The 41,881-nt window shown below is 70.5% G+C and carries 35 protein-coding genes and 2 pseudogenes (1 of these 37 only partly in view); 15 read left to right on the top strand and 22 right to left on the bottom strand.

The window, feature by feature from the left end; translation table 11 throughout:
• Nucleotides 1-231: 231 nt before the first annotated feature.
• The 4 genes from ACFC8N_RS24895 to ACFC8N_RS24880 form a co-directional block, all read right to left on the bottom strand.
• Entirely contained in the window at nucleotides 232-942 is a 711-nt protein-coding gene (locus tag ACFC8N_RS24895; protein WP_376289815.1) for a hypothetical protein, read from the bottom strand.
• A gap of 748 nt (nucleotides 943-1,690) precedes the next feature.
• Entirely contained in the window at nucleotides 1,691-2,386 is a 696-nt protein-coding gene (locus tag ACFC8N_RS24890) for a chaplin (protein WP_362823303.1), read from the bottom strand.
• 1,527 nt (nucleotides 2,387-3,913) lie between these two features.
• Nucleotides 3,914-4,492: a fasciclin domain-containing protein gene (locus ACFC8N_RS24885; RefSeq protein ID WP_356039096.1), complete on the bottom strand. Its 579-nt coding sequence runs from the start codon at nucleotides 4,490-4,492 to the stop codon at nucleotides 3,914-3,916.
• A 673-nt stretch (nucleotides 4,493-5,165) separates the two neighbouring features.
• Nucleotides 5,166-5,384, bottom strand: a complete 219-nt coding sequence (locus ACFC8N_RS24880; RefSeq protein WP_356039098.1) for a hypothetical protein — start codon at nucleotides 5,382-5,384, stop codon at nucleotides 5,166-5,168.
• 104 nt (nucleotides 5,385-5,488) lie between these two features.
• On the opposite strand from ACFC8N_RS24880, the gene ACFC8N_RS24875 reads away from it, so the two are divergent.
• Nucleotides 5,489-7,675 (top strand): trehalose-6-phosphate synthase, encoded by a 2,187-nt coding sequence (locus tag ACFC8N_RS24875; protein ID WP_376289811.1) that lies wholly within the window; start codon nucleotides 5,489-5,491, stop codon nucleotides 7,673-7,675.
• A 716-nt stretch (nucleotides 7,676-8,391) separates the two neighbouring features.
• Here the strand turns inward: ACFC8N_RS24875 and ACFC8N_RS24870 are convergent.
• The gene (locus ACFC8N_RS24870) at nucleotides 8,392-9,156 is read right to left on the bottom strand and encodes an SDR family oxidoreductase (RefSeq protein WP_376289808.1); all 765 of its coding nucleotides are present in this window, start codon (nucleotides 9,154-9,156) and stop codon (nucleotides 8,392-8,394) included.
• Nucleotides 9,157-10,270: 1,114 nt separating this feature from the next.
• Nucleotides 10,271-10,468, bottom strand: a complete 198-nt coding sequence (locus ACFC8N_RS24865) for a hypothetical protein (protein ID WP_376289806.1) — start codon at nucleotides 10,466-10,468, stop codon at nucleotides 10,271-10,273.
• A 205-nt stretch (nucleotides 10,469-10,673) separates the two neighbouring features.
• Between ACFC8N_RS24865 and ACFC8N_RS24860 the strand changes: the two genes are divergently transcribed.
• The gene (locus ACFC8N_RS24860) at nucleotides 10,674-10,919 is read left to right on the top strand and encodes a cytochrome P450 (RefSeq protein WP_376289804.1); all 246 of its coding nucleotides are present in this window, start codon (nucleotides 10,674-10,676) and stop codon (nucleotides 10,917-10,919) included.
• A 616-nt stretch (nucleotides 10,920-11,535) separates the two neighbouring features.
• Here the strand turns inward: ACFC8N_RS24860 and ACFC8N_RS24855 are convergent.
• Nucleotides 11,536-12,240: a hypothetical protein gene (locus ACFC8N_RS24855; RefSeq protein WP_376289802.1), complete on the bottom strand. Its 705-nt coding sequence runs from the start codon at nucleotides 12,238-12,240 to the stop codon at nucleotides 11,536-11,538.
• Between the two features lie 468 nt (nucleotides 12,241-12,708).
• Here ACFC8N_RS24855 and ACFC8N_RS24850 point away from each other — a divergent pair, with 468 nt between their 5' ends.
• Nucleotides 12,709-12,861 carry a hypothetical protein gene (locus ACFC8N_RS24850; protein WP_376289800.1) on the top strand — a complete coding sequence of 51 codons (153 nt, stop codon included), beginning with the start codon at nucleotides 12,709-12,711 and terminating at the stop codon, nucleotides 12,859-12,861.
• A gap of 813 nt (nucleotides 12,862-13,674) precedes the next feature.
• On the opposite strand, the gene ACFC8N_RS24845 is transcribed toward ACFC8N_RS24850, so the two are convergent.
• On the bottom strand, nucleotides 13,675-14,343 hold the full coding sequence (locus ACFC8N_RS24845; RefSeq protein ID WP_376289798.1) for a TetR/AcrR family transcriptional regulator: 669 nt from the start codon (nucleotides 14,341-14,343) through the stop codon (nucleotides 13,675-13,677).
• A 90-nt stretch (nucleotides 14,344-14,433) separates the two neighbouring features.
• Between ACFC8N_RS24845 and ACFC8N_RS24840 the strand changes: the two genes are divergently transcribed.
• Complete coding sequence (locus ACFC8N_RS24840; protein ID WP_356039114.1) at nucleotides 14,434-14,847, top strand: DUF4345 domain-containing protein; 414 nt, start codon at nucleotides 14,434-14,436, stop codon at nucleotides 14,845-14,847.
• 195 nt (nucleotides 14,848-15,042) lie between these two features.
• Here ACFC8N_RS24840 and ACFC8N_RS24835 read toward each other — a convergent pair whose 3' ends face one another.
• Nucleotides 15,043-15,417, bottom strand: coding sequence for a helix-turn-helix domain-containing protein (locus tag ACFC8N_RS24835; RefSeq protein WP_356039116.1), 375 nt, complete (start codon nucleotides 15,415-15,417; stop codon nucleotides 15,043-15,045).
• Between the two features lie 92 nt (nucleotides 15,418-15,509).
• On the opposite strand from ACFC8N_RS24835, the gene ACFC8N_RS24830 reads away from it, so the two are divergent.
• Both ACFC8N_RS24830 and ACFC8N_RS24825 read left to right on the top strand, forming a co-directional pair.
• Nucleotides 15,510-16,349 carry an SDR family oxidoreductase gene (locus tag ACFC8N_RS24830; protein WP_376289796.1) on the top strand — a complete coding sequence of 280 codons (840 nt, stop codon included), beginning with the start codon at nucleotides 15,510-15,512 and terminating at the stop codon, nucleotides 16,347-16,349.
• Nucleotides 16,350-17,048: 699 nt separating this feature from the next.
• Complete coding sequence (locus tag ACFC8N_RS24825) at nucleotides 17,049-17,870, top strand: SDR family NAD(P)-dependent oxidoreductase (RefSeq protein ID WP_376289794.1); 822 nt, start codon at nucleotides 17,049-17,051, stop codon at nucleotides 17,868-17,870.
• Between the two features lie 157 nt (nucleotides 17,871-18,027).
• Here ACFC8N_RS24825 and ACFC8N_RS24820 read toward each other — a convergent pair whose 3' ends face one another.
• Together ACFC8N_RS24820 and ACFC8N_RS24815 are read right to left on the bottom strand one after the other, a co-directional pair.
• The gene (locus ACFC8N_RS24820) at nucleotides 18,028-18,300 is read right to left on the bottom strand and encodes a hypothetical protein (RefSeq protein WP_376289792.1); all 273 of its coding nucleotides are present in this window, start codon (nucleotides 18,298-18,300) and stop codon (nucleotides 18,028-18,030) included.
• Nucleotides 18,301-18,528: 228 nt separating this feature from the next.
• Entirely contained in the window at nucleotides 18,529-19,164 is a 636-nt protein-coding gene (locus ACFC8N_RS24815) for a hypothetical protein (RefSeq protein ID WP_376289790.1), read from the bottom strand.
• Nucleotides 19,165-20,147: 983 nt separating this feature from the next.
• Between ACFC8N_RS24815 and ACFC8N_RS24810 the strand changes: the two genes are divergently transcribed.
• Entirely contained in the window at nucleotides 20,148-21,530 is a 1,383-nt protein-coding gene (locus tag ACFC8N_RS24810; protein ID WP_362823314.1) for an MFS transporter, read from the top strand.
• A gap of 532 nt (nucleotides 21,531-22,062) precedes the next feature.
• Complete coding sequence (locus tag ACFC8N_RS24805) at nucleotides 22,063-23,265, top strand: serine hydrolase domain-containing protein (protein ID WP_376289788.1); 1,203 nt, start codon at nucleotides 22,063-22,065, stop codon at nucleotides 23,263-23,265.
• Nucleotides 23,266-23,270: 5 nt separating this feature from the next.
• On the opposite strand, the pseudogene ACFC8N_RS24800 reads toward ACFC8N_RS24805, so the two are convergent.
• The 4 genes and pseudogenes from ACFC8N_RS24800 to ACFC8N_RS24785 form a co-directional block, all read right to left on the bottom strand.
• Nucleotides 23,271-23,465 (bottom strand): annotated as a pseudogene (locus tag ACFC8N_RS24800) (hypothetical protein); the annotation flags it as partial.
• On the bottom strand, nucleotides 23,422-23,775 hold the full coding sequence (locus ACFC8N_RS24795) for an antibiotic biosynthesis monooxygenase (RefSeq protein WP_356039048.1): 354 nt from the start codon (nucleotides 23,773-23,775) through the stop codon (nucleotides 23,422-23,424). The gene ACFC8N_RS24795 and the pseudogene ACFC8N_RS24800, both read right to left, overlap by 44 nt.
• 102 nt (nucleotides 23,776-23,877) lie before the next feature.
• Nucleotides 23,878-24,075: pseudogene (locus ACFC8N_RS24790) on the bottom strand (TetR family transcriptional regulator); the annotation flags it as partial.
• 450 nt (nucleotides 24,076-24,525) lie between these two features.
• Nucleotides 24,526-24,831: a DUF3759 domain-containing protein gene (locus tag ACFC8N_RS24785; RefSeq protein ID WP_356039032.1), complete on the bottom strand. Its 306-nt coding sequence runs from the start codon at nucleotides 24,829-24,831 to the stop codon at nucleotides 24,526-24,528.
• A gap of 883 nt (nucleotides 24,832-25,714) precedes the next feature.
• Between ACFC8N_RS24785 and ACFC8N_RS24780 the strand changes: the two genes are divergently transcribed.
• Nucleotides 25,715-26,029: a hypothetical protein gene (locus ACFC8N_RS24780; RefSeq protein ID WP_376289786.1), complete on the top strand. Its 315-nt coding sequence runs from the start codon at nucleotides 25,715-25,717 to the stop codon at nucleotides 26,027-26,029.
• Between the two features lie 505 nt (nucleotides 26,030-26,534).
• Here the strand turns inward: ACFC8N_RS24780 and ACFC8N_RS24775 are convergent.
• On the bottom strand, nucleotides 26,535-27,179 hold the full coding sequence (locus ACFC8N_RS24775; RefSeq protein ID WP_376289784.1) for a HEAT repeat domain-containing protein: 645 nt from the start codon (nucleotides 27,177-27,179) through the stop codon (nucleotides 26,535-26,537).
• 108 nt (nucleotides 27,180-27,287) lie between these two features.
• Here ACFC8N_RS24775 and ACFC8N_RS24770 point away from each other — a divergent pair, with 108 nt between their 5' ends.
• Entirely contained in the window at nucleotides 27,288-28,487 is a 1,200-nt protein-coding gene (locus ACFC8N_RS24770; RefSeq protein ID WP_376289782.1) for an SMI1/KNR4 family protein, read from the top strand.
• A gap of 313 nt (nucleotides 28,488-28,800) precedes the next feature.
• On the opposite strand, the gene ACFC8N_RS24765 is transcribed toward ACFC8N_RS24770, so the two are convergent.
• The 3 genes from ACFC8N_RS24765 to ACFC8N_RS24755 form a co-directional block, all read right to left on the bottom strand.
• Complete coding sequence (locus ACFC8N_RS24765) at nucleotides 28,801-30,063, bottom strand: DUF4157 domain-containing protein (RefSeq protein ID WP_376289780.1); 1,263 nt, start codon at nucleotides 30,061-30,063, stop codon at nucleotides 28,801-28,803.
• A 794-nt stretch (nucleotides 30,064-30,857) separates the two neighbouring features.
• Nucleotides 30,858-32,084: a cytochrome P450 gene (locus tag ACFC8N_RS24760; protein ID WP_376289778.1), complete on the bottom strand. Its 1,227-nt coding sequence runs from the start codon at nucleotides 32,082-32,084 to the stop codon at nucleotides 30,858-30,860.
• A gap of 962 nt (nucleotides 32,085-33,046) precedes the next feature.
• Nucleotides 33,047-34,012 (bottom strand): Lrp/AsnC family transcriptional regulator, encoded by a 966-nt coding sequence (locus ACFC8N_RS24755; RefSeq protein ID WP_362823319.1) that lies wholly within the window; start codon nucleotides 34,010-34,012, stop codon nucleotides 33,047-33,049.
• Between the two features lie 115 nt (nucleotides 34,013-34,127).
• Between ACFC8N_RS24755 and ACFC8N_RS24750 the strand changes: the two genes are divergently transcribed.
• The 3 genes from ACFC8N_RS24750 to ACFC8N_RS24740 all read left to right on the top strand — a co-directional run bounded on the left by ACFC8N_RS24750 (nucleotide 34,128) and on the right by ACFC8N_RS24740 (nucleotide 36,814).
• Nucleotides 34,128-35,564, top strand: a complete 1,437-nt coding sequence (locus tag ACFC8N_RS24750) for an FAD-dependent monooxygenase (RefSeq protein ID WP_376289776.1) — start codon at nucleotides 34,128-34,130, stop codon at nucleotides 35,562-35,564.
• 650 nt (nucleotides 35,565-36,214) lie between these two features.
• Nucleotides 36,215-36,475 carry a response regulator transcription factor gene (locus ACFC8N_RS24745; protein ID WP_376289774.1) on the top strand — a complete coding sequence of 87 codons (261 nt, stop codon included), beginning with the start codon at nucleotides 36,215-36,217 and terminating at the stop codon, nucleotides 36,473-36,475.
• 12 nt (nucleotides 36,476-36,487) lie between these two features.
• The gene (locus tag ACFC8N_RS24740) at nucleotides 36,488-36,814 is read left to right on the top strand and encodes a transposase (RefSeq protein WP_376289772.1); all 327 of its coding nucleotides are present in this window, start codon (nucleotides 36,488-36,490) and stop codon (nucleotides 36,812-36,814) included.
• A gap of 95 nt (nucleotides 36,815-36,909) precedes the next feature.
• On the opposite strand, the gene ACFC8N_RS24735 is transcribed toward ACFC8N_RS24740, so the two are convergent.
• Nucleotides 36,910-37,581: a TetR/AcrR family transcriptional regulator gene (locus tag ACFC8N_RS24735; RefSeq protein ID WP_376289771.1), complete on the bottom strand. Its 672-nt coding sequence runs from the start codon at nucleotides 37,579-37,581 to the stop codon at nucleotides 36,910-36,912.
• A gap of 70 nt (nucleotides 37,582-37,651) precedes the next feature.
• On the opposite strand from ACFC8N_RS24735, the gene ACFC8N_RS24730 reads away from it, so the two are divergent.
• Nucleotides 37,652-38,545: an NADP-dependent oxidoreductase gene (locus ACFC8N_RS24730; protein ID WP_376289769.1), complete on the top strand. Its 894-nt coding sequence runs from the start codon at nucleotides 37,652-37,654 to the stop codon at nucleotides 38,543-38,545.
• A gap of 498 nt (nucleotides 38,546-39,043) precedes the next feature.
• Here ACFC8N_RS24730 and ACFC8N_RS24725 read toward each other — a convergent pair whose 3' ends face one another.
• Complete coding sequence (locus tag ACFC8N_RS24725; protein WP_356040331.1) at nucleotides 39,044-39,487, bottom strand: MscL family protein; 444 nt, start codon at nucleotides 39,485-39,487, stop codon at nucleotides 39,044-39,046.
• Nucleotides 39,488-40,167: 680 nt separating this feature from the next.
• On the opposite strand from ACFC8N_RS24725, the gene ACFC8N_RS24720 reads away from it, so the two are divergent.
• Nucleotides 40,168-40,806: a LysE family translocator gene (locus ACFC8N_RS24720; RefSeq protein WP_356040333.1), complete on the top strand. Its 639-nt coding sequence runs from the start codon at nucleotides 40,168-40,170 to the stop codon at nucleotides 40,804-40,806.
• 674 nt (nucleotides 40,807-41,480) lie between these two features.
• Here the strand turns inward: ACFC8N_RS24720 and ACFC8N_RS24715 are convergent.
• Nucleotides 41,481-41,881, bottom strand: partial view of an ATP-binding protein gene (locus ACFC8N_RS24715; protein ID WP_356040336.1) — the 3' portion only. 121 nt of this gene lie beyond the right edge of the window; the window shows 401 of its 522 coding nt (coding positions 122-522); its start codon lies off the right edge, out of view; its stop codon occupies nucleotides 41,481-41,483.

The raw sequence follows: 41,881 nt of genomic DNA, 5'->3' as shown, positions 1-41,881 counted from the left end.
GGCGGTGGTGCCGGTGGTCGCGCGCGTTCACCGGAGGTGCGGCAGGGGGAGGCGGGCGTGCCGTCTCCTGGTGCCAGCCTGCATGCCGGGGCCGGCGGGGCGATGACGAGGGATGACGGCCGGGCCGAGTGCGCAACGGGTCTTGCCGAGGCTGCATGCACGGCGGGTCTTGTGCAGGCGATTCTTGCCGCTTCGCGGGATGACACGCGCTGCCGTCTTTTGGGTCGGGTGTCAGTCGTCGGAGCGGTGTCGGCGGTGTCGGCGGTGCCAGGCGGTGGCGAGCATTCCGAGGAGCATGAGCAGTCCGCCTGCTGCGATGAGGATGTGCTGGGTGCTCAGGAGGCCGGTGCTCCAGCGGGCGGCCGTGTCCGCGGGGGCGTCTTTGCGGGGTGAGGGGGAGGTGGAGGGGCTGGTGCCGCCGTGTGGACCGGCGCGGTCTTCGCTGTCGTCGTCGTGGTTGTGGTCGTTGCAGTGGGCTTCGGGGAAGGGGAAGGCGCGTTTGTGGTTGTCGTAGGTTTTCACGACGAAGAGGGGGTGGATTCGGAAGAAGTCGCGGATGGCGAATTCGTACTGTCCGGAGGTCTGGGTGGGGTAGTTCACGCTCAGGAAGGTGGAGACGGTGAAGGTGGACCAGGGCTGTTCCGGTGACCAGGGTGTGGATTTCGGGGTGCCCTGCAGGACGAGGGCTTCGGGTCCGCGGTGGCCGTTGGTGAGGAACGCTCTGATGGTCGGTTCGATGAGGACGACGCGGCGGTGGCTGCGGCAGTCGCGCCAGGGGTTGTGGTGGTCGTGGTCGCGGTCCCCTTCGTGCAGCCGGACAGAGGCGGGGGTGTGCCGTGCGGTCGCGGTCGCGGTTGCGGTCGCGGTGGCGTGGGCCGGTGGGGATGCGAGGGCGATGGCTGCGCTGGCCAGTGGTGCTGCGACCCAGGGGCGATGGTTCATCCGGTGACCTCCGTGAGTGGCGGGCGCGGGCAGCCTCCTGCCGGCCGGGATATCCGAATCCTGGTAGAAACTATGAGAAATCAGCTCGTCATATCGTTAACGTCCACGGGTGCCGTACTACTTGTCACTCCACCGCAGCAGTCTTGGGTGGAAAGGGCAGGGAAGGGTGGGTCGGTACAGGTGCCCGGGCGGGCCGCCTTTGGGCTGGTTACGCCGTCGCGCCGGACCCCGTGACGGTAGTTGCCGTACGGAAGGGCGCCGCCGGGTGGGGGGCAGCCCGTGAAGCTGCTGGACGCTCGTGGGCGCTGCGCCGTGTACGGATCCTGCGGCCCGGACTGGTCGGAGACGGCGCCGGGCGGTGCTGGGAAGCGCGCGTTGCCTTGGTGCGACCGCGCGAGACACGGGGTCGTTCATGCCGGGTGGCGCCGTGGTCCGAACCAGACCATGCCCGGCTGCTCGATGTAGGCGTCCGGGGGTGGGTGTCTGTGGTCCGGTGTCCGAGGGGGAACGCGGCGGGAGTGGCGGGCGCGGTGCGGGCAGGGGCCGGCCTGCTGGTGGGTGTCGGGGTGGTGCTGGCGGGTCCCGTTCAGTTCCGGGCCGCCGGGTGCCGGACTGCCGGGTTGCCACGTCGTCGGGCGAGGGATGTCGGCCTGGCCGGTGCCGTGTGTGCGGCTGCCGGCCAGGCCGGATCCTTGGTGGGGGTATGCCGGATGATGGGGTGCAGGTGGCCTGCGCTCTGCTGTTCTTCTCAGCGTGTGGTCGGTGGGCGGAAGCGGCGGTAGAGCGTTCCTCCGCCGATCAGGGCTGTGATGCTTGCGGCGGCGGCTGTCCAGATACCGTCAGCGCCGGTCTGAGCGAGGGAATCCTCTGTCTGCTTCTGCGTGATCGTGTGGGGCGTGAGATGCGCCGTGTGCGGTTCGTGGGGCACCGCCGGGGTGGGCGGCACCGGCCGGGCGGGCGGTGTGGTGCGGGCGGGCGGCTCGGGTGTGGTGCGGGTCGGTTCGCTTGGCTGGCTGCTGGGGGAGTTCGCGGATGTGTTGCCGAAGACGGGATTGGCGATGCCGGCCACGTCGACCGTGTTGCCGCTCACGTTGAGGGGTAGCTGGACCGGCAGTTGGAGGCCGTTGCCGGAGAGGACGCCCGGTGAGTCCTGTGTGCGGCTGGAGGCGGTGGCCCGGCTCGGCGTCCCGGTGCGGGTGCTGTGTTCCTGGTTGGTGCAGCTGTTGCCTGCGGCGGGGTTGAGGAAGCCGACGACGTCGATGGTGTTGCCGCAGATGTTCACCGGGACGTGTACGGGCAGCTGGATCGTGTTGCCGGAGATCAGTCCGGGGGAGTCGTTTGTGGAGCCGTCTGCCGTGGAGTCTGCGTGTGCCGGTCCCGCGACAGCCATCGCGCCCGAGGCGACGGCGAGGGCGATCGCACCGTTGCGGGTGACCCGTTTCATGAGATTCTGCCTTTCGGAGGTGATTGCGGGTACATGCCCGCGCGGTGTGAAACGTTTGTGAAACTCCATGGGTTATGGCTTGTCGCCTGTTATCGGCTGAATGGGTGGACATTCGTGGTGCCGTGCGGAGCTGGGCCGCGGAGGGTGTGTCAGGTGCCCGTCGGCGGACGGTGCCGGGGCGCGTGGCCTGAGCGGTGGCGTGTTCCATGCCGTGCGCTGTGGCCGGTTGTTCGTCGCCGGTGTTTCCGTGGTCAGCAGCTCTCGCGGCAGGTGACGTCGGGGATGAGGATCTTTCGTTGCTCGTGGGCCAGGCCGTCCAGTTGTTGACGGCAGGTCCCGCGTCTAGGCGGCCGGGTTGGTCTGTGCATGGCGCGGGTTGTGGTGGGCAGTCGCTTTGCCGGGGCCGAGGCCGTCGGGGCCCGGCTTGGGGGTGTGTGGCCGAGAGTCCTGGCGACGGGGATGCGGCCGCGGCCGGGAGCGGGTGGGCCGTCACGACCTTGACGTGTGGTTGGAATGACGTACGTCCCGTCGTGGCGTGGGAAGGCAAGGGAGCGTGCCGGGCTGTGCGCCGTGACCGGGATGCATGTCGGCGCCGTACACGGTGGTGGCCGTGTACGACGGAGGCATCTTCTGGACGTCGTACGGGCCGGCGCGGTTGCCCTGCGGCTCGCCGCGCTTCGGCGTGTGGAGGTTCTTCCCGGCCGTACGCCGGTCCCGGTGGGGCGGGTGTCCGGATTCCCGTCGGCGACAACAGCTGTTGGTCGCGCGGAAGGAGGGGTGCGGTGGGTTGCTGCCCGCGTGCCGCAGCAGTGTCTTGTTCAGGGCGTGGGCGTTGCGGGTCCCTGGCGCGAATGTCCATCGCCGGCTTCTCCGGTGGTCGCCGGGAAGGTGCCCTTCGGGCTGGGGAAGGGGCAGGCTTGGGCGGGCGGCTATGACCGTGCGGGTGGGATGCGTGGGTGTCCGGGGAGGCGGTGCGGCCGTCGTGGTGCTCATGGTCGCCGTCGTGCCGTCGGCGGCAGGCGTGCGTTCTGTACCCTCGCGGCGGTCAGGTCAGGTCAGGTGCGAACCGACCTGCCGATTTGTCGAGGTGTCTACCTGCCGGTGTCCGCGTCCCGGTCCGGGTGCCGGTGTGTGTCTTGCCCGCGGCGGCGAGGACGCGGCCGTCGCGGGCGGGCCGCAGGCCGCAGGCGGGGCGCGGGCGGGACGCGGGCAGTTCGGTGCTGGCCGGCTTGCCGGGCTGGTGGCGTACGGCGAGGAGCGCCGAACCCGCCTGGGCGTGTTGTCGGGGCGGGCTGTCGTGACGGGGGGCGCCGGGCGGGCTGCCGAGCCGTGAGCCGGTGCCCGTCCGGCGATTGTGCAGGGTGCGCGGCCCGCGCGCAGACGGTCCGGTCGCGCTGCTGTGCGGTCATCCCGGCACCCACGCATGCCGTCTGACGGGTCTTTCCGGAGCCCAGGGCGGGGACACTGTGGTCCGGGAACCGGACTGTGCCTGGGCCTCGGGCCGTCGGTCCGGAACGCTGCGGTGTGTCAGGACGGCGGCCGCAGTACGGAGTCGATGACGTATACCGTGGCGTTCGCGACCTTGATATTGCCGCAGACGATGTGTGCCGTGCCGTTGACCTTGAAGTCGGTACCCGATCCCGACGTGGTCAGTTTGCCACCTTCCAGAGTCGTGAAGGACCCCTTGGGAAGGTCGTTCGGGGTGATTCGTTTGTCCACGACGTGGTAGGTCAGTACCGTCTTCAGTCGGCCCTGATCGGCCAGTAGCGAGGTGAGCTGCGACATGCTGACCTTCTGGAAGGCCTGGTCGTTGGGTGCGAAGACGGTGATGTGGGGCTTGCCGTCGAGGGCGCCGTTCAGCTTCGCTCGGACCACGGCCGAGACCAGTTGGCTGAGTTGTGGATAGGCGGCCGCGGCTTCCGTGATTCTGTCCTTGGCTGTGTTGACCTTCTGGGAGAGTGCAGGACAGCCGGGGCCGAACGTTCCCGACGGGCTGGGAGAAGGACTCTGCGCGTGGCTTTGCGATGCCAGGCCACCGAGCGTGAGGGGAATGGCGATCGCGGTTGCCGCGGCAGCTCTGGCCGTACGTGCAGCAGTGCATCTCATGGCAAACCTTCCTCCTGTTGAGGCGTGAACGCTGCATGAGTCTGCATCGCGGAACTCGTCGTTTCCGCTGGGCCGGGGGTACACCCGGACACGCGACCCCGTCACCGCCCCCTCAGCGAGGGTATCCAGCAGGTGTCGGTGACCGCATCTTGGAAGACGGGCCCGGTCGACGCTCCGGGGCGCAGCGGGTGCAAGGTGCCGTGGCGTCGGCCCGTTCAAGCGCGTATGAGTGAAGGGGGCTGCGGAAGGCGGCGATCAGGGCGTTTTCCTTGTACTGCGGAGATCCGAGGGGAGTCCTTGCGGGCTGGGGGCGCGGTTCCTGGGCCGCGGGTGGCCGCGATGAACTCGGCAGCCCGTCAGCCCACTTCACGTCCCGGCGGCACGCATTTGCGGCCCGGTGCCGCGCCGGCCGCTGGCCGCACGCTGGCTTTCAGCGGCCCGCGCAGTTCCTGGTCCCGTCGGCTTCGTGGCCGTCGCGCGTCTGTCCCTTCCCGGGCCGGGCACGTTCATCCCGGGCCGTGCCCTTGCCGTGCGCGCGCCTGGGGCGATCGGGGCGACGGGGCGGGCGAGGCGGAAGCCGTTGGCGCGGACTGCGAGGCGGTGGGTGTGCGCGGCCGGGTGGCGATGGGCCGCGAGTTTCGGCCGGGCCGTCGGGACGCCTTCGGCTTGGTGGTCACCAGGCCGGGTCGTGGGTGATCGGGTCGATGATGCGGGCTCCGTCGTCGGGGTGCAGCGGCGACGGGTTTGCGCTGTCGTGCTGGATCGCCCGGATCGCCCGTCCGAGCCGGGCGCTGCGTGGGTCATCGCTGTGCAACAGGTGGGTGACCAGGCCTGACGGTACGTCGTGTGCGGCGGACACCAGCTCCTCGCATGCGGGGTCGGCGTCGTGCATAGCGCCTCCGGGTCTCCTGTGCGGGCTGGCTGGAACGCCCCGATCCTGAGAATATCACTATATGTCGTGATTTCATCACAATGGGTTGTGTTGGAGGAGGAGTGGTGGTCAACGCCGTGTGCACACCCCTTCGCCGGGTCGCTCGTCCCGCCGCTTCGGATCCGTCCGCCGACACCGCGCGGGTGCTGGTCACCGACCTCGACGGCACGCTCCTGGCGGGGGACAGCCGCGCACGTCGAAGGCTTCGCCATCTGCTCGACCTGCACCCGTGCATCACCGTGGTCTTCGCCACCGGCCGCTCGGTGCACTCCGTACGCGAGATCTTGGCCGGCGACCCGCTGGTGCCTGTGCCGCGCTGGATCATCGCCGATGTCGGGGCCAGCGTGGTCGACGCCGCCGACGGCAGCCGTGCCGAGGCCCTCCAGGAGCGGCTGCGCGCCGGATGGCCCGGCACGGACCGGGTGCGCTCAGCCCTGGAGGGCTTCCCAGGCCTGGCCTATCAGGACGCGGTCGCGCAGGAGGGACGGTGTTCCTTCTACCTGCCGCCCGAGCACCTGACCTCGGGCTTGAAAGCGGCGGTGGCCGCACTCGGCTGCTCGTGGACGTACTCCGGCGGCCGCTATTTCGACGTCCTGCCCGTGAACGCGGGCAAAGGGGCGGCCGTACAGGAACTCGCCCGCATGCGGCACTGGCCGCTGAGTTCCCTGCTCGTGGCGGGCGACTCCCTGAACGACCTGTCACTGTTCGACCTGGGCGCCCACGGCGTGGTCGTGGGCAACGCCGAACCCGGCCTGGCCGCTCGCGTGCCCCTGTGCGCACGGGTGCACCGCCCGGCACTGGACGGTGCGGCGGCGATCCTGTCGGCCCTCGAAGACCTCGGCTGGATCAGCAGGCCCTCGCGCGTAGTAGTCGGTTACCACCGCCCGCCCCTGCGTTGGTCGCAGCGCGGATGGCAGGCTCCCGTCAGCCCCAACGGGATCCTGCCCACGCTCACCTCCGCCCTGGATCCGCGTTCCTGCGACGAAGACGTCGTATGGGCGGCCGCACTCGTCACCGACCAGGGCACCGCCCCCGCCTCTGCATCCGCTCTCGCCCCCGCCCAGGTCCCCACTTTCACGCGCTGTTCCTGTCCGACGCCTCCCACCGCGCTCCGTCTGGCGTTGCTGCCCGTGGCATCCGATACCTGGGCGGGCTACTTCCACGGCGCCTGCAAGGAGACCCTGTGGCCGGCTCTGGTGTCCGCACCCCACCTGATCCGCCACGACACGCGCCACTGGGCCGACTTCGAAGAGGTCAACTCCGCCTTCAGCGACCACATCGACGCCCATGCCGCCCCCGGGGCGACCGTCTGGCTGCACGACTACAACCTCTGGCTCGTCCCCGGCCTGCTCAAAGAACGCCGCCCCGACGTGACCATCGGCATCTTCCATCACACGCCCTTTCCCGCACCGGACACCTTCCGCCGGCTCCCCGTGGCCTGTCAGCTGCGCACCTCACTCACGCATCTGGACTGGGCCGGCTTCCACACCACCGCCGACGCCGACAACTTCCGGCGGCTCCTTGCCGGCACCGCCCGCCCGCCACGCACCGCGGTGCATCCGCTGGGTATCGACCACCAAGCGGTACAGACCCGCGTCGGCTCGCGCGCCGCGGCGCGGCGATCCCGGGGCGACGGGCAACTGGTGCTCTCCGTCGAACGCCTCGACTACGCCAAGGCACCGGTGCACAAGATCCGTGCCCTGGCAGCCCTGTTCGAGAGGGCGCCGCAGTTCCGGGGCCGGGTGCGTTTCCGGCTCATCTGCCCGCCCCCCGAACCGGGCATCCGCGCCTACGAAGCCACCCGGACGCGGCTGGAGCAGGCGATCGCCGACCTCAACTCCCGCTGGGGCACCGATGTCTGGCAACCCGTCGACTATGTGCCCCGGACACTGCCCTTCGGGCACATCGTGGACAACTACCTTGCGGCGGACGTCTTCTGGGTGACCTCACTGGCCGACGGGATGAACCTCACGGCACAGGAGTACGTCGCCTGCCGCGCGGCGGCGGGACGCAGCGGCGTCCTCGTACTGTCCCGGCACGCGGGCCTGGCCGCCCACCTGGGCGGGGCTGCGCTCCTCACCGATCCCGGCACGCCCGACGACCTGGTCGCCACCCTCCACCAGGCCCTGACCATGACCCCCCGGGAGCGACGCCTGCACACCGCCCGCCTCGCGGCCCGACTCACCGCCCCGGCCCCGGACGACTGGGCCCGCGCGATCCTGAAGGAGCTCTCCTCCGCCGCAGGGCACTGACCGCTTCCTCACCGAGATGCGCGCCGCGGACACGACGAACGACCCGCCGTGGCCGTGCCGGGCGGGGCTTCTTCCCGGCGTCGGCCGGACAGACACCGCTCCTGCCGTACTGTCCGTTGACGTCGCCCTGTCCGTACCGCCCGCCTCGCCCGCCCCGCCCGACGTCGTCGGCACTTGTCGGGCCACTGCGGGGGCGGCGCGCTCGATCCCGGCCTCACGCCCGGCCGGCCCCGCACCGGGCAGGCACGGCACCGGCCCGGCTGCCCTCCTCCCTCATGTGATCTGAGTTCTTGATGCCGACCTGCGGCGTCCTGCCCGTCGTCGTCCCGCTCTTCGGCGTCCGTCGCCTCCATGTCCCCATGCCCCGGCGGGCGCGGTCTCTTCAGCGCCCCCGCCGTTTACGACCGCCCACGTGCGCCTTGCTTCTTGCGCTGCGAGCCGTCTGCAGCCTGCCCGGGATGCGGACGCCAGCTGTGCGCCGCGACCGGGTGTTCGCCGGCCGTGTGGCCGCCGGTGGTGCGGCGGTCCGGCTCGCGAGGCGACCGCCGTGGAGTACGGTGCCGTCGGCGGCGGCTCGTGGTGTCGCGGGAGCTGCCGAAGGCGGTGCGGGCGGGGCTCTGCCGGCCGGGTCGGGCGGGATGAGGACCGGGCGGCATGACGGGCGGGTGGCGTTCCTGGAGGTGCTGTGGGGGAGGGCAGCAGCCGGGAAGGGCAGGTCACCGTGTGGTGTAGCCGCCGTTGACGAACAGGGTCTGGCCGTTGGCCCACCAGCCGTCGGTGAGCAGATGGCGTACCCACGGGACGATGTCCTCGATCTTGGTGAGGTCGCCGTTCATGGCCGAGGACTTGTGGTAGGCGATGGAGTCGTCGTCCTCGGCCGGGTAGAAGAACGAGGTGTCCATCGGCCCGGGAGCGAGGGTGTTGACCGCGATGTTCCGGCCGAACAGTTCCTTCGACAGGGCGCGGGTGAAGTGCTCAACCGGGGCTTTGCTGCCGGCGTAGCAGGAGTACAGGCCGGTGTAGGCGGCCAGCAGTGAGGTGACGACCGTGATGATCTTCCCGCCGTCCTCGATCCTGCGGGCCGCCTCACGCATCACGAAGAACGCCGCTTTGGAGTTGACGGCGAACATCCGGTCGTACTCCTCCTCGGTGATCTGCGTGAGGGGCTTCTTCAGCACCATCCCGGCGGTGTTGATGCTGTAGTCGAGCCTGCCGAACCGGTTGATGACATCGTCGAAGACCCGCTCGACCTCGGCAGGCTTCGTGAGGTCGGCTTGTACGGCGAACGCCTCTCCGGGGCCGGTGTTGATCTGCGCGACGATGTCCTCGGCCTTGGTTCGGGAGGAGTCGCTGTTGTAGTGGACGGCCACCTTCGAGCCTTCGGCGCCCAGGGTGGTGCTGACCAGCCCGCCGAGGTTACGGGACGCACCGCCGACGAAGGCGGCCTTGCCGCTGAGCGTCCTGTCCGGGGCGTTGACCATGACAGCCTCCTTGATCAGGCGTGGGAAAGAACTCGCCGGCCGGACCGCCAGCCAGGGGCCGTCGGCCGCGGGCCGGGACGCGCCGGTATCAAGGAATCACCTTCCGGATATCGCGGCATCTCGGATGATCCGATCGGCTCTGCGCTCGCGGCGTGTCCGGCAAGGGGGAGAGGGAGTCGTGGCGATGGGGGGGCTCACCGCAGGAACCGACGGCGTCAGGACCAGCCTGTGCCAGGGCCCGTCTGTGTCAGGACCTGTCGGCGGTGGGCGCCGTCTGCCGCACGGGTGGCCGACTGCGGATCGTGGCGGGCCCGGCCGCTGCCCGCAGTCGTCTCCTGACGTCCCTGCGCCGGTACGCCCGCGACGCGTACGTCGCGCAGACGGTCACCGGCCCGAGCCGCACCGCCGAGCCGACTGCACCGGGCCGGTGCCCGTACGCATCCCCAAGTCCTGTGGCTCTGGGCCGTCCCGGAGCGGGCGTACTGCCGGCGGGCCCCGGTGCCCGGCCCAGGACGAACCTGTGCGTGCACGGCCCGACGAACTCATGCACACCACGCGGTGTCACGAACGGCGCGAGCGGACGCTGTGCAGGACCGCGCCGCGCGGGGCCTGCGGACGAAGTACCGGCAGTGCAGGCCCAGTTCACGGGAACGCGCCTTCGCCGACGCCGCGCCCGGCCCGGCCACGACTCGTCGGTCCGCCCGCACACACGGTCCGCCCCGGCCATGACGGGGAGGTCCCGGTCGGCGGGCCGGGGTGAGGCCTGCCCGCATGGCGGACACCGTCGCCACGCGGAACGGCCGCGCCCCGCCGACCAGTTCCCCTCGACGCCGCGCCGGCGCCGTTCGGGAAGAACGCCTTCTCGCGGTGCGTCGAGGAGGGCACCCCGATCATCGGTTCCGTGAGGCGTCGACCGCGCCGTTGTCCGCAGCGGTACCGGTCCTCACGGCTGGCGGTGCCGAGGCCGGTCGTGCTCCCGCTCCGCCCGCGCGTGGGCCGAGCACCCGGTCACCGATCAGAAGGAGGCGTGGTGAGGCGTGGTGGCCACACCCGGTCCTGAGCCCCGGCCGGACGGCGGACCCGGCGCGATCGCGGCGGCGGACGGCCTGCACATCTAGCAGCTGCGGTTGCACGCCGAGTACGGGCCCGTCGTGCGCTTCCAGCTTCCCGGCGCCGACGCCGCGGTGTCGATCGCTGCCCGGTCCTGCTGCAGGCGACGGCCCACCTCGATCAGCGGCCGGAGCGTCTGTTTTCCGTCCTCGATCCACCGTTCGAGGACGGCAACCCGTACGTTCTCCCAGCCGACGAACATGCCCTGTGGAGAAGGGTGCTGCGACGGCGGCTGCGTGGCCCTGCAGAAGAATGTGAGTACGCCCTGGGCGCGGGCACCTGGACCTGGACGGCGTCGTCACCGACGTCGAGGAGGTGCTCACCGACTACCTCGGACGGCTGTACCAGGTGCCGCTTTCGGGCACCCCGGAGGAACGCGCCGAGCGGACCGGCATGCCCTCGCCCGCATGCGCGCCACGGTCGACCAGGTCGTCGTGGCCCACCGTGTGAACGGCCGTACGCGGCGCAGCGACCTGATCGGCGCACTGATCGAGACCGGTCAGCGGCCTGCCCGGATCCGCAACACCGTCCTGGCCATCCTGGCCGTGCTGCTCGCGGCCCACCACACGACCGCCGCGGCCGTGGCCCGGACTCTGCACCTGCTCGGCCGCCACCCCGAGGCGGCCGAACGGTGCCCGACTACGCGGACCTGAGACGGCTGACGTACGGGGAAATGGTCCTCAAATAGTCGCTGCGTCTGTATCCGCCGGGCCCGTACGGAGCGCGCGAGACCGCCGGTGCGCTCACGCTCGGCGGCCACCGGATCTCGGCCGGACCGTGTTCTTCTATCCGTTCTGGGCGTTCCACCCCGACCCCGTAGTGGCCCGAGGCCGAACTGGTCCTGGCCGTGCTGCTCAAGCGCTTCCGCTTCCGCGCCGTCTCAGGACACGAGGTGACATCGGTCGAAGACTTCGTGCTGTGGGCGGCCGACGACATCCGCATGTTCGCCAGTGCGCGGAGCCTGGCCGGGCACATGGCCGGTCAACCGCAGCGGGCGCTCTTGACCTCGCCGGCCCGCGTCAGCGGTTCGTCCGGCGCGGCCGTGGCCGCCCGTACGGCACCATTCCCTGACGGGTGTCCGGCGTGGAAGTCCTCAGTTGGACCGGATGGTGAGGGAAGGGACGCGGGCCCGGGCACCAGGCGTGTGATGCCTGGTGCCCAGGTCCGGCGGTGTGTGTACGACGTGTGGGTTGTCGGACAATGGTGGGGATCGGGGCCCCGGCTCGATTACGGCGGGCCGGGGCCCCGTGGTGTGCTCGCGGACCGGGATCAGTCGTCGTCCCCGCCGCCACCCCAGCCGCCGCCCCAACCGCCATCGCGGTCGCAGTTCACGCGGAAGCTGGCCACGACGCCGTCCTTGACGTGGACGCCCTCGGTGTGACCCGGGTTCACGCCGTAGCTGTCGCTGTGGGCGCCGACGGTGGCGATGGGAGCGCCGTTGTCGCAGACCGCCCCGCGGAAGACCTCCACGCGCTTGTGGCTGTCGTTGCGGACGTTGATGGTCCTGGCGCCCAGGCCGCTGACCACGGTGATGCACGCACCGGAGTGGGCGGAGTAGGACCGTTCGTTGATCAGGATCCTGCCGCCCTCCCTGTGACCGCGGCCCCGGCCTTCTTCACCGCGGCCCCGGCCTTCTTCACCGCGGCCCCGGCCTTCTTCACCGCGGCCCCGGTCACCCCGGCCCTCGTCACCCCGGCCCTCGTCACCGCGGCCTTCGTCGCCGCGGCCTCCGTTGCCCTTGTTCTGTCCGGAGCCGCCGTCGAGGGAGGCTTCGGGTGCGGCGGCCGGAGCTGCAGCAGCTGGAACAGCGGCTGGGGCGGCAACCGGTGCAGGAGCCGGTGCGGCAGCGGCCCGGGCCGGCTGCGGCACCGAGGTGGGGGCGGAGGCAGCAGAGGCGTAGGTGATGCCGGTCGCGGCGAGTGCCGCGGCGGCCGAGACACTGGCGACCACCATGGTGGAACGAGCGAGCTTCATGTCGCTTCTCCTGTTCTGGATATCTCGGAGATGCCGGCTCGTCAGCCGACTGCGATCAAACGTACTCACAGCGGTCATATCAGTCATATTGGAGGACTAGGTCAGGGAGCCGATCGGGGTACACGCGACCCCCGCCCGCCGCCCGGCTGAGATGCGAAATGACCGGGAAAACGGGTGGATTGAATGACTATTAGGCTGTCTGGATGATCCACTGATGTCCGCTCATCCACTTCCGGCGGCGTGTCGCTGCGAAAGTCGTGAGCTGATTCGTGTTACGGCTGAGCCGAAGCCTGCTCGTCGCACGGTCGGGCAGGGGATCGCGGGGCGGCGGTGGGTCGGCCGTCTCCGGGGCCGGTCGGTCGTGCGCGGCGGCGTGCCGGTGCCGTCTGCGGCGTGCGGATCCCCGCACCGTACAAGCGGATGCACGGTGTACGGGCGGGATGCGCGGCGACGTCCGCCAGGACGGCCATGAGCGCACCGGCAGCCTGCGCGACCGAGTGGCGGGGGAGCGGCGCCCGGCCGAACGACTTCTCGGCCGACGCCTTCACCAGCGCCGTCCGCGACACGGTGATCCGGACCCCGCGCGATGGGCCCGACCGCCCTTCTGCGCCCAGGAGTTGAGCGTCCCCCAGCCGGGCTGTCCGTGATGTGCGAGCGCACAGCCTGCGCTGGCGCACGGACACCCGGGCCCGGCGCCTCGCCCTGCATCGGCGCGTCGGCCCGCCGGGCGCGCGCGGTTCGTGGCCGTCGTCGGGCTGCCGCTGCCGGGGGCGTCGTGTACATCTGGCACGGCAGGGCACGGTGTGGCGTGGGGGCGCGGGTGCGGGTGCTGTCGTGGGCGGCCGTCCGCGGCCAGGTCCCGGCTGGGAAGGTCGGCCGTGTGCGCGCGTTCCGGTGTGCCCGGGCTCGGGCGAGTCAAGGGCGGCGAGCGCCGTCACCTTGCCGAAACGGCAGCATTCGGGCGGCCGGTCCGTCCGCCGGGTGGTGTCCGGGAGGACAGGCTCCCATGTCGTGCGGCGTGGCCATCCGGGTCATGGCTGCGGTGCGGCCGATGCGTCGGCGCTGCCCGCACACTTGTGCCGTGCCGACGCGAGAGGGCGGGGCACGCTTGTCCGCTCGGAGGTGAACACTCCTGCCCGCACCTCCCGCGCTCGGCTTCTCCGGGGCGGCGGTGGGGAGAAGGTCTACCTGCCCTCTCCGGAGGGCGCGGGCGGCGGCCGGGAGGCGGCGTATGCCCCCGGCCGGCGTATGCCCCTCGGGCTGGCGGATGTCCCTCGGACCGGTGGATGCCCCTCGGGCTGGGGATGCGGGAGCGTGTATCGAGGCGTGTTTCCCGCCAGAGTGGCGCGGGCCGTGATGCACCTGGCGTGGGGCCCCGTCTCCGGTCGGCGAGATCCCCGGCTGGACGTTCGAGCCCGGGGCGCCGACGGTGTGTCAGGCTCCCTGGGCATCCCGGTGCGGCAGCCCCGGGGTCGGGGCTCCTGCGCCGGGCTCCTGCCGCGGCCAGTCGGGAGCGGGGTCCTGTGCGAGCAGCGGCCGCAGGGCACCGAGCACCGCGCCGACACAGACGTCGCGCAACTGGGTGCGGGTGCAGGTCTCGTGGGTGAGCCAGTCGACACAGAGCACCCGGACGAAGACCAGCCAGCTCTTCAGGACGCCGGACACGGCCTCGCGGGCGCTCTCGTCCGCGAGGGGCAGTACGGCCAGCAGCCGTGCACGGAGCGCGTCCAGCTCGTTCGTCATGATCGTCTGGATCACCGGGTCACCCGCGAGGACCCGGTTCGCGGCGAGGACGGCGTTGCGGTTCGCCACGAAGTACTCAAGATGGAGGTCCATGCCCTGGACGAGCTGTTCCGTCAGGGAGTCGGCGGGGTCGAATCGCGTCCCGGCGAGCAGCTGGTCAGCGGCCTGTTGGTAGACGGCCGCGAACAGGGCGTGCTTGCTGGGGAAGTGACGGTAGAGCAGGGCCCGGGAGACACCTGCCTCTTCGGCGACTTCCTCCATCAGTACGTCGGCGTACGGGTGCGCGGCGAAGAGCCGTGCGCCGACGGCGAGGAGCTGGGCGCGGCGGTCGGCGGGGGTGAGTCGCTGGCGAGGAGGCACGAGCGAAGCCTAGTTGACATGCGTCTACTGGTGCCCCCAGTGTAGTAGACGCATGTCAACTAAGCTTCGCTGCGACGGCTTGGAGGGACGATGGAGAGGGCTCTGCGCGTACTCACCACGCTGATGGGCTGGTCCTGCGTGGCGATCGGCCTGTTCCACGTTGCGCTCGGCAACGCGGCGATCCCCGGCGCCGGTTCCGCCGGCACGACGGTGGACAGCTGGGGCCGGTTCATGGGGGCCAGCTTCGTCGGCTACGGGCTGGCCTGGCTCTGGGCTGCGCGCCAGCGTCCGATCCCGGCCCGGGAGGTGCGGTGGCTGGCCGGAGTGTTCCTGCTGGGAGGCGTGGGCCGGCTGCTCTCGCTCGCCGTGCACGGCTGGCCGCAGTGGTTCCAGATCGTGCTGACGGTGATCGAGCTCGCCCTTCCGCCGGTATTCCTCTGGCTGGCCGGTGCGCAGGAGCGGGCCTCGCGCAGGGACGTGCAGCCCGTGTCCGCCGACCGGTGAAGCGCGCGTGAGCCCGTCCGGCTCAAGGGCCGGAAAGCGAACCCGACCATACGTATGACACAAGGCTGCCTGGCAGATACCCGACAGCCTCGCCGGTTACTGCCGACGCATCAACGCAGGTCATTGGGGCACTAGGTCACTGGCGTGCTTGGCCACGCTGGATTGGATTCGCCTTCTGGGCCGGCCAATACCGCACTATGCCGGGCGGTGCGGCGGCGGTAGCCGCTGTGTGATCCGGTTGAACATGTCGGTCAGCGGCTCGCTGACGTCCTGACCGAACTCGGACAGCCCGTAGGTGACCTGGGGCGGTGTCGTCGGCTCTACCTCTCGCCGGACCAGTCCGTCCTGGACCAGTGCCCGCAGGGTCTGGGCGAGCATCTTCTCGCTAATGCCCTGGATGCTGTCGCGCAGCTCGTAGAACCGAAGGTCGTTGCTCCGCAAGGCGATCAGCACCCAGACGCCCCACTTGCTGGTCACGTGGTCGACCAGGTCACGCGCGGGGCAGTCGGTGTGAAACACCTCATACCGATTGCCCGACTCAGCCTGCGTCAGCTGCGCGCCTTCCGTCATGTACGGAGCTTACCTCTGGGTATGTTCTTACGAAAAGTAAGTCTTCCTCCTAGCGTCAATTACCGCAGTTCACAACGGACTAGGAGCTGAACATGATCGTGGTGACCGGGGCTACCGGGAATGTGGGCCGGCCTCTGACGCAGGCCCTGGCCGAGGCGGGCGAGCAGGTGACGGCGGTGTCGCGGCACGCGGTGGCGATGCCGGACGGAGTCCGGCACGTGACGGCCGACCTGGCCGAGCTGACAAGCCTCACACCCGCGTTGGACGGGGCGAAGGCCCTGTTCCTCCTGCTGTCCGGCGACCTGCACGCCCCTGAAGCCAAGCCGGCCGACATCATCGGCCTGGCCGCGGCCAGCGGGGTCCGCCGGGTCGTCCTGCTGTCTTCGCAGGGCGTGGCGACCAGGCCGCTCGGTCCGTCGCGGGTCGCGATGCGCGCGGTGGAGGACGCGCTGCGGGAGTCCGGCCTGGACTGGGCCGTCCTGCGACCGGGCGGTTTCGCCTCGAACGCCTTGGCCTGGGCGGAGTCCGTCCGCAAGCAAGGGACGGTCGCCGCGCCCTTCGGCGACGTAGGAGTGCCGGTCATCGACCCGGCGGACATCGCCGAGGTCGCGGCGGCCTGCCTGCTGGACGACCGGCACATCGGCGGGGTGTACGAGCTGACCGGCCCGGAGGTAATCACGCCGCGTCAGCAGGCGGAGGCGATCGCCGCCGAGCTCGGCTCGCGTGTACGGTTCCACGAACTCACCCGCGACGAGGCCAAGGCCATGATGACCCGGTTCGTGCCGGCGGAACTTGCCGACGACACCCTGGACATCATCTCCGCCCCGAACCCGGCCGAACTGCGCATCAGCCCGGACGTGGAACGAGTCCTCGGCCGGGCCCCGCGCCCCTTCAACGGCTGGGTCGCCCGCAACATCGCCGTTTTCCGCTGAGGCACAACTCAACCGGGGCGCCCACCTCCCTAGTGGCGCCGTCGTCGGCGCGCGAGGTGCTGGGACGCGCAGGCCCTCGGGCCCGGCTCTTCAGAACAGACGGGCCGCAGGCTCGGCCACGCACTGCCGCACACCGTCGACCGCACCGAGGCCACGTCTGAAGCGCGCACGGCTGCGCGCCTGACGACCACGGCTGTTGTCCGCCGACTCCGGTCCACCGGTATGCGGCGTCGTCGCGCCCGAGCCGTTCCTGCTGAGCGCAGTCCTGGTGCCCCGAGTCGTTGACGCCTTGCCAGCTACTGCTGAGGCGGCGCCGATCGGGGCGGCCCGCACGCGGCACCCGTATGCCACGCGCGGTCTGTGCCCATCCACGCAGGCGCGGCAACCGGACGGTGATCCCCATCCCGGCGGATCAGCACGATTAACTGCTGCGTAAGGCAGCCGCGACGGCGGGCCGCCGTTTCTCGCCCGGGACCTCGGCGAGCAGCGCAACAACGCCGAGCGGTGCCGCGGTGCATCAACCGCCTGAAGCAGTGGCGTGGCATCGCCACCTGATGCGAGAAGCCCGCGACGATCTACCTGGCCGGACTCCGAACCGTAGACATCCTCGGCATCTCGCCGCCAGACGGCGGAGCGTGAGGTGCGCGCCGCCTTCGGCCTGGTCGTGGGCGGGATGACTGGTGAAGGACGATCATGAGTGTGAGGGAACCGGACGGTGGGCCCGCGCACGCTGCGGATCAGAGCGCTACGGCGGCGGGTGCCACCGGTGGCGGTGCGCCACTGGCGGGATGCGCGGCGCTGGTGACGGGCGCGTCCAGCGGCATCGGTGCGGCCACCGCCTTGTCGCTGGCTCGGCAGGGTGCCGCTGTGGCAGTCGTCGCCCGCCGTACGGGGCGGCTGGAGGAACTGGCCGCAGCGATCCGCGATCGGGGCGGCTCGTGCAGCGTTCTCACCGCTGATCTCGGAGACGCGGTGCAGGCGCGTCGGGCCGTCGAGGACGCCGTGGAGTGCTGCGCGCGGCTGGACGTGCTCGTGAACAACGCCGGTTACGTGGCCATGGGCACCATCGAGGAAGGCGACCCCGCAGACTGGGAACGGATGGTCGATCTCAACTTCAACGCCGTCCTGCACCTGTCACAGGCGGCGATGCCCCACCTGCTCCGCGCGGCGGCGGACGGCCCGCGCGGGATCGCCGATCTCGTGAACGTCAGCTCGGTCGGTGGCCGGGTGGTGCGCAGGAACAACGGCATCTATTCGGCGACGAAGCATGCGGTGGGCGCGTTCAGCGAGGCCCTGCGTCAGGAGGTGACGGCAAGGGGCGTCAGAGTGGGGCTGATCGAGCCGGGGCTGACGGCGACGGAGATGGCGACCGGCCCCGGATCAGCCGCCGCCCGTGGCATGCCGCAGAAGGCTTGGCTGCATGCCGACGACATCGCCCGTGCCATCACCTTCATGGTCACCCAGCCTCCGCATGTCGCGATCAACGAGATCATGGTGCGCCCTACGGCCCAGGAACACTGACCGTCAGCGCGGGAGATCCAGCGGGAGACCCACGCGAGCGAGCCCAAGCACGGCCCTGTGACCAGCTACCTCCCAGGTCACACGACGGGACCGTCCCAGCGGGCACCGGGGGGAGCGCACTTGGCGCGGGTACGCGCGCCTGTACGTCCAAAGGGTGCTACGGAAGGCCGTGATCCAGGCATTCCCCTTGTACCGCCGTCAGCAGCCGCCGGCCGCGGGGTGCGGGCGGAGCCGAACGAGGGGCGGACCGTGCCGTCCCCAGCGCGGAGGCGGCAGCGACCGGGGTGAACAGCGGGTTCTCCATGAGCACCGCGAGCCGCGCGTGCACGACCGCCGCCCCCGACCGGTCCAGGACGTGCTCGCACAGCTGGCGCAGCCGGTGCAGTCGCTGTTGCCGAGACTCGGCAGTGCTGGTGAGACTCCGGCTCATCTCCGCACCGGCACTCCCAGCGCCCGCAGTTGGGTTGAGGTTCAGGGGGATGCCGAGGGCGAGCAAGTTCCCTGGGGGAATGGGTGGGCCCGAGCACCAGGGTGTGATGCCTGGTGTCCGGGCCCGTTGGTGCGCGTGTGGCGCGTGGGTTGTCGGACAGCGGTGGGGGTGGGGTTTCCCGGCTCGATTGCGGCGGGCCGGGGCCCCGTGTGTGCTGTCGTCTTGCGGTCAGTCGTCCCAGCCGCCCTCGCCGCCGCGGTCTCCGCCACGGTCGCCGCCGCGGTCCCCGCCCCGGCCGCCCTCGTCCCAGCCGCCTTCGTGGTCGCAGACCACGCGGAAGCTGGCCACGACGCCGTCCTTGACGTGGATGCCCTTGGTGTGGAGGTCGTCGACGCCGAAGCTGGTGCTGTGGGCGCCGACGGTGGCGATGGGGGCGCCGTTGTCGCAGACGGCCCCGCGGAAGACCTCGACGCGCTTGTGGCTGTCGTTGCGGACGTTGAGGGTCTTGGCGCCCAGGCCGCTGACGACGGTGATGCAGTCGCCGGGGTGGGCGGAGTAGGACCGCTCGTTGATGAGGATGCGGCCCTCTTCGTGGCGCCGGCCCTCCTCGCGGCGGCCGCCGCCGCCTTCGTTGCCCTTGCCTTCGTTGCCCTTGCCTTCGTTGTTGTTGCTGTTGTTGTTGCTGTTGTTGTTCTTGCCCTGTCCGGAGTCGCCGCTGAAGGGTGCCTGCGGGGCGGCGACGGCCGCGGGGGCTGCCTGGGGGGCCGGGGCGGAGGCCGCCGAGGCGTAGGTGATGCCGGTGACGGCGAGTGCCGCGGCGGCTCCGGCTGTGGCGGTCACCATGGTGGAACGAGCGAGCTTCATGTCGCTTCTCCTGTCTGTTATCTCCGAGATGTCGGCTCGTCAGCCGACTGCGATCAAACGTACTCATGGCTGTCGTATCGGTCATTTCGGAATGTCGATGGGAGGGGGCCGATCGGGGTACATGCGGCTGCTTCCGCCGCTCGGCCGGGATGTGAAGTGGCCGGAGAAAAAGGCGGATTGAATGACTATTGATCCATTCGGATGATCTACTGACGCCCGCTCACCGAATGCCGACCGCGTGTCGCTGCGGAATGCGTGAACTGGTCCGTGCTAAAGGATCGGCTGCGCCGCAGCCTGCATCCCCTGAAACCGGCAGTACAGCGGGTTCCCGGGGCCGCTTACGAGTGCTGTGGCGCCGGGCCGTCAGGAGATATTCGCTGCCCTGGAGCAAGCCGTGGAGGCCGGGTGCGGGGCCCGGTCGGGAGGGACGTCCGCGTATGCGCGCTCCGGAATGCGGCAGCCGGGCGGGGCGTAGGGGGTGCATGGGGCGAACGCCGTCGCCTTGCCGAACGGCCGCATACGGTCGGTCGGTTCATCCGGCGCAGTGGTGTTCGAGAAGGTCACCTCCTCTCGGGCGCGGGCGGCGGCAAGGTCCTGGTCGACGCTCGTCGAACGCCTTGCCGCGGGCGGCGCTCTGGAGGACGGTCCCGCGGCGGGCGGCCGCCGAAGGGGCTGCCCGCCGTGCATTCCTGCGCGATGCCTTCTTTGGGCAGGTCCCCGGCGCCAGGCGCGGCTGCCGTGCGTCCGTGTGGCTGAGCGGCTGCACGTGTTCCCTGTCCACTGGCTGTGCTTGCCTCCTGTGCGGGCGGTGATGTCGCCGTCGTCCGCTCGTCCGTTGGTGAGGCGTAGTGAGGCGCGGTGAGGTGTGCGAACGGTCGGGGATATGAGGTGTATATCCCTTACGGTGACGACCGGCGTCATATGTCCGCACGCGGGAGGGGGAGACCGTGGCCTTCGTGGAGCCGGGTGGCGGTCGTGGACCCTTGTCCCGTCATGTGTCGGGCCTCCGGTCCGAGGGGCCTTCCAGGGCGCCGCTTGTGGCTGTGTGCGCCGGGTATTTCATGGTCATCCTGGATGTGACGGTCATCAACGTCGCCGTGCCGGTGATCGGGCGGGATCTGGGCACCTCGCTGACCGGCATTCAGTGGATCACCGATGGTTACACCCTGGTATTCGCCGGATTCCTGCTGACCGGTGGCGGGCTGGGCGACCGGCTCGGCAGCCGGCGGGTCTTCTGCTGGGGCACGGCCGTGTTCACCGTGTCCTCGGCCGCGTGCGCCCTTGCCCCCGATGCCGCTGTCCTGGTCGCTGCCCGGCTGTTGGAGGGGTTCGGCGCGGCGCTGATCGTGCCCGGTTCCCTGGCCCTGCTCCAGCAGGCCTATCCGGAGCCGGTGGAACGCTCGCGGGCCTTCGGACTCTGGGGTTCGATGGCGGGCGTCGCAGCGTCGGCCGGGCCGCTGCTGGGCGGTCTGCTCGTGTCCACGGTGGGGTGGCGTTGGGTGTTTCTCATCAACCTTCCGGTCGGTGCAGCGTGCCTGGTGCTGACCCTGCGGCACGTGGCGCGTTCGCCTCGGCAGGCGGCCCGGCCCGTGGACTGGCCGGCCCAGGCGGCGGTCGTGGCGGCGGTGGCGCTGCTGACCGCGGCGCTCAACGAGTCCGGCCGGCGCGGCTGGACGGATCCAGCGGTCCTGGCCGGGCTGGGCTCGGCAGGGGTGGCCGGTGCGGCCTTCGTGGTGCGTGAGCGACTGGCCCGCTCGCCCGTTCTGCCCCTTCGCCTGCTGCGCTCCCGGGAGATGAGCGGCGGCGCCGTCATCGGCCTGCTGTTCAACTTCGGCTTTTACGGCATGGTGTTCACCGCGAGCCTGGAGTTCCAGCACCAGCGCGGCTTCTCCGCCCTGCGCACGGGGCTGGCGTTGTTCCCGGCGGTGGCCATGACCATGTTCGCGTCCATCCTGTCCGGGAGGTTGTCCCGCCGTACCGGTGATCGTCCCTTGGTCGTCGCCGGGATGCTCCTGGCCGCGCTGGGGCTCACGGGCTGGGCCGCTGCGGGTGCCGATCCCGCCTACCCGCTGCTTGTGGCACCCATGATGGCCGCGGGATTCGGCACCTCGTTCGCGCTCACCGGCTCCACCACGACGGTGATGGGCGCGGCGCCTGCGTCGTACTCAGGCGCCGCCTCCGCCCTGTTCAACACGGCCCGCCAGATCGGCAGCGCCACCGGTGTGGCGCTCGGGGGCAGTCTGCTCGCCGCGGCCGCCCACTACACCAGCGGGCTGCGCACCAGCATGACCGTCGGCGCGCTCGCCTACCTGGCCGCGGCGGTCCTGGCGTGGCGGTGCGTGCCGACGGGGCCCCGAGGGAGATAGCAGCGGTCCTGCGCGGCGCTGGTCTTCAAGAGGGGGCGGACCGGGGCGCGACGAGATCAGGTGAGAAGCGCAGTGCCTGCTGGCACAAGTTCCCGCCGTGTGGACACACTCCACGGCACGGACGTCGGCGGCGGTCGCCATCGGGTCGAGCGCCCGCCCCCCCGGCGGTACCCGGGCTCGCCGTGGGCCTGCCTGGCCGGCGGCCACACATCCGGCCCCGGCGGCCCGGCTCCATCCGAGCCGCGTGCGCCACGTCCGAGGGCTCGACATCTTCCGAGCTGGTCCGGCGCCGGAACCTGACGATGCCGAGCAGTATGTACGCCATCTCGATGAACGTGTACGCCAGCTCCATGGACCGGCCGCCGACGCGGACACGTCCGCTCGCCCGCCGTCCTCGGCCGACCGCGGGCGGACGACGACCTGGGGGCAGCCCCACCTGGCGCCCGGGTGTCAGCTCCATCGATTGCACGAGGGGAGGGGCGTTGACTGGCACTGATCAGCAGAGAGTCGGGCCGAGCACAGAGGTGACAGCGTGGCGGGGAAACGTACGGCGGTCGTGGCGTGCCTGGCGGCACTGATGGCGTGCGGGGCGGGCGAGGCGCCCACGGGAACGCACCCGGCACCCGGCGGCTACTCGGCGGGAGACCTGAGGCGGGATCTGGCGGCGGTGCGGGCCGCCGCCGGCGGTGATGTGAACGTGGTGGCACGGGTGGACGGGCCGGGTGGCGCCGTGCTGCGGGCACGGTACGGGAGCGCGGGCGTGGGCTCGAACGCGCCCGTCCCGTGGGACCCGGAGTTCCGGGTGGCAAGCACCACCAAGACGTTCACGGCGGTGGTGGTGCTCCAACTGGCCGCGCAGGGGCGGCTGTCACTGGACGACACCGTGGAACGGTGGCTGCCCGGGGTGGTGCGCGGACACGGCAACGACGGCTCGCGGATCACCGTACGCGACCTGCTCCAGCACACCAGCGGGATCTACGACTACATCACCGATCCCGGCGTACAGGACAAGCTGGTGAACCATTTCGACGAGAACCGGTACGACGCCACCCCGCCGTCCCAGCTCGTTGCGATCGCGATGCGACACGCCCCGCTGTTCACCCCGCCGCCTCACGGTTCGCCGCGGCGGTGGGCGTACTCGAACACCAACTATCTGCTGGCAGCGATGATCGCCGAAAAGGCGGGCGGTGCGGACTGGCGGGAGCTGGTCGAGCACCGGATCATCGCCCCGCTCGGCCTGCGGCACACCTACATCCCCGGCGAGAACCCGTATCTGATCGGCCCGCACGAGCGGGTGACCATCGACGGGCCCGGGGGCGAGCCGGTGGACCTCACCGAGGAGAGCTATCAGCACACGGCGGACTCCGCGGTGGTGAGCACCCCGGCCGACCTCGACACGTTCTTCCGTGCCCTGGTCACCGGGCGACTCCTGCCCGCCACGCAGTGGGCGCTGATGCGGCAGACGGTCCCCTACGACGACCTGCCGGTACCTCCCGCGGGCAAGCAGGGCGGATACGGTCTCGGGCTGCGGGTCGTGCCGCTGACCTGCGGCGGCGTCTTCTACATGCACGAGGGCGACGGCCTGGGCGTGTACGGCCGGCCGGCGGTCGGCGCGGACGGCCGACGGGCGGTGACCGTGTCGGTGACGTCCACCACCGCGCTCGTCGACGAGGACCGATTGAACAAGGCGGTGCAGACCCTCACCGACCACGCGCTGTGCGCGGCCCGGAGCTGAAGCGGTTCGGCCATCTTCACCACCGGCATGTCCTGGGCGGACAGCAGCACCATCTCGGCCCGCCGCCAGGTCACCACCGAGCCGGCGCCCCTGCGGATGATCCGCAGCAGGCGCTTGCCCTCGTCGTCTTCGGTCTGCCGTCGGGCTCTGCGGGGCCTACGGTCGTGTGAACCCGTGGCTCCGCTCCACCTTCGCCACATGCAGCGTGTAGCTCTGGTACCACTCGGCTTGCCCGCGCTTCTGTGCCGCACGGTGCTCGGCGTTGTTCCGCCACTCCGTGAGGGCGTCGGCGTCGCGGAAGTACCCGACGGTGATGCCGAGTCCGCCAGGAGTCTGCGCGTGGTCCATCCCCAGGAACCCAGGGACGTCCTTCACCAGGTCTTCCATGCGTGCGTTGGTCTCGCTGTAGCCGCTCTGGTCCTGGGTTCGCACCGTAGTGAAGACAGCCACGTAGTAAGGGGGTTCATAGGCTTCGACGGGGGAGACAGGCGCTTCCGGGTGATCGCTCATGGCGCCACCGTAAGGCGGGATGCGCCCGACGCTCCATAGTCTTTCCTGAACGCGATGCATGGGGGACCCGGTTCTTGACCGAGGCCGTCTGAGAATGCCGAAGGCCGCCCGTGCGGGGAAGTCGCGGTACAGAGTCGCACTGCCCACGCCCGCCTCCTTGGCGATGCGGTCCAGGTGAGCGTCCAGCCCCTCCGTCGTGAACGCGCGTACAGCAGCCGTGAGGATCTTCTCCCCGTTGTGCCGTGCGTCAGCTCGCAGTGGCCGACGCGCTCCGTCGCTCGTCGGCGCTGGCCACCCCATCTCGGAGTCTCTCGAATTGGGGAAGCCGATCATGTCGGGAATGCACGAAAGGGCCACCGAGCTGATGCTCGGAGCCCCCCGCGAGGACCGGCTGAACGTTGTCGTGGCCAGCATCACGGCGACGGGCGGCACTCCGTCGGCATTGTCGTTCGTGATCGATTTCGCCTTCCGTGGCAGCGGAATGATCGTGGATGGGGGCGCCGGCGGGAGAGAGCGGTCTGGTGGTCGGTCGGCATCCCGGTCGGGTGCCCGAGGCAAGCCCGGGCAGGGCGGGTCGACACAGTGCTCGTCACGGTGAGCCGTCGTGGTCCTGGTCGTGGTCGCCCAGGACCCTTGCCCCTCACCGGAGGCCGACGGTGCCTCCTTCGGCCGGGAGGCCGAAGGAGGCGACGGGCGTCGGGGATTGGTGATCGCGGCCGCCCGTACCTGAGGGTGCCCGAGCCGCTGCGGTCAGACGGTGACGAACTCGGGGGCGATACGCGCCGCTGCGGCCGCCGCGTGGCGCTTGACCTCCTCCTCGTCCAGGTGCTCCAGGCCGAGGTCGACCACGAGCCGGTCGGCCTGCTGGCGCGCCAGCGCCTCCAGGGTGTGGGACAGGTTCTGGTCGTCGATCGGCTGCCCGGACTTCTTCAGCTTCCGGGTGGCCTCCCAGGCGGCCGCGTGACCGGCCTGCTCCTCGGTGACGAGACGGTCCAGGCTGGAGCTGCCGTAGATGACGGTGTGCGCGGCCTTGTACTGCGCGATGCCCTGGGACACGGTTCCTCCTCGTATAAGGCCCGACCGGGCTCTTGCATGCCGGCCGGATACCGTCCCAGACAAACCCGACCCGGCCGGCCCGGCCCGGTAGCGCCCCCCGAACGGGTGACCTGCCGGTCAGGCGGCCCGGTAGGGGGCCTGACTCGGAGCTCATGCCCTCAGTGGGCGGCGGTCGTCCGGAGTGTGGAAGAGCTCCGCGTTCAGCGGGAGGACCTGCGTGTGTCCGTCGAGTACCCGGCGTCGGTCGGCCGACTGCACCACGGCGGAGCCGGAAGCGACGATCGCCCGGATGGCCTTCTGCAATTGTGGGTGATTGTGCCCGGCAGCGGCCTTCGGCACGGTCGCAGGGAGGGCAGCGGCAGCCGGAGCCTGTCGGTCTGGACGGAGTGGGGGACTCACCCGTGGTCAGTCCCTGTCTCACGTGAAGCCAGGCGACACGACCGTGCCGTGGGGGCGTAGGTGAGGGCGGTGCCTTCGGATCAGTCGAGGGTGGCGGGCAGTTCGAGCAGGCGGCGGTCGGGGACGCCGATGTAAGCCTGACGATCGCGAGCGGCGGGCTGCTGACGGCGCCCGTGCGCAACGGTGCTGCCGATCAGTCAGCTGCCGATCAGCCCGATGGAGCTCATCCGGAGAGGTCCTCACGCTTCTGCCGGCCGAGGCTCAGTTCCTGGCATATGTACCGCATGTCGGTGATCCTGCCTTCGTCCTTCGTCCTTCGTCCTTCGTTGTTCGTCGTTGGTGTGCAGCACCGGTGGTGGCGATGTCGCGTTCGGCGGCGGTGTCGTTCATGCCGTTCCTCGCTCGGTGAGCCGGGATGTGTGACGCCCCGCGGCCCGCCGGTAGGCCCCGACGCTCCCGCCTGGGCACCGGGACCGGGAGGAGAATGACTGTCCCGATCAAGATCAACACGAAGGTGGTGTCCGTGTCCGACATCCCCAGCTCCGACTTCTCCGGCCTGGAGGGCGGCGAGGAGCAGGCCGCGGAGGACGCCGTCCAGGACGTGGCGAACTGGTACGACGCCCAGATCGACTCGCAGCGCCGCGCGGCGGTGCCCGACAAGGAGCGACTCAAGGCGCTCAAGGCCGGCCGTGATGCCGCGCTCGCCGACCGGGCGCAGTTGGCGACCGCTGGTACGCAGGAGGCATCCCAGATCGCCGCCATCTATGCGGCCCGGCTGAAGGAGCTCAAGGAGTTGTAGCCCTGGTTCCCACACAGCGCGGGCGGGGGCCAGACGGACGGGTGCGGTCCGGTTCGGTTCGGTTCGGTTCCGGGGCGGCGATGCGATCGACGAAGAGTCCGAGATCCGTCGCCACGGCATTGCGGAAGTTCGGTGCGTATGCGCCGTCGCATGGTGTGCGTACTCGGGCACGACGAGCTGTACTTCTCTTTCGGGTTGTCCGAAGGGCTCCGTTTCTCGGCTGTCTCCAGCAGTCGCTTCCGCCGGAGGCGAGAGACGCCTGGCTTTTCGTATGGCGTGCCCAGGCTGACATTCAGTGCCTTTGCCGCTCCTCGCAGGCTACGTGCCTCGCGGACGATGCCGAGGGACTCCGCCAACCCAAGTGCTCCAGGCGGCAAATGGAATGCTCAGTCACAAGAGGTGTGGCTTCTTGGGCAGTGTCGACGCGGAGATCCGTCGCGTCGATCCAGGAGATCGTCACCACCCGGTCCGGCGCCACGTCCACCGCCTCCGCCGCCAGCAGCGCTCAGTCGCGGCAGGAGACGACGGTCTCGGGCCAGGGGCGGTCGCTGTCGACGTCCCAGTCGATGCCCGGCCCGCCGACGCCGTGGCGTCCGCCGTCGGGTGTCAGCTCCCAGATCTGGAAGTAGAGCACGGCCTGTCCGTGGTCGGCGAGGTCCCGGATCACCTCTGGCAGGTGTTGCACCGGCCAGAGGTCGTTCAGTGTGCCGCCCGAGCCGTGCAGCGCGGCAGACCGCGGCGGCAGGACGGTCCGGCGGGCACCCAGTTCGGTGAGCGCCCAGCGCAGCCCCTCGCCCTCGCTGTCGTCGAGCGCCTCCCCGCGCCGCAGGAACGCGTCGTACGCCTGCCGCAGGCGTGGTACGGCGCGCCGGACCCCCAGTTCGGCCAGGGCCTCGGCGGCCCACTGCCGGACGGTCGCGCTCTCGCTGCTCAGCATGCCGATCAGGACGTCGGCAGGGCGCGGGTCGGCCAGCGCGGTGAACACCTCGATGGCGCACAGCTGCCCGAACGGGTTCAGCGCCGGAGCCGCCGCGATCAGCGGCTCCAGCACCTGCGGCCCCAGGGCGATCAGCGCGTGCTGCGCTTCCTCGGCCACGTCGGTCGACCCCGCGTCCAGTTCGGCCACCCTGCGGGTGATCTCGCCCTCCATGTGCGCCAGTCTGACTCGTGCGGCACACTCGCCGCCGCCCGATTTCCGCCCGGACCATGGAGACGGAAGAATCAGCCGAGTACACGGCGCACGCTGGAAGGACGTCAATTGACCTCGGAGACAAGCACGTTCACCACCTCCTCGGCGGAGCGCCCGCCCTCTTCCGTCCCCATCGACTGGGCAGCCGTCGAGAGCTGGCTCGGACTGCGGCTGCCGGCCGACTACAAGCGGCTCGCCGACCGGTACGGGCCGCTGGACTTCGGTGAGTACGTGTGGATCCACGTGCCGTGCGTCCAGCGCGACCGCTTCGACTACGGTGAGTGGCTGCGCGCCACGCACCGGCAGGCGCGGATCGAGGCACGGGAACTGCCCGAGGCCGAGCGGCCCCTGCTCCACCCCGACCCCGGCGGCCTGTTGGCCTGGGGCTGCACGCGGGGCAGCGACGTACTGTTCTGGGACACCTCGGCCTGTGACGACCCCGACGAGTGGACCGTGGTGGTGCGGCACTCGGGGGTGGTGCCGGGCAGTGGCCTGCTCCGCTGGCACCGGTACGACCTGACGCTCACCGACTATCTGCGGCACACCGTCCGCGACACCTGGGAGCTCCCGTCTCCACCCGGCCCGCTGCTGGGCCCGCTGCCCGGCACTGTCGCGCGGACGGCCTTCCTGCCCGACGCCGAGCCGTGGACCCCGCCCGCGCCGGTCCCGCCCCGGCTCACCGAGGCCGAGCGCAGGGTCGCGCTGGAGACCGGCACCGGGCTGGACGCGCTGCGGCTGCTGTCCCCGCCGCCCGAGCGGCCGTACCTCGGCGACGGCTCCTGGGAGGGGCTGTTCGCCGAACTGGGCACGCGGCTGCCCGGGGAGTACGTACGGTTGATGGACGCGTACGGCGCCGGCATCTGGAGCGGGTGGCTGCGTTTCCACAGCCCGCTCCGGACCGGCGAGCGGCGCTTCCTCACACACGTCGAGGACACCGTGGACGCCTACCAGCAGCTCAAGGACGGCCACGCGGAGTGGTACCCGCTGGCCGTCTGGCCCGAGCCCGGCGGCTTCCTCCCCTTCGGCAACTCCATCGACGGCGACTACCTCGGCTGGCTCACCGAGGGCGCGGATCCCGACACCTGGCCGCTGATCGTCTGGCCCCGCCACGCGGACCAGGGCCCGCCGCTGAAGCGCGGCCTGATCGACACCCTCCTCGACTGGCAGCGCGGCACGCTGGTCACGCATGGGTTCGCCACCCCGGACGAGGACGACGATCCCGTCGAGTTCGCGGACTTCCGGTCCTGGGACGACCGCGCCTATTGGTGAGCCCTCGGCCGGTGATCACCCAATTGCCCATGGCGTCGCGGACGTTCGGATGCTCAGGCCCAGATGTGGACGCTGACGGCCAGGTCCTTCCGGTCGTTGTTCGTCCGTCAGGTCACGTGAGTTGACAGATCGTCACACCCGTGCGCGGCTGCGCGGCGCAGGCGGCGGCGTTCGTGCCACTGTCCGGCACGCCCAGCAGCGCGTCGTCCATCGACTGAAGCCGGCAGTTCCCGTCTGAAGTACAGCCGGCAACATGATCACTCGGCACGAGAGACAGGGACTCCGCACGCGGGCGGACAGGCGGGACGCCGTGCTAACTGATCACTGGCGGGAATCCCTGGGGAGCCGCGACCGGGGTGACGGCGTTCGTGGCCCTGTCCATTTGTACGTAGCTTGCCGTGTATTCGACTCCTTCAGGTACGAGGTATTCGAGTTTGGCCGGATCGGTCGACATCCTGCCGTAGGTGCTGACGGTAAAGGTGACCCCGTACCAGACCGGCGAGTTCGGATTTCCCTCCGCGTGATTCGTGCACTTCCACAGCATCCTCTTCAACGGCTCTTCGAACTGGCGGTTGAAGTTCTGGTTCGTGCTGTCGGTCATGGGCGTCAGGTTTTCCGATACTCCTTCGCCGCCCAAGTTGTCGTTCCACAGGTGCCCCTTGATCCAGCCGCTGCCGTCCCTCGCGTTCAGCTCATTGACGAGCGTGCACTCGGTGGCACCGGGACGTGAGCCCCCGTACGAGTTCGCAGGTGCGTTGACGCTCGGCCCCAAGGTCACCGTGACGCTCGTTCCGCCCATTCGCTGGAGGGGGCCACCGTTGCTCTGCGGGCCGAAGGCAGCGGCGATCCACACCGGAGGGTGCCGGTCCCAGGCCGGGAGCGGCAGACTCCCCGTGGCCCCTCGCGTCGCGACACGCTGGAGCGGCAGATCGGTGTCCGTGTTCGCCCTGCTCCGACGCTCTCGTACCGGCTGCCCGGACCGGGAGGGCAGGCTCATCGCGCGGGTGGCGCTGGCCTCAGCCTCTCGCTCGAAACGGTCGCCGGGGTCGGAGACCTTGAGGCCGTTTCCGTTGTCGGTGCCGGTGACGGGTCCTCGGCGCTGTTGGATGACGTGGGTGAGTTCGTGGGCGAGGGTGTGTCTGTCGTTGCCGCCTTGGCCGATCACGATGTGGTTGCCGCTCGTGTAGGCGCGGGCGCCGACTTCGGCGGCGGAGGCCTGGGCGGTCGTGTCGTCGTGGATACGGACGTCGGAGAAGTCCGCGCCGAGCCGGTTCTCCATGTCGGTGCGCGTGGTGTCGTCCAGGGGCCGCCCGGGCGCGCGCAGGACGTCGTGGACGGCGGAACGCTGCACCGCGGCCGCGGCCTCTGCGTTCTGCCGGCAGTCACAGCCTGCGGTGTGCTGGTGCTGGTCATGGGCCGAGGGGTGTCCGGCCCGGCGGAGCATCTGGACCACGGCCGCGTTGCCGACGGTGGCCTGCAGACCCAGCGGACCGTGCCGTGGTGCGGGCGACGGTGTGTGGGCCGCGGCACGGTTGGTACCGGCTCTGGTGTCCCGGATGTTCTCGTGATCACGCAAGGGGGCCTCGCCTCTGGTGCGGTTCGTCGACTCCTCGTGCATACGCGGTGGCGAACCACTGGTGCCAGGTACGGGCGGGCAGCATTGGCTGTCCGCCTGGGCAGCATCGGCCGGCCGGTCGGGCAAGGCAGGGCAGGGAATGCGCGGAAACCCCCGGCGCTGAGGGTGAATCGGGCGGTTGATAGCCCTTGTCGGCGGCGGAGTGCTGTTCCACGCGCTCAGGCGGCAGGCTCGCGGTCTGCTGCGTTGGTTCCCGATCCGTGCCCCCAGCCGACGTTCTGTGTGGTCCTCGTCGTCGCCCGTGACGATCTCCTGGACGTGTCCCCTGGGTGCCCGGCAGGTGGCCCTCGCTTACGTAGTACTGGCGGGGGACGGCGCAGTCCACCGGCCCCCGGTCGGAGCGCGCCCGGCGCGGTGCCGGCTTCTCCTCCTCGGCTGCGGGCTCGATCCTGAGGATGTGTGCGCACATCCATCGCTGGACTCCGGTGAGCGTGTGGAAGCCGAGGATCTGCTGGCGTACCCACTGTTCGAGGTCTTCGCCCTGGTGTACGGCCTTGCCTGGTGCGGTGGGCCGTGTGCCGCCGGCCTCCAGGTGCTGGCGGACCAGGCGCAGTCGCGTTGCCACTCGGCGAGCCGGGCCGGGTACCACGCCGGGTCGATGCCCTCCAACGTCGCGCGGCGCTTCGGAGGCAGCGTCCCGGAGCGGGTGTCGGCTCGTGTGTGCTTCGGCGGCCCGGTGGAGCGCGAATCCCGGGATGCCGGGCACGGGCAACTGTGGGTGATCCGGGCTCTGTTCAGCAGTCGGCCGGTCGCAGGTGGACGGGGAGGTGGGTGTGGCCGTTGCTGATCAGGGAGGGCAGCAGGGGCAGGTCGGTGGCGGGGACGGCGAGCCGGAGGTCGGGGAACCGGTCGAAGAGCATGCGCAGGGCGGTGGCCACCTCAAGGCGGGCGAGAGGTGCGCCGAGGCAGAAGTGGACGCCGTAGCCGAAGGCGAGGTGGTCCCCGCCGGGCCGGGTGGCGTCGAAGCGGTCGGGCTCGCTGTGCCAGCCGGGGTGGCGGTTGGCGGCTGCGTAGGACGCGAGGATGGCGTCGCCCTTGGCGATCCTCTGCCCGTCGGGCAGGGGGATGTCGGCGAGGGCGTAGCGCAGCGGCAGGTGTTTGACGGCCGGTTCGTGGCGCAGGGTCTCCTCGACCACCGCGTACCAGCCGGTGCGGCCGGTGCGGATGTGGGCGAGCTGCGCGGGGTCGGTGAGCAGGGCGGTGACGGCTTGGTCGATGACGTTGACCGTGGTCTCGTAACCAGCGCTGATCATCAGCAGCAGCGTGTCGCGCAGCTCCGCGTCCGACAGTGCCTGGCCGTTGCCCTCCTCGTCGCGGGCCGTGATCAGCAGCGATGTCATGTCGTCCCCGGGATGGGCGCGCTTGTCCGCGATCAGCTCGTCCAGCAGCCCGTACAGGACCGCGGTGTTCGCAGCCGCCTCGTCGGCGGAGAGGTTGGTGGAGAACACGCCGTCGACCAAGGCGCGGAAGCCGTGCCGGCGGGCCTCGGGGACACCCATGAGCCGGCCGATGACCGCGATGGGCAGCGGGTAGGCGAAATGCTCGCGCAGGTCGACGGCCTCGGTGGCCGGAGCGCGGTCGAGGCCGTCGAGCAGGTGGGCGACCAGGTCCTCCACGACGGGTTCGAGAGCGGCGATGCGACGGGCGGAGAAGGCGGGGGCGATCATGCGGCGCAGGCGGCGGTGGTCGGCGCCGTAAGCGGTGAACATGTTCTCGACGGCGATCCACAGAGCGAGCGGCCAGGTGGCGACGGCGTCGGCGAAGCCCGGCCAGTGGGCGCGGCCGTCCTTGGAGACCTCAGGGCTCCTCAGGAGCTGCCTGAGCAGGTCCGGGTCGCTGACGGACCAGGCCGTCACTCCGAGGATGTCGACAAGGGCCGCCGGACCACGTGCGTGCAGGGCCTTGTGTTCGGCGTGCGGGTCGGAGCCGGTGGGGTCCAGGACGAGGATCTTCTCGGACATGGGCATGCTCCTTCGGCGTCAGTGGGCGGTAGGGAAGGCCACGGGCAGAGTGGCCGGCGGTCGGTGGAACGGACCCGCACGCCGGACGAGTTCGTCCGGCGTGCGGGCGAGGCCGAGTTCGGGGAAGGCGCCGAGGACGTGGCTGATCGCGGTCCCGGCGTCTGCAGGGTGTCATCCGCGGGCAGCGGCGACGCACCACGGTCCTCCCGGAGCCGTCGGCGCCGCGGCCGCCGGATCTGGTCGACCGCGACGTCACTGCGAGTCGGCCCGATCAGCTGTGGGTGGCCGACATGACTTGTGTCAGAACCTGGGCGGGCTGGGCGTAATCCCGCGTGATCGTCGGCTGGTAGGTCACGAACAACATGCGGACCGAACTCCCGCTCGATGCACTGGAGATGGCCCTGCGGAGACGGAGGGGTGAAACGAACTCCGGCCTTATCCATCACAATATGCATCAATTCGGTATACCGCGAGGCTGTCCGACACCGGCACCTCCGCGTCGGTCGGCTCGGTCGCGGACCGCTGTGACAACGCCATGACCGAGGCCCTCAACGGCACCTGCCGGATCCGGGTATCGGGATGACGCAGTCCTCGTGCGCGACGTACTTGTCGTCCCCCATGCCCTTGAGCGTGCGGGCCGCCACACGGGTGGGGGTAGGGCGTGATCCGGGCGCAACGGCAGCGCACCGCCGGGACGCATCAGCATCGGGTACGGCTCGTGAGGCGTGCGCGGACGCAGGGGCCACTGCCGCCGCGGCCAGGACACGACACACCCCTGGGCATGCAGATGTCCACCCCGGCCTCGTACTTCGCGACGCGACAGCACCGCAAGCAGAATCCCGAGGGTGCCCGTCCCTTCTTGAGGCCCCCGCCTGTTACAGCATTCCCGGCAGAGTCGAATTTCGTGAGCGTACGCAGCAGTGTGCCTTGCGCCATCGAAGCAGCAGGAGGCTAGCCGGTGGCTATGTCTGGTTCGCTGCCTGCTTGACGGTCCTGATCACTGGCGCCGTTTCGAGGTGTGTGATGGCTGGGAGTGAGGCGATCCGGGTGGTCAGGTACCGGTACAGCTCCTGTTGGTTCGTGCACACCACGCTCGCGTACAGGTTGGTCGGGCCGGTCGTGGCGGCGGCGAACGCGATCTCCGGATGTCCGGCCAGAGCCTGACCGGCCTTCTCCAGGTGCGCGGGGGCGACCGAGAGCCAGAGCAGGGTGCGGGCGTTCACGCCGAACATGCGCCAGTCGACGTCGATGTCGAGGTAGAGCAGGCCGTGTTCGCGCAGCTCGGTCATCCGGCGCCGGACCGTCGTCGGTGACCAGCCGGTCGCCGCGGCCAACTGCTCGAACCCGGCCCGGCCGTCGGTGGCGAGCAGGGCGAGGAGCTTGCGGTCACCGTCGTCGAGCCGCACCGGTCCCCGTCGATGTGGCATCGGGGGTGGGCGCAGTCGCTCGATCGCCTCCGCGTCCAGTGACCCGAGTTTCCCGACCAGGTTGTCCGGGCCGCCGTAGAAGGAGTGCAGCACGGAGTGCGCGGTCACGCCCTCCACGCGCGGGGTGCGGGGGAGTTTGGCCAGCAGCAGTGCCTCGCTGTCCTCCTCGCTCTCGGTACGGACCACGCAGGTGATCTCGGTGCCGCCGGAGCTGAGACTCACCCAGGATGTGTCGGGGCGTCTGGCCAGTGCCTCGGCGACCGGGAGCGACGCGGCGGGCGCACATCGCACCCGCAGGAACCACAGGATGGCACCCAGCGCGGTTGGGTCGACCCCGCCCAGGACCCGTACCGCCCCGGCCGACCGCAACCGGGCGTACCGGCGGGCGATGGTGCGATCCGACACACCGAGAACCTCGGCGATGGTGCTGAACGGGGCACGGCCGTCGATCTGCAGGGCGTGTACGAGTCGACGGTCCAGCTCGTCGTAGTCGGATTCCACCGGGCCGAGGCTATGTGGTGTCAGATACCAACGCAATCAAGTTGGTTTCTGGCTCAGGCGGTTCGGCCGATGCAGCGTTGCTTCTGTCCTGATCGACACAGCCACAGGAGAGTCCATGGACACCGATGTGCTCATCGTCGGCGCCGGCCCGACCGGAATGACGCTGGCCAACGAACTGCTGACGGCGGGGGTGCCGACCGTGCTGGTCGACAAGCTGTCGCAGCGCAGCGACCTGTCCAAGGCAGGCGGAGTGCAGTCCCGCACTCTGGAGGCGCTCGACCAACGAGGGCTGCTGGAGCCGTTGCTGGCCACCGGCGATCACCCCGTCACCACCGGCCACTTCGCCGGTGTCCCACTCCCGCTCCACTCCGAGCGGCACCGTCTGCCGTGGCGGTCCGTGCCGCAGGTGGTGATCGAGGGATTCTTCGAGCAGCACCTCGCCGCGCACGGTCTCCATGCCCGGAGGGACCACGAACTGGTCGGCCTCGCCCAGGACGACAACGGGGTCACCGCGACCTTCGCCAACGGCGTCATCCTCCGCTCCCGTTACCTCGTCGCCGCCGACGGAGCCCACAGCACCGTACGGTCGCTGCTGCGGGCCGGATTCCCCGGTCAGCCCGGTACGCTGACGATCACCGCCGCCGACGTGCGGCTGAACGGCGCCGATCCGTCCACGTCGCACACCTGGAACGAGGACGGGTACTGGGCGGCACTGTTCCCGCTCGGCACCGATCCGCAGGGCAGGCCGCTGCGCCGACTGGTCCTCGGCGGCCCTGGCCAGTCACGGCCGAGGGAGACCCCGGTCACCGAGGACGAGATCCGCCAGGGCCTGAGCACCGTGTTCGGAACGCGGGTGCACCTGCTCGAACTGCGCTACGCCCGCCGCATCACCAACGCGTCACGGCAGGTCGAGCAGTACCGGCACGGACGGGTGTTCCTGGCGGGCGATGCCGCCCATGTCCACCTTCCGCTCGGCGCGCAGGGCATGAACACCGGGATGCAGGACGCGCTCAACCTCGGTTGGAAGCTCGGCGCCGCCGTGCACGGCTGGGCACCGAAGAACCTGCTCGACACGTATCACGCGGAACGGCATCCGGCCGGGGCCGCCGTGTTGCGCAACGTCCGGGCACAGAGCCTGCTGATGGACTGGGCCGGCACCCGCGATCCGGACGTACTGGCCGCCCGGGAGATCTTCACGGCCTTGGCCCAACTGCCGGACGTCCAGCACCATCTCACCGACCTGATGTCCGGGATGGCCCTCCGCTACCCGATGCCGGGCACCGAAACCCATCCCCTCGTCGGCCGGCCCGCACCGGACCTGGACCTCGGCCCGGCCCGGGTGCACGAACTGCTGCGGTCCGGCCACGGCATCCTGCTGGACCCGGCCGACACGTTCGCCAGGGTCGCCGGCCCCTGGTCGGACCGGGTGGACCGGGTGGGCCAGGGCGCCGACACCGAGCCGATGCTCATCCGGCCGGACGGCTACGTGTGCTGGGCAGGCGCGGATGATCTCGAACAGGCGCTCGACCGCTGGTTCGGCGAGCCCTGCTGAGCCGATGTTCAGGAAGCCGGCCGTCGTGGAGAGGCTGGCGGTCATGAGTGGGCGCCGATGGCGACAACCATCGCGCTTCGGCTCAATTCCGCACCACGTGTGAGGATGATCGTGTTCCGCACGGGGGGGGCGCGCGGCCTGCCCCGGTCTCCGACTGGCCAAGGTTTCCCGAGTGCCGATCTGCCGGCCCGGCCCGGCGCGGGGCCGGACCGCCGCCGGGCCGGCGGGCGTGTCCCCAGAGGGGCCTTCGCGACAGATACTCCCCGTGGACTCCGCCACCGCCGTGCTCGGCGTCGACACTCACAAGGACGTACGCGTCGCCGCTGTCGTCAGCGTTCTCGGTGTCCTGCCTGGGCATCCAGTCCTTCCCCACCACGGCCGACGGACTTCGTCTACGCGCAACTCGCCGAGTGAGCCTGTTCGTTGGGAGTCGTCCGGCGGGCCGGGGTGGAGGGAACCGGCTCCGTAGTCGCCGAGGTGCGTTACCTCGTCCGTCGGCTCGGGGCACCCGGCGGGGAGCTGAATTGTTCGGCGTTTCCCAGAGCACCGTCGAGCGGCACGTGAAACACCAGATCCGCAGACCCCGCGCCGCGCCGACCTCGCCCAGCGCCTGGCCGACGCCATGCTGGCCCACTGGCAGCCGCCGGTGTGTGAGCAGGCCCGCCGCCAGGCTGCGACCAGCGCGGGCCTCGTCATCGAGGCCCGCGCCCGCTTCGGCTTCACCACCGCGCCCGGCACCACCGACGACGCCCGCTTGCACCACGTCCAACAACGAGATCGCCGACGCCCTGTCCCTCTCCCCGGCCACCGTCCGCACCCACGTGGGCCGGGTGATGGCGCAACTCAACGCCCGTTCCCGCGCCCAACTGGTCGTCCTGGCCGTCCGCGCCGGCCTGACGGTCGCGCTCTGAAAGGTTGTTGCGGTGGGCGTGATCGGCAGCGTGCATGTCGCAAGGCCGCGGCCGCCGACGCTAGCGGGGTGGGAGATGCTGGCGGCGATCCTGTTCGTCGCGGCCTCCGGCTGCACTTGGCGGCAGACTCCAGAGTCGTTCGGCCCGGCCTGGTCGACCGGATACCGGCGGTTCGGTGAGTGGACGTCTGTGGTGTCGGGGAAGGCCACGGCTTACCGCGCCGCAGGAGGCGCACCCCGATCATCGGACCGCTGCGGCCGCCCTCACGCCCCGCGCCCTCGGTCTGCGCGAGCGGACCGACCAGGATTTCCGCCTCGCCCGCACCGCCGGTCCCCTTGACCCGGGCACCTCCGGGACGGACTCAGGCCCGAGGCCCCTGTCTTGGGTGACGCCGGTACGGTGGTCACCGGCGAAGCCGGTCCAGGTCGGCCGGCTTACGGATCCGCTCTGCCGCTGAGGGTCGGTGAAGCGATGCCGGGCCTGGCCCGGCCCGGCATAAGCTGAGGTCCGGGCGCGCCGGCGGGGTGGGTGGAGGGGCGGGCGACGGCCCAGGCTGCCTCGATCATCGGAAAGATCTCATCGAGCGCGGTCTGCGGGTCGGCCGCCTCACGGGCCAGTGAATAGGCGTCGATCACGAACCTCGCGATCGTCCGGCAGGCCGTTGTGGACTGTGACAGGTCGGGGTCGGCGGCGATGGCCGTTGCCAGCGCCTCCGCGTGGCGAAGTCTGATCGACTCCTCGTACTCCCGCAGGGCGGGTGATGCGTCGATCATGCGCCAGATCGGGGTGGCGCTGTCCGCCGTGCAGTGCCGCACGAGCGCCTGGACCTCGCGGCGCAGCGCGGGGATGAGCGGCTCGTGGGGCGCCCGGTCGGTGACCGCCTGCGTGAGGCGTTGCTCGAAGTCTTCGTCCTGCTCGAACACCAGGGCCTCTTTCGAGGCGAAGTGGGAGAAGACCGTCGTGACGGCCACGTCGGCCTCGGCGGCCACGTCGCGGATGCCCACCGCGTCGAATCCGCGCTCCAGGAAGAGCCGCAGGGCGGTGTCGGCGATCTTCTGACGGGTTGCGGCTTTCTTGCGCTCACGGCGTCCAGGCGGCACGGTCATGGTCTGACGCTACCAGATGCAAAGTCAGAACAGATATTAAATCCTAACGGTTAGTGTTACGGTCGGTCGCATGAAGAGAGTGAGTTTCGCCGAGTTCGGCGGTCCGGACGTACTGCGGCTCCTGGATGCCGAGGAGCCCCACGCGGGCCCTGGTCAGGTACGCATCGCCGTGCGGGCGGCGGGCGTGAATCCCGTCGACTGGAGGATCCGTGAAGGCCAGATCCTGGGGGCTCATCCGGTCGAGTTGCCCTCCGGGGTCGGGCTGGACGCCTCCGGGGTGGTGGACGAGGTCGGCGAGGGCGTGGAAGGGGTCGGGGTCGGCGACCACGTGTTCGGCGAAGGCTCAAGTACCTATGCCGAGTTCGCCGTGCTGTCGGCCTGGGCCCTCATGCCCGAGGGGCTGACGTTCGAAGAGGCGGCTGGTTACCCCTCCGTGGTGGAGACCGCGCTGCGCATCATCCGCGAGGTCGGCGTACGGTCCGGGCAGACGCTGCTGGTCAGCGGTGCGTCCGGGGGAGTCGGATCGGCGGTGCTGCAGATCGCCCGCGACCGCGGCATCACGGTGATCGGCACGGCTGGGGCCGCGAACCAGGACTATCTGCGCGGTCTGGGCGCCCTCGCCACGACGTACGGCGAGGGCTGGGTCGAACGGGTGCGCCGGCTCGGACATGTCGACGCGGCTCTCGATCTGGCCGGCTCGGGCGTGATCCGGGAGCTTGTCGCGCTGACCGGGGATCCGCGGAAGGTGATCTCCATTGCCGATCTCGGTGCGCCGGCGCTCGGTGTCCGATTCTCCGGCGTCGCCGGGAGCATGCCGGAAGCGCTCTCCGAGGCCGTCGGCCTCATCTCGCGGGGCAAGCTGCACATCCCGGTCGAGAAGTCGTACCCGCTGGCCGAGGCCGCGGCGGCGCACATCGACAGCCAGTCCGGCCACACGCGCGGACGCCGGGTCCTGGTCGTCTGAGAGCCGGCCGCGCGTCGTCGTCAAGCAGGGCCCTGTGGTCCTGGCTGTTGCGCCGGGCGCCTGCCGCGTGCTGATGGGCCCGGCAGACCGTGGAGTCGATGTCGATCCACCAAATGATCAGCAGCCGCATTGGCCCGGCCCTGCAGCCTGGTCAACAGCACCAGCCAGACGCCTTCGCGCTGCCGACGGCGAAAGATCACGTAGAGAGCGGAAGAGTATGTAGAGGGGAGCTGCCGAGGCCCGTTCCCCCGGGGGAAGATCGCGCCACGGGCACCCGGCCACACCCGCCACCGGATCCCATCGATGAGCCTCGGCCCGTCCACCAGACCTATCCCGCATCACATCCGGCAGTGAAACGCCAGCACCGCTCACTGCTCGTCAGAAAGATTGCCTCGCCCCACACCGAGGCCTTCACGAGGCGGGCCGAGGCGCAAGGCCCACTTCCTCCCGACACCACGCCCGCAGGGCACGGGCTTGACGGGCGCCGCGGCCCGCGCCCTACGGGTGCTGCGCCGTGCCCGACGCAGGCTGCTCCGTGCCGCAGTACCGGCACTTGCCTGCCGCGGCGGGAATGTCCTCGGAGAGACAGGCGGGGCATGTCTTCACCGCACCGGCCTCCTTGAAGGCGGCCACACCGCGCCGGGCCTGGAACTTCTTGTACGGCACGACGATCAGGAAGTAGACGACGGCCATGAAGATGACGAAGTAGACGACCGCCGAGATGAACGACCCGATGTCGAGGAAGGTCGCCTTGTTCCCGGGCCGCCCGAGCTGCCACCCGAGCCCGAAGTTCCGGCCCCCCTGAGCCCGGGCGATGATCGGGTTGATCACGTTGTCCGTGAACGACTTGATGAGCGTGCTGAACGCCAGCGCGACGATCAGCCCGACCGCCACGACGACGATGTCGCCACGCATCAGGAAGTTCTTGAATCCCCTGAGCATCTTGTCCCTCCGCGTCGGAGTCGGCTTAACTGATCGATCGTCAGAACGCTAACCCCCCTGTGCGGTGGGCCCAGGATGCGACGCGCAGGAAGCCCGGCATCCGGTCCGAGCTGCCACTCCTTCTCTGCCTTCAGCAGCCGCCGGCTCGCGACCCGCAGCTGGGCCGACTGCTCCGCCGGACTCCGCACGCTGCTGTCTGACGGCTCCGGCCCGGACCGCACAAGCCAAGGTCGACAAGGCGCACACCTCAGACGGCGCAGCCCTGGTTCTCGCTGCGGAACACGAGCACACCGCCGCACTCGTCCGTCCTGCGCAACATCAGGTGGGGTGGCAGCAGGGGGTCCTGGTCGGCGACCAGGTCGGGCGGGGTGCCGACAAGTGCGTAGACCTCGCGCGCTGCGGCTGGCAGCGAGCAGCGAGCGTCGCCTCGGCCCGTGCCAGTTCCGCCGTAGGAGTGCCGGCGCTTTCGACCAGAGGCTCGCCCCAAGCGGCAGCGAAGCTGCGGATGAATGTCCAGGCTCGGCCGCGGTCGAAGACCCCGCCGTTCAGAGCGGGCCACGTCGAAGGTGCCACTCATGCCATGAAGGCTGTCGGCGTCCGCGAAGCACTCGCGGTCAGGGGGCGCATCCCTCGCGGGCAGGGCCTGGTATCCGGAACAGCTCCCAAGTACCGTCTCACTGGTGATATCAGCTGATCGACTGCTCGCCTTCATGCTGGCGTCCGCTGTGCTCATCGTGGTCCCGGGGCCTGGCGTGCTCTTCGTGGTGGGGCGGGCCCTGGCGCACGGTCGGCGCGTGGCGCTGGCGACGGTCCTCGGGCACGCTGCGGGCAACTACGTTGTCGCGGCATGCGTGGCTTTCGGACTCGGCACACTGCTGGAGCGGTCGGCGGCGGTGTTCGGGGTGCTCAAGGCGGTCGCCGCCGCCTATTTGGTCTGGCTGGGTGTGCAGGCGATCAGGCGACGCCGTGCGCTGACCGACACGCTCGGTGTCGCGGCAAGTCCTGGCAGCTCCCGGCAGGCGCTGCGTGAGGGGTTCGTCGTCGGCGTCACCAACCCCAAGGCGCTGATCCTCTTCGGAGCCGTTCTGCCGCAATTCGTCGACCGGGCCGGCGGTCACGTTCCCGCTCAGATGCTGCTCCTCAGCCTGGTGTCCGTCGGGATCGGCCTGACGTCCGACACCGTGTGGGGCGTGGCCGCGAGCGGCGTACGGACGTGGTTCGCCCGCTCGCCACGCCGGTACGAACTCGTGGGCGGAGCCGGGGGGCTGGCGATGATCGGGTTGGGCGTGACCGTCGCCGTGACGGGACGCAGGGACTGACCTTCCGCCGCCCGATGATTGTTGAGGACGCCTACCTGGGCGATTGGAGAAGACCGCCGGTGCCCGCCGCCCTCTGCGCGGCACGGCCAAGCACCAGCAGGCCTCCGTACGCGAGCAGTTGCTCCTGTACGCCGCCGAGCAGCAGTTCACCACGGCCGGTCCTACGGCCAACCTCGCGGTTCTGCGCACCGATCTGGAAGCGAGCCGGATTCCGACGTCTGGGCAGACCACCGCCGGGCGTGTGGTTCCAGCGTGCCGGTCAACAGATTCCGCAGCTTCCTGACGGCTCAATTCCTTGCCCTCGGCGTCCGTGACCGATGCGTGCCCATGATCGGTGCGGCCTTCGTGTCGTAAGCCTCGCCGACCGCATCGACCTCGCCGGGCCCTTGGCAGGTGTCGCAGTACGAACTCTGCCCTCTGCCAGAACACACGCCACCACCCAGGCCCACGGCCCGGGTGGTGGCCGGCCGCGTACACCCGTGGCCACGGCATCGTTGCTGCATGCGCAAGCAGGTCGGCCGTACGTCAGCAGGCGACGGGCATGGCATCGGCCCCGCCCGACGTGCGTGGGAGGCGCCCCGGCGGACAGGGAGCGCGCAGGAGCCTCGGAGCTTACATACGGGGATCCAGGAGGTCTTCGGACGTGATTCCCTGATCGGCTCGGCGGGTGGATCTCAGCTCTTGAGGGCCTGTGCGATCTGCTCGGCGGCCTGGGCCGGAGTGAGGTGGGTGGTGTCGACGACTTCGGCCTCGGCGTGCAGCCACGTGCGTGCGGCCTCTGCGTAGGGCTCAAGGTATTCGAGGCGGAAGGGAGACGGGCCCATCACGGCGTCACCCTCGATGCGCCCGCGGAGGGTGACCTGGTCGGCGTGGAGGACGAAGTGCCGTACCGGGATGGAATGTTGGGCCAGCCCTGCGCTGATCTCCCGCCAATACTGCTCGACCAGGACGGTCATGGGGATCACCAGAGTGCCGCCCGTGTAGTCGAGGACGTGGCGGGCGGTCTCGACGACGAGAGGGCGCCATGGCGGCCAGTGCTGGAAGTTGCCCGTCGCGGGCAGCCCCGGCGTGATGT

Origin of the sequence: Streptomyces sp. NPDC055966 (assembly GCF_042269865.1) — a bacterium.
Classification (GTDB): Bacteria; Actinomycetota; Actinomycetes; order Streptomycetales; family Streptomycetaceae; genus Streptomyces.
The sequence above is the reverse complement of the archived record's forward strand: the minus strand, read 5'-3'. Positions and strand labels throughout refer to the sequence as shown.

What these genes read in the sequence shown, in the direction of transcription:
- ACFC8N_RS24880 (WP_356039098.1), bottom strand. Translation starts at nt 5,384, where the DNA reads ATGCACGACGCCGACCCCGCATGCGAGGAGCTGGTGTCCGCCGCACAC.
- ACFC8N_RS24750 (WP_376289776.1), top strand. Translation starts at nt 34,128, where the DNA reads ATGGACACCGATGTGCTCATCGTCGGCGCCGGCCCGACCGGAATGACG.
- ACFC8N_RS24870 (WP_376289808.1), bottom strand. Translation starts at nt 9,156, where the DNA reads ATGGTCAACGCCCCGGACAGGACGCTCAGCGGCAAGGCCGCCTTCGTC.
- ACFC8N_RS24855 (WP_376289802.1), bottom strand. Translation starts at nt 12,240, where the DNA reads ATGAAGCTCGCTCGTTCCACCATGGTGGTCGCCAGTGTCTCGGCCGCC.
- ACFC8N_RS24735 (WP_376289771.1), bottom strand. Translation starts at nt 37,581, where the DNA reads ATGACCGTGCCGCCTGGACGCCGTGAGCGCAAGAAAGCCGCAACCCGT.
- ACFC8N_RS24895 (WP_376289815.1), bottom strand. Translation starts at nt 942, where the DNA reads ATGAACCATCGCCCCTGGGTCGCAGCACCACTGGCCAGCGCAGCCATC.
- ACFC8N_RS24835 (WP_356039116.1), bottom strand. Translation starts at nt 15,417, where the DNA reads ATGACGGAAGGCGCGCAGCTGACGCAGGCTGAGTCGGGCAATCGGTAT.
- ACFC8N_RS24780 (WP_376289786.1), top strand. Translation starts at nt 25,715, where the DNA reads ATGACTGTCCCGATCAAGATCAACACGAAGGTGGTGTCCGTGTCCGAC.
- ACFC8N_RS24850 (WP_376289800.1), top strand. Translation starts at nt 12,709, where the DNA reads ATGAGCGCACCGGCAGCCTGCGCGACCGAGTGGCGGGGGAGCGGCGCC.
- ACFC8N_RS24865 (WP_376289806.1), bottom strand. Translation starts at nt 10,468, where the DNA reads ATGTTCGTCGGCTGGGAGAACGTACGGGTTGCCGTCCTCGAACGGTGG.
- ACFC8N_RS24760 (WP_376289778.1), bottom strand. Translation starts at nt 32,084, where the DNA reads ATGTCCGAGAAGATCCTCGTCCTGGACCCCACCGGCTCCGACCCGCAC.
- ACFC8N_RS24815 (WP_376289790.1), bottom strand. Translation starts at nt 19,164, where the DNA reads ATGAAGCTCGCTCGTTCCACCATGGTGACCGCCACAGCCGGAGCCGCC.
- ACFC8N_RS24890 (WP_362823303.1), bottom strand. Translation starts at nt 2,386, where the DNA reads ATGAAACGGGTCACCCGCAACGGTGCGATCGCCCTCGCCGTCGCCTCG.
- ACFC8N_RS24820 (WP_376289792.1), bottom strand. Translation starts at nt 18,300, where the DNA reads ATGAGCCGGAGTCTCACCAGCACTGCCGAGTCTCGGCAACAGCGACTG.
- ACFC8N_RS24795 (WP_356039048.1), bottom strand. Translation starts at nt 23,775, where the DNA reads ATGAGCGATCACCCGGAAGCGCCTGTCTCCCCCGTCGAAGCCTATGAA.
- ACFC8N_RS24840 (WP_356039114.1), top strand. Translation starts at nt 14,434, where the DNA reads ATGGAGAGGGCTCTGCGCGTACTCACCACGCTGATGGGCTGGTCCTGC.
- ACFC8N_RS24730 (WP_376289769.1), top strand. Translation starts at nt 37,652, where the DNA reads ATGAAGAGAGTGAGTTTCGCCGAGTTCGGCGGTCCGGACGTACTGCGG.
- ACFC8N_RS24775 (WP_376289784.1), bottom strand. Translation starts at nt 27,179, where the DNA reads ATGGAGGGCGAGATCACCCGCAGGGTGGCCGAACTGGACGCGGGGTCG.
- ACFC8N_RS24885 (WP_356039096.1), bottom strand. Translation starts at nt 4,492, where the DNA reads ATGAGATGCACTGCTGCACGTACGGCCAGAGCTGCCGCGGCAACCGCG.
- ACFC8N_RS24860 (WP_376289804.1), top strand. Translation starts at nt 10,674, where the DNA reads ATGCGCGCCACGGTCGACCAGGTCGTCGTGGCCCACCGTGTGAACGGC.
- ACFC8N_RS24830 (WP_376289796.1), top strand. Translation starts at nt 15,510, where the DNA reads ATGATCGTGGTGACCGGGGCTACCGGGAATGTGGGCCGGCCTCTGACG.
- ACFC8N_RS24725 (WP_356040331.1), bottom strand. Translation starts at nt 39,487, where the DNA reads ATGCTCAGGGGATTCAAGAACTTCCTGATGCGTGGCGACATCGTCGTC.